Origin of the sequence: Citrobacter braakii (genome assembly GCF_002075345.1) — a bacterium.
Lineage (GTDB): Bacteria > Pseudomonadota > Gammaproteobacteria > Enterobacterales > Enterobacteriaceae > Citrobacter > Citrobacter braakii.
In genome coordinates, this window is the sequence record NZ_NAEW01000002.1 from 401247 (window position 1) to 458917 (window position 57671).

50 protein-coding genes and 1 tRNA gene (2 of these 51 cut by a window edge) are annotated in these 57671 nt (G+C 53.4%); 21 read left to right on the top strand and 30 right to left on the bottom strand.

Annotated features, from left to right (window positions below; translation table 11 throughout):
* Positions 1-432 carry the 3' portion of a microcin C ABC transporter ATP-binding protein YejF gene (gene yejF, locus BZK42_RS06375; RefSeq protein WP_049268560.1) on the top strand. Its footprint begins 1158 nt before the window's first position, so 432 of the gene's 1590 nt are visible here — the last part of the coding sequence; the start codon falls outside the window, past its left edge; it ends in the stop codon at positions 430-432.
* Positions 433-435: 3 nt separating this feature from the next.
* On the opposite strand, the gene BZK42_RS06380 is transcribed toward yejF, so the two are convergent.
* The 3 genes from BZK42_RS06380 to rsuA form a co-directional block, all read right to left on the bottom strand.
* Entirely contained in the window at positions 436-780 is a 345-nt protein-coding gene (locus tag BZK42_RS06380) for a YejG family protein (RefSeq protein WP_029139605.1), read from the bottom strand.
* Between the two features lie 333 nt (positions 781-1113).
* Positions 1114-2304, bottom strand: a complete 1191-nt coding sequence (locus tag BZK42_RS06390) for a Bcr/CflA family multidrug efflux MFS transporter (protein WP_016153755.1) — start codon at positions 2302-2304, stop codon at positions 1114-1116.
* A 15-nt stretch (positions 2305-2319) separates the two neighbouring features.
* Complete coding sequence (gene rsuA, locus BZK42_RS06395; protein WP_016153756.1) at positions 2320-3027, bottom strand: 16S rRNA pseudouridine(516) synthase RsuA; 708 nt, start codon at positions 3025-3027, stop codon at positions 2320-2322.
* Positions 3028-3177: 150 nt separating this feature from the next.
* On the opposite strand from rsuA, the gene radD reads away from it, so the two are divergent.
* Positions 3178-4938 carry a DNA repair helicase RadD gene (gene radD / locus BZK42_RS06400; protein WP_080858944.1) on the top strand — a complete coding sequence of 587 codons (1761 nt, stop codon included), beginning with the start codon at positions 3178-3180 and terminating at the stop codon, positions 4936-4938.
* Between the two features lie 124 nt (positions 4939-5062).
* Positions 5063-5347, top strand: a complete 285-nt coding sequence (gene rplY, locus BZK42_RS06405; RefSeq protein ID WP_016153758.1) for a 50S ribosomal protein L25 — start codon at positions 5063-5065, stop codon at positions 5345-5347.
* Between the two features lie 121 nt (positions 5348-5468).
* Here rplY and yejK read toward each other — a convergent pair whose 3' ends face one another.
* On the bottom strand, positions 5469-6476 hold the full coding sequence (gene yejK, locus BZK42_RS06410) for a nucleoid-associated protein YejK (protein WP_016157002.1): 1008 nt from the start codon (positions 6474-6476) through the stop codon (positions 5469-5471).
* A 134-nt stretch (positions 6477-6610) separates the two neighbouring features.
* Here yejK and BZK42_RS06415 point away from each other — a divergent pair, with 134 nt between their 5' ends.
* From BZK42_RS06415 to narP, 4 genes are all read left to right on the top strand, one after another.
* Positions 6611-6838, top strand: coding sequence for a YejL family protein (locus BZK42_RS06415; protein ID WP_003027506.1), 228 nt, complete (start codon positions 6611-6613; stop codon positions 6836-6838).
* A gap of 31 nt (positions 6839-6869) precedes the next feature.
* A complete protein-coding gene (gene yejM, locus BZK42_RS06420) occupies positions 6870-8630 on the top strand; it encodes an LPS biosynthesis-modulating metalloenzyme YejM (protein ID WP_016153760.1) in 1761 nt (586 codons plus the stop codon).
* Positions 8631-8704: 74 nt separating this feature from the next.
* Positions 8705-8781, top strand: a tRNA-Pro gene (locus BZK42_RS06425).
* A 207-nt stretch (positions 8782-8988) separates the two neighbouring features.
* Positions 8989-9636 (top strand): nitrate/nitrite response regulator protein NarP, encoded by a 648-nt coding sequence (gene narP, locus BZK42_RS06430; protein WP_016153764.1) that lies wholly within the window; start codon positions 8989-8991, stop codon positions 9634-9636.
* A 59-nt stretch (positions 9637-9695) separates the two neighbouring features.
* On the opposite strand, the gene BZK42_RS06435 is transcribed toward narP, so the two are convergent.
* From BZK42_RS06435 to napF, 15 genes are all read right to left on the bottom strand, one after another.
* Positions 9696-10745, bottom strand: a complete 1050-nt coding sequence (locus tag BZK42_RS06435; protein WP_016153765.1) for a cytochrome c-type biogenesis protein CcmH — start codon at positions 10743-10745, stop codon at positions 9696-9698.
* On the bottom strand, positions 10742-11299 hold the full coding sequence (gene dsbE / locus BZK42_RS06440; protein ID WP_003834613.1) for a thiol:disulfide interchange protein DsbE: 558 nt from the start codon (positions 11297-11299) through the stop codon (positions 10742-10744). The genes BZK42_RS06435 and dsbE overlap by 4 nt, the downstream gene beginning before the upstream one ends.
* The gene (locus tag BZK42_RS06445) at positions 11296-13251 is read right to left on the bottom strand and encodes a heme lyase CcmF/NrfE family subunit (protein ID WP_016153766.1); all 1956 of its coding nucleotides are present in this window, start codon (positions 13249-13251) and stop codon (positions 11296-11298) included. The genes dsbE and BZK42_RS06445 overlap by 4 nt, the downstream gene beginning before the upstream one ends.
* The gene (gene ccmE / locus BZK42_RS06450; RefSeq protein ID WP_016153767.1) at positions 13248-13727 is read right to left on the bottom strand and encodes a cytochrome c maturation protein CcmE; all 480 of its coding nucleotides are present in this window, start codon (positions 13725-13727) and stop codon (positions 13248-13250) included. The genes BZK42_RS06445 and ccmE overlap by 4 nt, the downstream gene beginning before the upstream one ends.
* Positions 13724-13936, bottom strand: a complete 213-nt coding sequence (gene ccmD / locus BZK42_RS06455) for a heme exporter protein CcmD (RefSeq protein WP_016153768.1) — start codon at positions 13934-13936, stop codon at positions 13724-13726. The genes ccmE and ccmD overlap by 4 nt, the downstream gene beginning before the upstream one ends.
* Positions 13933-14670, bottom strand: a complete 738-nt coding sequence (locus tag BZK42_RS06460) for a heme ABC transporter permease (RefSeq protein ID WP_016153769.1) — start codon at positions 14668-14670, stop codon at positions 13933-13935. The genes ccmD and BZK42_RS06460 overlap by 4 nt, the downstream gene beginning before the upstream one ends.
* Before the next feature lie 76 nt (positions 14671-14746).
* Positions 14747-15406, bottom strand: a complete 660-nt coding sequence (gene ccmB, locus BZK42_RS06465) for a heme exporter protein CcmB (RefSeq protein WP_003027542.1) — start codon at positions 15404-15406, stop codon at positions 14747-14749.
* Positions 15403-16023, bottom strand: coding sequence for a cytochrome c biogenesis heme-transporting ATPase CcmA (gene ccmA, locus BZK42_RS06470; protein WP_080858919.1), 621 nt, complete (start codon positions 16021-16023; stop codon positions 15403-15405). The genes ccmB and ccmA overlap by 4 nt, the downstream gene beginning before the upstream one ends.
* 20 nt (positions 16024-16043) lie before the next feature.
* A complete protein-coding gene (napC, locus tag BZK42_RS06475; protein ID WP_003027548.1) occupies positions 16044-16646 on the bottom strand; it encodes a cytochrome c-type protein NapC in 603 nt (200 codons plus the stop codon).
* Between the two features lie 9 nt (positions 16647-16655).
* Positions 16656-17105, bottom strand: a complete 450-nt coding sequence (napB, locus tag BZK42_RS06480; RefSeq protein WP_016153772.1) for a nitrate reductase cytochrome c-type subunit — start codon at positions 17103-17105, stop codon at positions 16656-16658.
* Complete coding sequence (gene napH, locus BZK42_RS06485) at positions 17102-17965, bottom strand: quinol dehydrogenase ferredoxin subunit NapH (RefSeq protein WP_080858920.1); 864 nt, start codon at positions 17963-17965, stop codon at positions 17102-17104. The genes napB and napH overlap by 4 nt, the downstream gene beginning before the upstream one ends.
* Positions 17952-18647 (bottom strand): ferredoxin-type protein NapG, encoded by a 696-nt coding sequence (napG, locus tag BZK42_RS06490; RefSeq protein WP_016153774.1) that lies wholly within the window; start codon positions 18645-18647, stop codon positions 17952-17954. Before napG ends, napH begins: the two co-directional genes overlap by 14 nt.
* Before the next feature lie 6 nt (positions 18648-18653).
* On the bottom strand, positions 18654-21140 hold the full coding sequence (napA, locus tag BZK42_RS06495) for a nitrate reductase catalytic subunit NapA (RefSeq protein WP_016153775.1): 2487 nt from the start codon (positions 21138-21140) through the stop codon (positions 18654-18656).
* Positions 21137-21400, bottom strand: a complete 264-nt coding sequence (napD, locus tag BZK42_RS06500; RefSeq protein WP_016153776.1) for a chaperone NapD — start codon at positions 21398-21400, stop codon at positions 21137-21139. Before napD ends, napA begins: the two co-directional genes overlap by 4 nt.
* Entirely contained in the window at positions 21390-21881 is a 492-nt protein-coding gene (gene napF / locus BZK42_RS06505; RefSeq protein ID WP_080858921.1) for a ferredoxin-type protein NapF, read from the bottom strand. Before napF ends, napD begins: the two co-directional genes overlap by 11 nt.
* Positions 21882-22294: 413 nt before the next feature.
* Between napF and eco the strand changes: the two genes are divergently transcribed.
* Positions 22295-22792 carry a serine protease inhibitor ecotin gene (gene eco, locus BZK42_RS06510; protein WP_080858945.1) on the top strand — a complete coding sequence of 166 codons (498 nt, stop codon included), beginning with the start codon at positions 22295-22297 and terminating at the stop codon, positions 22790-22792.
* A gap of 47 nt (positions 22793-22839) precedes the next feature.
* On the opposite strand, the gene mqo is transcribed toward eco, so the two are convergent.
* On the bottom strand, positions 22840-24501 hold the full coding sequence (gene mqo, locus BZK42_RS06515; protein WP_016153779.1) for a malate dehydrogenase (quinone): 1662 nt from the start codon (positions 24499-24501) through the stop codon (positions 22840-22842).
* A 278-nt stretch (positions 24502-24779) separates the two neighbouring features.
* On the opposite strand from mqo, the gene BZK42_RS06520 reads away from it, so the two are divergent.
* Positions 24780-26027, top strand: coding sequence for a SulP family inorganic anion transporter (locus tag BZK42_RS06520; RefSeq protein WP_047359199.1), 1248 nt, complete (start codon positions 24780-24782; stop codon positions 26025-26027).
* Here the strand turns inward: BZK42_RS06520 and mgtE are convergent.
* From mgtE to BZK42_RS06555, 6 genes are all read right to left on the bottom strand, one after another.
* A complete protein-coding gene (gene mgtE / locus BZK42_RS06525) occupies positions 25990-27426 on the bottom strand; it encodes a magnesium transporter (protein WP_016153782.1) in 1437 nt (478 codons plus the stop codon). The two genes, BZK42_RS06520 and mgtE, sit on opposite strands and share 38 nt — an antisense overlap.
* A 105-nt stretch (positions 27427-27531) precedes the next feature.
* The gene (locus BZK42_RS06530) at positions 27532-29175 is read right to left on the bottom strand and encodes a multidrug ABC transporter permease/ATP-binding protein (protein ID WP_080858922.1); all 1644 of its coding nucleotides are present in this window, start codon (positions 29173-29175) and stop codon (positions 27532-27534) included.
* 84 nt (positions 29176-29259) lie between these two features.
* On the bottom strand, positions 29260-29901 hold the full coding sequence (gene alkB, locus BZK42_RS06535) for a DNA oxidative demethylase AlkB (RefSeq protein WP_080858923.1): 642 nt from the start codon (positions 29899-29901) through the stop codon (positions 29260-29262).
* Positions 29901-30965: a bifunctional DNA-binding transcriptional regulator/O6-methylguanine-DNA methyltransferase Ada gene (gene ada, locus BZK42_RS06540; protein ID WP_080858924.1), complete on the bottom strand. Its 1065-nt coding sequence runs from the start codon at positions 30963-30965 to the stop codon at positions 29901-29903. The genes alkB and ada overlap by 1 nt, the downstream gene beginning before the upstream one ends.
* A gap of 79 nt (positions 30966-31044) precedes the next feature.
* Positions 31045-32097 carry an FAD:protein FMN transferase ApbE gene (gene apbE, locus BZK42_RS06545; RefSeq protein ID WP_016153786.1) on the bottom strand — a complete coding sequence of 351 codons (1053 nt, stop codon included), beginning with the start codon at positions 32095-32097 and terminating at the stop codon, positions 31045-31047.
* Between the two features lie 115 nt (positions 32098-32212).
* The gene (locus tag BZK42_RS06555) at positions 32213-33313 is read right to left on the bottom strand and encodes a porin OmpC (protein WP_016153787.1); all 1101 of its coding nucleotides are present in this window, start codon (positions 33311-33313) and stop codon (positions 32213-32215) included.
* Positions 33314-34053: 740 nt separating this feature from the next.
* Here BZK42_RS06555 and rcsD point away from each other — a divergent pair.
* Both rcsD and rcsB read left to right on the top strand, forming a co-directional pair.
* Complete coding sequence (rcsD, locus tag BZK42_RS06560; RefSeq protein ID WP_080858925.1) at positions 34054-36723, top strand: phosphotransferase RcsD; 2670 nt, start codon at positions 34054-34056, stop codon at positions 36721-36723.
* A 16-nt stretch (positions 36724-36739) separates the two neighbouring features.
* Positions 36740-37390 (top strand): response regulator transcription factor RcsB, encoded by a 651-nt coding sequence (gene rcsB, locus BZK42_RS06565; protein ID WP_003027592.1) that lies wholly within the window; start codon positions 36740-36742, stop codon positions 37388-37390.
* A 111-nt stretch (positions 37391-37501) separates the two neighbouring features.
* Here rcsB and rcsC read toward each other — a convergent pair whose 3' ends face one another.
* Complete coding sequence (gene rcsC / locus BZK42_RS06570) at positions 37502-40348, bottom strand: two-component system sensor histidine kinase RcsC (RefSeq protein ID WP_053389233.1); 2847 nt, start codon at positions 40346-40348, stop codon at positions 37502-37504.
* 168 nt (positions 40349-40516) lie between these two features.
* Here rcsC and atoS point away from each other — a divergent pair, with 168 nt between their 5' ends.
* From atoS to BZK42_RS06600, 6 genes are all read left to right on the top strand, one after another.
* A complete protein-coding gene (gene atoS, locus BZK42_RS06575) occupies positions 40517-42355 on the top strand; it encodes a two-component system sensor histidine kinase AtoS (RefSeq protein ID WP_032947136.1) in 1839 nt (612 codons plus the stop codon).
* A complete protein-coding gene (atoC, locus tag BZK42_RS06580) occupies positions 42352-43737 on the top strand; it encodes an acetoacetate metabolism transcriptional regulator AtoC (protein ID WP_080858926.1) in 1386 nt (461 codons plus the stop codon). Before atoS ends, atoC begins: the two co-directional genes overlap by 4 nt.
* 199 nt (positions 43738-43936) lie before the next feature.
* Positions 43937-44596, top strand: coding sequence for an acetate CoA-transferase subunit alpha (gene atoD, locus BZK42_RS06585; protein ID WP_016157020.1), 660 nt, complete (start codon positions 43937-43939; stop codon positions 44594-44596).
* Between the two features lie 2 nt (positions 44597-44598).
* Entirely contained in the window at positions 44599-45249 is a 651-nt protein-coding gene (locus BZK42_RS06590; protein WP_016153793.1) for a 3-oxoacid CoA-transferase subunit B, read from the top strand.
* Complete coding sequence (locus tag BZK42_RS06595; protein WP_016153794.1) at positions 45246-46568, top strand: TIGR00366 family protein; 1323 nt, start codon at positions 45246-45248, stop codon at positions 46566-46568. Before BZK42_RS06590 ends, BZK42_RS06595 begins: the two co-directional genes overlap by 4 nt.
* A 30-nt stretch (positions 46569-46598) precedes the next feature.
* A complete protein-coding gene (locus BZK42_RS06600) occupies positions 46599-47783 on the top strand; it encodes an acetyl-CoA C-acetyltransferase (protein ID WP_046275480.1) in 1185 nt (394 codons plus the stop codon).
* A 43-nt stretch (positions 47784-47826) separates the two neighbouring features.
* Here the strand turns inward: BZK42_RS06600 and gyrA are convergent, their stop codons facing one another.
* Positions 47827-50463: a DNA topoisomerase (ATP-hydrolyzing) subunit A gene (gene gyrA / locus BZK42_RS06605; RefSeq protein WP_016153796.1), complete on the bottom strand. Its 2637-nt coding sequence runs from the start codon at positions 50461-50463 to the stop codon at positions 47827-47829.
* 158 nt (positions 50464-50621) lie between these two features.
* On the opposite strand from gyrA, the gene ubiG reads away from it, so the two are divergent.
* The 4 genes from ubiG (at position 50622) to yfaE (ending at position 55576) form a co-directional block, all read left to right on the top strand.
* A complete protein-coding gene (gene ubiG, locus BZK42_RS06610) occupies positions 50622-51350 on the top strand; it encodes a bifunctional 2-polyprenyl-6-hydroxyphenol methylase/3-demethylubiquinol 3-O-methyltransferase UbiG (protein WP_047359205.1) in 729 nt (242 codons plus the stop codon).
* Between the two features lie 443 nt (positions 51351-51793).
* The gene (gene nrdA / locus BZK42_RS06615; RefSeq protein ID WP_016153798.1) at positions 51794-54079 is read left to right on the top strand and encodes a class 1a ribonucleoside-diphosphate reductase subunit alpha; all 2286 of its coding nucleotides are present in this window, start codon (positions 51794-51796) and stop codon (positions 54077-54079) included.
* A 112-nt stretch (positions 54080-54191) separates the two neighbouring features.
* The gene (gene nrdB, locus BZK42_RS06620) at positions 54192-55322 is read left to right on the top strand and encodes a class Ia ribonucleoside-diphosphate reductase subunit beta (RefSeq protein WP_016153799.1); all 1131 of its coding nucleotides are present in this window, start codon (positions 54192-54194) and stop codon (positions 55320-55322) included.
* A complete protein-coding gene (gene yfaE, locus BZK42_RS06625) occupies positions 55322-55576 on the top strand; it encodes a ferredoxin-like diferric-tyrosyl radical cofactor maintenance protein YfaE (RefSeq protein WP_016153800.1) in 255 nt (84 codons plus the stop codon). The genes nrdB and yfaE overlap by 1 nt, the downstream gene beginning before the upstream one ends.
* A gap of 173 nt (positions 55577-55749) precedes the next feature.
* Here the strand turns inward: yfaE and glpQ are convergent, their stop codons facing one another.
* Together glpQ and glpT are read right to left on the bottom strand one after the other, a co-directional pair.
* Complete coding sequence (gene glpQ / locus BZK42_RS06630; protein WP_016157024.1) at positions 55750-56817, bottom strand: glycerophosphodiester phosphodiesterase; 1068 nt, start codon at positions 56815-56817, stop codon at positions 55750-55752.
* Between the two features lie 3 nt (positions 56818-56820).
* Positions 56821-57671, bottom strand: the 3' portion of a protein-coding gene (gene glpT, locus BZK42_RS06635; RefSeq protein ID WP_016153802.1) for a glycerol-3-phosphate transporter. 508 nt of this gene lie beyond the right edge of the window; 851 of the gene's 1359 nt are visible here — the last part of the coding sequence; the start codon falls outside the window, past its right edge; it ends in the stop codon at positions 56821-56823.

The window sequence follows — 57671 nt, forward strand, 5'->3', positions numbered from 1 at the left end:
GAGGGACTGCGCGTTCATCAGCCAACCCTGTCAGCCGAGCAGCGCGAAGCGCAGGTGAAAGCGGTAATGGCGGAAGTGGGACTGGATAGCGAAACGCGGCATCGTTACCCGGCGGAGTTTTCAGGCGGTCAACGTCAACGCATAGCCATTGCCAGAGCCTTGATTCTCAAGCCTTCCCTGATCATTCTGGATGAACCAACATCGTCGCTCGACAGAACCGTACAGGCGCAAATCCTGACGTTATTAAAGTCTTTACAGGAAAAGCATCGCCTGGCTTATATCTTTATCAGCCATGATTTGCACGTAGTACGCGCGTTATGCCATCAGGTTATTGTGCTAAGGCAGGGAGAGGTCGTGGAGCAAGGACAATGCGAGCACGTATTTAATGCGCCACAGCAGGCATATACGCGTCAGCTGCTCGCGCTAAGCTGACGCTCAAAACGGATTGTTATTTGAAAACGGCTCTGCGATGGCCACGCCGAAATTTTTCAGTCTGCAGGTCGCGGCAAATTCATCCTGACGATTCACAAACAGGCACGGCTCCCCTTCGCATTCCAACACGGAACAAGGTACCTCAATGTCGCTGAGGGCCTGGCTGAGTTTATGCATGACTGACCACGCGCTGTCACCATCAGGGCTAAGCAATTTGAGCGCCACCAGGCTGTTCTCATTGCTCTGACCGTTTTGCGGAATCGGTTCAACCTTTGAACCTGCGAAACCCACCGACCAACGATAGCACTGTGGCAGACGATGAACGATTGAGAGTTGTAATGTCATCACTTTCTTTCCCTGGAAGTACAATCACTTCACAATTATTTTACATCAATATTAACACATCATTGACAATACGTCTTTAAACAGTTCGTAAACGTTTACACCCTGACTTTATGCCACTTTCCGAACCAAATATTTAAATTTATTCAACGGTTCTGGCATATTTCCGCGCTATATGTACTCGTTTCTGCGATCTAACTCAACCTTTTTAACTACAATGATGTGACTTTTTACATAAATTGATTTTACATAAAATAAACATAAGCGGGGAAGTTGATAGATTTTCGGTTGATGTACATCAACTCTGGAGGCCCTATCGCCCCCAGGTTGTGTAATAGATCACCGTTTTTTGGCGCGGCTGGCGTAGAGATAGAAGAGAATTGAGCAGGTAGCGCAAAACGCTATCGACCAGATCATCGGCCAGGCCGAGTTAAAAGTCGCCAGTGACAGCAGCGCCCCAACGATGGCACCAATGCCAAAACGGAACGTCCCTGCCAGCGATGACGCCGTTCCCGCCATATGCGGAAATTCATCCAGAATGACCGCCATGGCGTTGGATGACACCATCGACACGCAGCCAACAAACGCCGCAACGCCCACCACCAGCGCCCAGAAACCAACCCCGAACAGCGCGCTAAAGACCATCCAGCCCGCCATCACGAATTGGATCCACAGGCCAGTACGGAACATATTCAACGCCCCAACCCGACGAACAAAGCGGCTGTTGATGATGGTCATCACGAACAGGAAAACAATGTTCAGAGCGAAGTAATAGCCGAAATGCTGCGGTGAAACGTGGTTAATCTCAATGTAAACAAAAGGTCCGGCGCTCAGGAACGAGAACATCCCGGCAAAACTAAACCCACTGGCCAGCATATAGCTCAGTACACGCTTGTGGCGAAACAGCGAGGCAAAGTTGCCGAGAGTAGTACGCAAGCGAAACGGCTGGCGGCGCTCAACTGGCAAGGTCTCTTTGATAAGCGTAAAGATCATCACCGACGCCAGAATAGCCGCCACGGCGAGGATCCAAAAGATGTAGTGCCAGCTCAGCCATACCAATACCCAGCCGCCCACGATGGGTGCCAGTAAGGGTGCAATTGTCGTGACCAGCATGACAAATGACATCATGCGCGAAAACTCTTCCTTCGGATAGATATCGCGCATCAGGGCGTTGATAACCACGCTCGCCGCAGCCGCAGCCAGACCATGGAAGAAACGCATCACGATCAGTTGATCGATAGTTTGTGCCAGCGCACAGGCAACTGCCGCCGCCGCAAACACCAGCGTCCCGCCCAGAATCACCGGCTTGCGCCCAATGCTGTCAGCCATTGGACCATAGAGTAACTGCCCCACCGCGAACCCAAGAATATAGGTACTGAGGGTCATCTGCGCGCTACCTGCAGGCACACCAAACTGTTCAGAGATAACAGGTAGTGCCGGAAGATACATATCAATCGACAACGGCATCAGCATGGCTAACAAGCCAAGGATAAAGACAATGGCAATTGACGAGTTCTGCCGGGTGGTCACATTTAGCTCCTGAAATTAACGCGGGGTTAAGTTAACGCTGGCGATTTCTTCTTCGGTCAATGGACGGTATTCACCCGGCTCCAGATCCTCATCAAGCTTGATGTCACCAATCCGTTCACGGTGCAGTTCAACAACGTGGTTACCGACGGCGGCAAACATACGTTTAACCTGATGATAGCGCCCTTCGCTGATGGTCAATCGCACCTGAGTTGGCGTAATAACCTCCAGCACGGCCGGTTTGGTCAGGTCTTTCTCATTATGCAGTTGTACGCCATGGGCAAACTGTTCGGCGGTGTCATCTGCCACCGGCGACTCCAGCGTCACCAGATAGGTTTTCTCACAATGGTGACGTGGCGAAGTGATGCGATGCGACCACTGTCCGTCATCGGTCATCAGCACCAGTCCGGTGGTGTCGATATCCAGGCGCCCTGCCGCATGCAGTTTGTAGGCAACCGGCTCATCAAGGAAATAGAGCACTGTCGGGTGATCCGGGTCATCCGTTGAGCAAACATAACCCTGAGGTTTATTCAGCATAAAATAGCGCGGGCCATTTTGTTGAATCAGGGAATTGCCGTCATATTCTACGTCGTGTTCTGGCAGCAGCTTAAAGGCACTGTTTTTGACGATTTCACCGTCGACGGTAACGCGGTTAGCACGGATCTCACGCCCGGCAATAGCGCGGCTGACGCCGAGTTGCTGAGCGATAAATTTATCAAGTCGCATGAGTGTGATTTTTGCCTGTAAAAAACAAGAAGCGGGATTGCGCCCGAAAAGTGGGACGATTATCCGCCCAGTATAGCGGCGTTACACCATCCCTCAAGGGAAATGATTCATGGCATACTATACATTGTTGCTGCTTACCTTAATGAGCCCATGATTTTTACTCTTCGCCCGTACCAAAAAGAAGCCGTGGATGCCACGCTCAACCATTTCCGCCACCATCGCACGCCAGCGGTTATCGTCCTGCCAACCGGTGCGGGAAAAAGCCTGGTGATTGCTGAACTGGCCCGCGTGGCGCGTGGTCGCGTGCTGATACTGGCGCACGTTAAAGAACTGGTCGCGCAAAACCATGGCAAATATCGCGCGTTGGGGCTGGAAGCCGATATTTTTGCCGCAGGACTGAAGCGTAAAGAGAGCCACGGGAAAGTGGTATTTGGCAGCGTACAGTCGGTGGCGCGTAATCTTGACGCCTTTCAGGGAGAATTCTCGCTGCTTATCGTCGATGAATGTCACCGTATTGGTGATGACGACGAGAGTCAATATCAGCAAATCCTCACTCACCTGACCAAAGTAAATCCCCACTTACGCCTGCTCGGGCTTACTGCCACTCCTTTTCGTTTGGGCAAAGGCTGGATTTATCACTTTCATTATCACGGTATGGTGCGCGGCGATGAAAAAGCGCTGTTTCGTGACTGCATTTATGAATTACCGTTGCGTTACATGATTAAACACGGCTACCTGACGCCGCCAGAACGCCTCGACATGCCGGTAGTGCAGTATGACTTCAGCCGCCTGCAGGCGCAGAGTAACGGCCTGTTTAGCGAAACGGATCTGAATCAGGAACTGAAAAAGCAGCAGCGAATAACGCCGCATATCATCAGCCAGATTGTCGAGTTTGCCCAGACGCGCAAAGGGGTGATGATTTTCGCCGCCACAGTGGAGCACGCCAAAGAAATTCTGGGCCTGCTGCCTGCTGACGATGCCGCGCTAATCACCGGAGACACGCCTGGTGCAGAGCGTGATGTGCTGATTGAAGAGTTCAAAGCCCAGCGCTTTCGCTATCTGGTGAATGTGTCGGTCCTGACCACTGGCTTCGATGCCCCGCACGTCGACCTTATCGCCATTCTGCGCCCGACGGAGTCAGTTAGCCTTTACCAACAAATTGTCGGTCGCGGCCTGCGCCTGGCACCGGGTAAAACCGACTGTCTGATCCTCGATTATGCCGGTAACCCGCACGATCTTTACGCGCCGGAAGTGGGGGCGCCGAAAGGGAAAAGCGATAACGTTCCGGTGCAGGTGTTCTGTCCCACCTGCGGGTTTGCAAACACCTTCTGGGGCAAAACAACGGCAGACGGCACGCTGATTGAACACTTTGGCCGCCGCTGTCAGGGGTGGTTTGAAGATGATGACGGCCATCGCGAACAGTGCGATTTTCGTTTTCGTTTTAAAAACTGCCCACAATGCAACGCGGAAAATGATATCGCCGCCCGCCGTTGTCGGGAGTGCGACACGGTGCTGGTTGATCCAGATGACATGCTGAAAGCCGCGCTCAGGCTCAAAGATGCGCTGGTCCTGCGCTGTAGCGGCATGGTGTTACAAAACGGCCAGGATGAAAAAGGCGAATGGCTAAAAATCACCTATTACGATGAAGATGGTGCCGACGTTAGCGAACGCTTTCGCCTGCATACTCCCGCGCAACGTACGGCTTTCGAGCAACTGTTTATTCGCCCGCACACCCGAACGCCCGGCATTCCCTTACGCTGGATAACCGCCGCCGATATCCTCGCCCAGCAGGCGCTGTTACGTCATCCTGATTTCGTGGTGGCGCGTATGAAAGGTCAGTACTGGCAGGTCCGTGAAAAGGTCTTCGATTATGAAGGACGCTATCGTCGGGCACATGAATTACGCGGTTAATCGTACTTTTGATTGATGTACCAGCCGTTTAAGTATAGAATCTCGCCCGCTTTTGCATACGCAAAGCAGATCACTTACCTGTTGCTGGGTCGCCTGTAGCAGGAATTATTAAAGAGAGATTTAAATGTTTACTATCAACGCTGAAGTACGTAAAGAGCAGGGTAAGGGTGCGAGCCGCCGCCTGCGTGCCGCTAACAAGTTCCCGGCAATCATCTATGGTGGCGCAGAAGCCCCGGTTGCTATCGAACTGGATCACGATGCAGTTATGAACATGCAAGCTAAAGCTGAATTCTACAGCGAAGTTCTGACCATCGTTGTTGACGGTAAAGAAGTGAAAGTTAAAGCTCAGGCAGTACAGCGTCACCCGTTCAAGCCGAAGCTGGCACACATCGACTTCGTTCGCGCGTAATCGCTTACAAGTTGAAAGAAAAACCCCGCCTCGGCGGGGTTTTTTTATGGGATTTTGTTGGCGGTAAAGATGAATCACGCAAGCCGGATAAGGCGTTAATGCACCCATCCGGCAAACGGCTTTATTTCCCGCCCGAGGTACGACGCTGTAGCTGATCGCGCAGGTTCGGCGGCGTACCTTTGATGGTCAAAGTATCTGTGGCTGGATCCCAGAAAATACGCTCACCCAGTAACATGGCGTCGAAGTTGATGGTTAACCCGCCGCCGCTTCCGGCAAATTTGGTTAACTGGCGCAGCGTGCTGCGATCTGCCGGGAAGCTCTCTTCCAATTCGTAGCCTTTATCAGCGGTAAATTCGCTGAAGCTGACTTCACTGACGCCGGAAAGCTCTTTGGACAGCGACTCCAACTCGATCTCTTCACCGGCCTGCAGTTGCTCGTTACAGTAGCTGTACACCTGCTGACGCACGTTCTGGCGTTCAGCTTTATCGAGTTGCGCCTCGGCAGTAAAGTCATCGACCGCCTGCAACAGGCCGCGGTTTTGCGCTTTGGCGTTAAGCCCCTCGCTGGCGCCCAGGAAGTCCATAAAGAAATCGGCGACTTTGCGCCCTACCCGCCCTTTCAGGAACGTCAGATAGCGCGTGGACTCCGGGTTGGTTTCCCACTCGGTTAAATCAATACGCGCCACGATATCCGCATGATTGATATCCAGATAGTGCGTCGGGTTGATATCCAGATTTTCATTGACGCGCATACTGCTTAAATTGTTCAGCACGGCGACCAGCAGATACTCTACCGCCAGATAGCGGTAATGGCAGAACAGGACAATGCCGCCATCAGCAAAAGGATATTTCGCCAGTTCGTCTCGCAAGCGCCCAGTCGCTGCACGACTAAAGGCCAGAAAATCCTCTTCGCCCTGACGCTGTAAACGCAGCGTTTGCGCCAGTTCACTCTCTGCGCTAAACAGGCCATAAGCTTTATTCTTGGCGCTGTACACCCGATGCAACTCAGCCATCATATCGACAACGGTCGCTGTCGGTTCCAGTAATGAATCGCGCAAGACCAGCTCAAGGTTCTGCTCGTCACGTTTGATAAGCTGGTGCAGGGCAATCTGGTTGATATCCAGACTCATGATAAACTCTCCTTTTAGACCGGGCGGTATTCAACCACCTGCCGGGCAGTGACGCAATAGAAGATAAAAAAGCAGAAAAAAAACTGTCTGTACGGTAATATGTTGCCCTTTCATGAACAGACTGATTTCGATTTATGCCACAAATTTCCCGCTATAGTGACGAACACGTTGAACAACTGCTGAATGAGATGCTCAACGTACTGGAAAAACATAAGGCGCCGACCGACCTTTCCCTGATGGTACTGGGAAATATGGTGACTAACCTTATCAATACAAGCATCGCACCGGCCCAGCGCCAGGCGATTGCCAACTCTTTTGCCCGCGCATTGCAGTCTTCGGTAAACGACGACCAAGCGCATTAAGAGCCTGCTCCGGGGAAACGAACAACAGTTTATGGTAACTCATCGTCAACGCTACCGTGAGAAAGTCTCCCAGATGGTTAGCTGGGGGCACTGGTTTGCCTTGTTCAACATTCTGTTGGCCATGGTGCTCGGTAGCCGTTACCTGTTTGTCGCCGACTGGCCGACAACCCTTGCAGGTCGTGTTTATTCCTACCTGAGCGTTGTCGGGCATTTTAGCTTTCTGGTGTTCGCCACCTATCTGCTGATCCTGTTTCCCCTGACGTTTATCGTCATGTCCCAGAGGCTGATGCGATTCTTATCAGCTATTCTGGCGACGGCTGGCATGACGCTGTTGCTAATCGACAGCGAAGTTTTTACCCGCTTCCACCTGCATCTCAATCCGATCGTCTGGGAACTGGTCATCAACCCAGACCAGAATGAAGCGGCGCGTGACTGGCAACTGATGTTTATCAGCGTACCGGTTATTCTGTTAATTGAAATGCTGTTTGCGACCTGGAGCTGGCAAAAGCTGCGCAGCCTGACGCGTCGTCGCCATTTTGCCAAACCGTTAGCAGCATTCTTCTTCGTTTCCTTTATCGCCTCGCACGTGGTGTATATCTGGGCGGATGCCAATTTCTATCGCCCGATTACCATGCAGCGTGCGAATCTGCCGCTCTCCTACCCGATGACGGCACGTAAATTCCTGGAAAAACATGGTCTGCTGGATGCGCAAGAGTATCAGCGACGCCTGATCGAACAGGGCAATCCGGAAGCGGTTTCCGTGCAGTACCCGCTCAGCGAACTGCGCTATCGCGATATGGGCACCGGTCAGAACGTGCTGCTGATTACCGTCGACGGTCTGAACTACTCACGCTTTGAAAAACAGATGCCTGCGCTGGCTGAATTCGCCGGGCAGAATATCTCGTTTACGCGTCACATGAGCTCAGGCAACACCACGGATAACGGCATCTTTGGCCTGTTCTATGGTGTTTCGCCAAGCTACATGGACGGCATTTTGTCGACCCGTACGCCTGCGGCGCTGATTACTGCACTGAACCAGCAAGGTTACCAGTTAGGGCTATTCTCCTCGGATGGCTTTACCAGCCCGCTGTATCGCCAGGCGCTGCTGTCAGACTTCTCCATGCCAAGCGTACAAACGCAATCTGACGAACAAACCGCAAGCCAGTGGATTAACTGGCTGGGACGCTACGCGCAGGAAGATAACCGCTGGTTCTCGTGGGTCTCCTTTAACGGGACGAACCTTGATAACAGCAACCAGAAGAACTTTGCCAAACGCTATGCCAGCGCCGCTCAGGATGTGGATGCCAATATTAACCGTATTCTTAGTGCCCTGCGCGACTCCGGTAAACTGAACAACACGGTGGTGATTATTACCGCAGGTCGGGGCGTGCCGCTGACTCAGGAAGAGAACAATTTTGCCTGGTCGCGCGGTCATCTGCAGGTTCCGCTGGTTATTCACTGGCCGGGAACGCCTGCCCAACGCATCAATAGCCTGACCGATCATACAGACCTGATGACAACGCTCATGCAGCGCCTGCTGCACGTCAGCACGCCTGCTAACGAATACTCGCAGGGGCAGGATCTGTTCAATGCAAACCGCCGCCATTACTGGGTTACCGCCGCCGACGGCAGCACGATGGCCGTTACCACGCCAGAGATGACGCTGGTGCTGAACAACAACGGTAATTATCAGACCTATGATTTACGCGGCGAAAAAATAAAAGATCAGAAACCGCAGCTAAGCCTGCTGCTACAGGTTCTGACGGATGAGAAACGATTTATTGCTAACTGATTAATTATAAATCACTTAGCGATGCTTCCCCTTGCATTCGCAGCGGAAAGCAGTAGTATTAGCAGCCATAGCGTCGGCACGTAGCGCAGCCTGGTAGCGCACCGTCATGGGGTGTCGGGGGTCGGAGGTTCAAATCCTCTCGTGCCGACCAAAAATCCCAGAAAAACCAACCTTCATGGTTGGTTTTTTTATGCCCGCGATTCCACGTTCCTTATTATTACCCCGGCCTTTAGCACAGGTTTTACTACTTACCCATGCACAAATTGGGGTAAAATTTACCCTCTCATCAGCGCGATGAAACTAGACGAGTGATGCGCTGAAAACAATAATGATACTAATAAAAACTCAGGAGAATAGTATGCCTGAAGCAACGCCTTTTCGGGTGCTGATTGTCGACGACCACCCACTAATGCGGCGAGGAATTAGTCAATTATTGCAACTGGACCCCGCATTTAACGTAGTCGCAGAAGCTGGTGACGGCGCCAGCGCTATCGATCTGGCTAACCGTCTGGACCTGGATGTGATCCTGCTGGATCTCAATATGAAAGGCATGAGCGGACTGGACACCCTGAATGCGCTGCGCCGGGATGGCGTCACCGCGCAAATTATTATTCTTACCGTCTCGGATGCAGCCAGCGATGTGTACGCCTTAATTGATGCCGGCGCGGATGGTTATTTACTCAAAGACAGCGATCCTGAAGTCTTGCTGGAGGCCATTCGCAGCGGCGCCAAAGGCGGTAAAGCTTTTAGCACACGCGTCAGCGAATATCTGCGCGAACGCGACCTGTTCGGCGCACAAGAAGATCCCTTCAGCATTCTCACCGAACGTGAACTGGATGTATTGCATGAACTGGCTCAGGGGCTGTCGAACAAACAGATTGCGTCAGTGCTGAATATTTCCGAACAGACCGTGAAAGTGCATATTCGCAACCTGCTGCGCAAACTCAATGTGCGCTCTCGCGTTGCTGCCACTATCCTGTTTTTACAAACGCGTGGAATGCAGTAATCCATGAAGAGGCCGGATAGCCCCGATATGCGAAGCGCTATCGGGGCTATTCTGGATACTTATTTCTCCTGCGGCGTTAGCTGCTCCATTGCCTGCTTAATGCTTCGTTCTATTACCGCCCGACGGGTATCGTTGGCAGGTAATAGTTTCAGCATCATCTCCCACGCCGCAACCGCCTCGCCGAAGCGCTGCTGTTCAAAGGCGTTGAAAGCGTACATGCTGAGAACCCGCACATTGGCATGTTCGCCACGCACCAGTTGGCGTAGCAGCTCCCCTCCCCGACGGTTATCATCAGGATCGGAAGAACGGGTCAGCGCCTCCGCATAGCCCAGCGCCGCATCGCTGTTTTTAGGATCCAGTCGATAGGCATTGGCATAGGCTTCAGTGGCCGTACTGGCGTTACCGAGAACCATGCCAATGCGTCCAAGCATGATCCAGCCTTCAACATTTGCGGGATCGGCTTGTAAACGCGTACGCAGCCCCAGCGCCAGACGCGCCATATCTTCTTCATTGAGCGGTTCCGCTTTCGGATCCAACGCTCGCTCCAGCAACGCCGGAGCCTGAGCGGTGGCCTGCTGCCAGACCTGAACCTGCTTATAGCTGCCGGTTTGGTAATAGCTTACTGCGCCAACCACCAGCGCCACCACGATACCAGGCACAAACAACCCGAATCCACCGCGCTTGCCATTCGGAATAACATCGTCAGGAAACGCTTCCTGTTTCACACGGACGCGTCGGCGAGTACGGGCGAAAATAATCCAGCCCCCCAGACCAATCGCTACCACCGGCATCACCCACAGCAGCACGGTAAGCGGCGTTAACGGCGGATCGTACGTGACGAAGTTGCCGTAGCGCGCCACCATGTAATCGACAATTTCTTTCTGGCTTTTTCCTTCCTGCATCAGTTCGTACACTTTCTGACGCAGGTCGGTGGCAATCATCGAGTTAGAATCGGCAATGCTGTTGTTCTGGCATTTAGGACAACGCAGTTGTTCAGTAAGCTGGCGGAACTGCTGCTCCTGCGCTTCGTCCTTAAACTGCATCACGTCGATAGTCGCAAGCGCGGATCCCGAGATAACCAGCATTAGCAGGCCCAGTAAAAATCTCATTGCGCAGCCTCCTTACTGTACTTGTCCCATAACGGTTTGATCTCGCTCTCCCACACCCGGGCGTTCAGATCGCCGGCATGGCGATAGCGAATAATGCCTTTGCCGTCGATCAGGAACGTCTCAGGAGCACCGTACACGCCAAGATCCAGACCGAGCATACCGTCGCCGTCAAACAGACTTAATGAGTAAGGATTACCCAGCTCTTTCAGCCAGACAATGGCTTTCTGACGATCATCTTTATAGTTCAGACCCACTACCCGCACGCCTTGCGCAGACAGCTGATTCAGATACTGATGCTCGGCGCGACAGGTCGGGCACCAGGTCGCCCAGACGTTCAGCAATACCGGTTTGCCCTGCGTCAGCACATCGGCCTGATAGTGCTGCCCCGGATTTTCCAGTGACTCCAGGCGGAATGTCGGAACAGGTTTGCCGATCAGCGCCGATTCCAGATTAGTGGGATCGTCCCCCTGAGCGTTACGCGCGAGCTGCCACAGCAGCGCTGCCGCAATGATGAGAAAAATAATAAACGGAATTAACAGTGCGTTGCGCTTCATACAGCCTCCGACGCATTTTTTTGCACCGCGGCGCGAGGACGCGTCCGCTGGCGATAGCGTGGATCAAACAGGCAGAACAACCCGCCCAGCGCCATCAGCAATCCTCCGGCCCAAATCCAGCGAATAAACGGTTTGTAGTACAGGCGTACAGCCCATGCGCCATTATCCAGTTCTTCACCCAGCGCAGCGTACAGATCGCGCGTGAATCCGCCGTCAATTGCCGCTTCGGTCATCATCGAACTGGTGCTGTTATAGAAGCGTTTTTCCGCATGCAGCGTGGCTTCCGGCTTACCGTCTCGGGTAACGCCAATAATGGCAACGCCGCCCCGGTAGTTTGGCCCGGTAATATCTTTCACTTCGCGGAAAGTGAACTGATAGTTATGGATACTAACGCTATCACCCGCTTTCATGCGCACATCGCGTTCAACGCTGTAGTTCTGGCTAAAGGCAATACCAACAATGGTAATCGCCAGCCCAACGTGACCCGATACCATGCCCCAGTAGCTTGGCGTCAGCTTTGTCCCACGGGAAATACGCAGGAACGCTTCGGACATCGCCAGTACGAATATCCAGCACGCCATCGCCAGCCCCACCACTGTCATGGCGGCAATGCGATCCTCTAGCAGCCACGGCAGCAGCAGCGACAGAACAAGGGTGGTGACAAACGCGATAAGCAATAACGTTTTCAGTTTACGCGGTCGGTCACGGCCCCAGCGCACTAATGGCCCAATCCCCAACAACAGTGCGAACGGCGCCATCAGCCAGGTGAACATGGTGTTGAAAAACGGCTCGCCAATCGAAATGCTGCCCAGTCCCAGCTGTTTGTGCACCAGCGGCAGCAGCGTGCCCAGTAGCACCACCAGCATGGCGGCAATCAGCAGGACGTTATTCCCCAGCAGCAGCGATTCACGCGACCACAGCGCGTTGTTTACCCGTGAGCGAACCTTGTGACCGCGCACCGCAAACAGCAGCAGGGAGCCGCCAATTACCAGCACCATAAAGGCCAGAATAAACATCCCGCGCGACGGATCGGAGGCGAAAGCATGCACCGACACCAGTACGCCGGAGCGCACCAGGAAAGTACCTAACAGACAAAGTGAGAATGCGCAGATTGACAGCAACAGCGTCCAGGCTTTAAAGCTGGCGCGCTGTTCGGTTACCGACAACGAGTGCATCAGCGCCGTTCCCACCAGCCATGGCATAAACGAGGCGTTTTCAACCGGATCCCAGAACCACCAGCCGCCCCAGCCCAGCTCGTAATAGGCCCAGGCCGAACCGAGCACAATGCCCAGCGTCAGAAACACCCACGCGGCCAGCGTCCACGGACGCGAAAAACGGGCGAATGTGCTGTCCAGTCGTCCACTCATCAGCGCAGCAATCGCAAACGCAAAAGCGACCGAGAAGCCGACATACCCCATGTACAGCAGCGGCGGATGGAAAATCAGCCCCGGATCCTGCAACAGCGGGTTCAGGTCACGTCCTTCAATCGGGAAGTTCGGCAACGTGCGGGCAAACGGGTTGGAGGTAAACAGAATAAATAGCAGGAAACCGACGCTGACCATTCCCATGACCGCCAGCACGCGGGCGACGATATCCAGCGGCATGCGCTGGCTGAACGCCGCAACGGCGAACGTCCAGCCGCTCATCAGCAGCACCCACAGCAGCAACGAGCCTTCATGCGCCCCCCACGTCGCCGCCACCCGATACCAGACCGGAAGCTGGGTATTGGAGTTGCTGGCGACGTAGGTCACGGTAAAGTCATTAACCACGAAGGCGTTGACCAGAATCAGGAACGCCCCCATCACACAGATAAACAGTACCCAGGCAAAGGGACGCGCGGAGGCCATCATCCGCACGTCGCCGCGCGCTACGCCCCACAGCGGATAGACCGACAGCAGTAATGCAACGCCAAGCGCAAGGCACAACAGCGCATTGCCAATTTCAGGCATCATGACGTTTTATCCTTATAAACACTTTCCGGGCGACGGTGGTTTTCCTGCATCGCTTTTTCGACTTCCGGCGGGGTGTAATTTTCATCATGTTTAGCAAGCACTTCTTTGGCCTGCACATGATTTCCCCCGTCCAGTTCGCCCTGAACGACGACGCCCTGCCCTTCGCGGAACAGATCCGGCAGAATGCCTTCATAGGTGACATCCACCACACCTTCGGCATCATAGATGCTGAAATTCACCTTCAGCGACTGCGGATCGCGCTTTACGCTGCCAGGCATAACCATACCGCCCACGCGCAGGCGCTGGCCGACTTCAGGCATTTGCTGCGTTTCGCGCTTACCGTAGAGTATCTCTCCCGGCGTATAGAACAGATCGATATTGGAACGCAGCGCGTAGAGCACCAGCGAAATGGTCAAAGCCAGACCTGCCAGGACCGCGCAGGCTATCCATAACCGATTTTTACGTCGAATATTCACGCCGCCTCCCGTTGCACTTGCGCCGCACGCATGCGCGCTTCTCTCGCCCGCTGCTGCGCGACACCGCGTAAGATTGCACGATGCTGTAACGCAGAATGCAGCACCAGCGCCACCAGCGGGACAATGCTCATCGCCACAGCCAGCCAGACATACAAGGCGTAACCGCCCATCGCGAAAAAATCACTCCATGATGCAAATGCAGGGGTCATTGGCGGCCTCTTTTTAAGATCAGTTCGCTCACCCACGGGCGGCGTTTTTCCATCATCAAAATCAGGTTACGCATGCGCATCAGCGCCAGCGTGACAAACAGTAACAGGTAGCCGACGATCGCCAGACGCAGCGGCGCGCGCATTGCCGGATCGATACTCTGCTGCATACGGGTCGACCCCTGATGCAGCGTATTCCACCACTCGACCGAGTAGTGAATAATCGGTAAGTTGACCACGCCAATCAGCACCAGAATGCCGGCAGCGCGACCAGCCAGACGGCGGTCGTCAAAGGCATGCCACAGCGCAATGGCGCCAACGTAGAGAAACAGCAGCACCAGTTCAGAGGTGAGTCGGGCATCCCAGACCCACCAGGTACCCCACATCGGTTTGCCCCATGCAGAGCCCGTCACCAGCGCAATAAAGGTAAACACGGCACCAATGGGCGCCATCGCGGCCAGCGCCAGATTGGCCATTTTCATCTGCCAGACCAGGCCAATAAACGCGGCAACGGCCATCGATGCATAAATACCCATCGACCAGATTGCCGCCGGAACGTGCAGATAAATAATGCGATAGCTCTGCCCCTGCTGATAATCCGCAGGCGCGAAGCCAAAGCCCCAGATCAACCCGGTTATCAGTACCACCGCGCTGGCAATCGCCAGCCACGGGATAAACCAGCCGCAGATCTGATAGAGCCGAGGAGGCATCGCCAATTGATGAAGTGTTTTCCACATAGTTCAGTCACCAGACTCCGTAAATTAATATCCATTGTGCCGGAGCACCTTGCCCGGCCTGCATATCTCAACTGCGCTACTGCACGCTGATCCGTAACGCCGCAGCTGTGGCAAACGGGCTTAGCGTGGCGCTGCCGACCAGCAACGCGCCCAGAATCGCCATGTACCCTTCAACCGGTAAGTGCATGGAAGCCGCATCCATCGCCGCGGTCGCAAAAATCAGTAAGGGTATGGTGAGCGGAAGTACCAGCACGCTTAACAGCACGCCGCCGCGCTTTAAGCCCACCGTCAACCCCACGCCCGGCGCGCCGAGGAAGCCCAGCGTCGGCGTCCCGAGTAACAAGGTCAGCGCCATAATTTTCCAGCCGTACATATCCATGCCCAGCAGCAACGCCACCAGCGGCGAGAGGATTAGCAGCGGCAGGCCGGTCACGACCCAGTGCGCCATCACTTTCGCCAGCACCACTGCCGGCAGCGGCAGCGGCAGCAGCATCAGTTGCTCAAGGCTGCCGTCCTGCAGATCATCACGAAACAGGCGTTCCAGCGCCAGCAACGACGCCAGCAGCGCCGCAACCCAGATGATGCCCGGCGCAATACGCGCCAGCAGTTGCGGCTCCGGCCCAATGCTCAGCGGGAACAGCGTAATAACAATCAGGAAGAACCATAAAGGATTGGCGATTTCCGCACTATGACGAAACGCAACTCGTAGTTCTAAACGGAAGATTCGCCACATCATTGCGTTGCCCTCTCGCTGGTCAGCGCAATACGTCGCACTTTATCGGTCTCGACATTGAGCGGTTGGTGGGTGGTGAGAATAACAATACCGCCCTGCTCCGTATGCTGCGCCATACACTGAGTCAGTCGCTCAACGCCGTTCACATCAATGGCGGTAAAGGGTTCGTCGAGGATCCACAGTCGGGCGCGGGTCAGCCACAAACGGGCCAGCGCCACGCGCCGCTGTTGTCCGGCGGAGAGTTGATTCACCGGGATATCTTCATATCCGGCAAGCCCCGCCTGCGCCAGCGCAGCCAGACACTGTGCGACGTCGCCGTCATGGTGGAAGAAACGCAGGTTTTCCAACGCCGAAAGCCGGGTTTTTATCCCCGGCTGATGTCCGATCCACAGCAGTTGTTGATGGTAGCTGTCCCGCACGTGATGCAGCGGTTGCTCTTGCCAGCAAACCTCCCCTGCGTCGGGACGCGCCAGCCCGGTAAGTAACCGCAGCAAAGTGGTTTTCCCTGCGCCGTTGCTGCCGGTAATTTGTACCCATTCCCCTGCGTTGACGCGAAATGACAAATCGCTGAACAGTATTCTGTCATCCCGCTCGCAAAGTAATTCTCTGGCTTCAAGCATACCTGGTTATCTACATCCTGTTAAAATCCCGGTTTGACTTCGCGCATATCAGGCAGTTTGTGCGCTATCCCTTTATGACAGTCAATACAGGTTTGCCCGTCTTTCACGGCCTGGTCGTGCATTTTGGCCGCAACGCCTTTCTGGGCGGTTAAATCCATAAACTCGAAGTTGTGACAGTTTCGACACTCTTGCGAATTGTTATCTTTCATACGCCGCCACTCATTTTGCGCCATCGTTAAACGATGGTCTTCAAATTTCTGCGGTGTATCTATTAACCCCAGTGCTTTCGCGTACAGCTCTTTACTGGCCTTGATCTTACGAATCATTTTCGGACCCCACTCATGTGGGACGTGGCAATCAGGGCAAGTCGCTCGCACACCACTACGGTTGTTGTAGTGTACGGTTTCCATGTATTCCTGGTACACCGTATTGCGCATTTCGTGACAGCTAATGCAGAACTCTTCTGTATTGGCCTTTTCCATACCGGTATTAAAGCCGCCCCAGAAAATAATGCCGCCCACAAAGCCGATTAACAACAGCGTGCCGAGCGCCAGACGGCTGGGGCGACGCCACCATTGCCAGACGCGCTTAATCCAGCCTGGTTTACGGTTAGAATTTTCCATAATGACCTCTTATTTCCCGTAACCTTTCGAGGGGGTGAAGGTATTTTCAACAATCGGCGCGGCATCAGCCTGCGGTACGTGACATTGCAGGCAGAAATAACGACGCGGCGCGACTTCAGCCAATACCTTACCGTCGCTGTCCATAAAGTGCGTCGGACTGATACGTGGCGCACCGGTGGTGCGATAGCTTTCCACACCGTGACATTGCAGGCAGCGGTTAGTGTTAGTCGTCACCTGATACCCTTCAACGCTGTGCGGAACCATCGGCGGCTGATTCACATAGTTCAGCGGCATACGCACTTGCTCTTTCGGCATGCGAATCGCCCCTTCTTGTGTCCCTGAGACTTCCGGTGACTGACTCAGATCCACTCCGTTTGCAGCCCAAACGGCCCCACTGACTACCAGGGCCAGCGCAGCCGTCCATTGACTCAGCGCTTTAATCAGGTCATGGCTTTTCATGATTTCGCTCCCGAACTCCATCGTGTTGTTATTGTAAAAACATCCTCAGAACAGACATCCACGCAGCGACCGCAGGCCATGCAATCGCGGCTGGTTACCTGCACCGGACTTTGCTCATCCAGCACCGGCGCACGTAGCACATGCGGTTCCGGGCAAACATGAAAACAATCCATACAGCGGTTACATCTGTTACGTTCTTTTGCCGAAACGGTTAATGCACCTTTACTCCCCACCACGCTATACAGCGCACCCAGTGGGCAAAGATGCCCGCACCAGCCATGCTCAACGACCAGTAGATCAAATAAAAACAGCGCGAGGATCAGCAGCGCCCCGCTGCCAAATCCCATGACCAGGCTCCGTCCGAGCAAAGAGACTGGGTTTATCCACTCCCACAGCAGCGTACCGGTCAGCGCGGAACCGACCAGGATAACCACCAGCAGGACGTACCGTATATGGCGCGGCAGGGTTGCAGACTGATTCAGGTCAAACCTTCTGCGCAACCAACTGGCTAAATCGGTGACAGGGTTCATGGGACAAACCCAACTGCAAAACAGTCGCTTACCCGCCAGGGCATACAGCACCGTGATGATGACCGCCCCCATTAACGCAACCGTCGCCGGCAGGTGTCCGCTGGCCAGGCTTTGCAGGGTAATCAGCGGATCGGTGAACGGGATGGAGTCCAGCAACAGGCTGCTACTGTAATTGCCATGCAGGATCCAGACGCCAAGCCACGGGCCGCTAAGGAACATCGCCAGTATCAGAAACTGGCTCAGACGACGCAGCACCAGCCAGCGATGACTCTTCCACCATCCTTTTTTTGCCTGCGCTTCACGCCCGGCGTCACGTTTACGATTTGCCATTGTTCCCCTCCAGCCAACCGAAGCGGTAATGGTGTCCTAACTCCCCTTTCGCCAGCGACAGGGGCAGCACTTTTATTGCTGGCTGCTCCAGGACGCAGACTTTTTCGCATTTCCCGCAGCCGGTACAGGCGTCGCTGTGTACGGTCGGAATAAACCGCGCATGCTTGCCGGTACGCATGTTGCGGTCCAGCTCCAGGGTGATAGCCTCATCGATTTTCGGGCATTCGCGATAGCAAACGTCGCAGCGTAATCCCTGATAGTTGAGGCAGTTTTCGTGATCCAGCAGTACCGCCAGCCCCATGCGTGAATCGTCAATAGATTCAATGTCCCTGTCCAACGCACCGCTGGGGCAAACTTTGGCGCACGGAATGTCTTCACACATTTCGCAGGGAATATCACGCGCGACAAAATACGGCGTACCAGCAGCCAGCCCTGAGGCCAGCGTCGCCAGCTTCAGCGTGTCATACGGGCAGGCCTGAACGCACTGACCACAGCGCACGCAGGCACTGGCGAATGCCTCCTCGCTCAGTGCGCCTGGCGGGCGCAGCCGCACGCCGGTTGCACGTGCGGTTTGCTGTTGCAACCCCAGCGCCACGCCAACGACGGCCAGTCCGCCCGCTGCGCGAACCATATCGCGCAGAAAGCGGCGGCGGCCATTTTGGGGTTTTGCTGACCGGGACATAACGCGTTACACCTTCGCCAGTTTCACAGCGCACTTCTTGAAATCCGTCTCTTTGGAGAGCGGATCCGTCGCATCCAGAGTCAGGTTGTTCACCAGCTGTGCGGCGTCGAAGAACGGCATGTAGACCAGCCCCTGCGGTGGACGGTTACGCCCGCGCGTTTCAACTATCGAGATAACTTCACCACGACGGGAAACCACTTTGACTTTGTCGCCACGGCGCAGATCGCGTGCTTTTGCATCCAGCGGATGGATAAACAGCACAGCTTCCGGGAAAGCACGGTGCAGCTCAGGTACGCGACGCGTCATGCTGCCGGTATGCCAGTGCTCCAGCACACGTCCGGTAGACAGCCACAGGTCGTACTCTTTATCCGGCGCTTCTGCGGCAGGTTCAAATGGCAGCGCGAAGATGACCGCTTTGCCGTCCGGCTTACCGTAGAACTTGTAGCTTTCACCCGCTTTCACGTAAGGGTCGTTGCCTTCGCTGTAGCGCCACTGGGTCTCTTTGCCCTCTACGACCGGCCAGCGTAAACCGCGCGCTTTGTGGTAATCGTCAAATGGCGCAAGGTCATGCCCGTGACCGCGACCAAACCAGGCGTACTCTTCGAACAGTCCTTTTTGCAGATAGAAGCCCAGCTCGCGGGATTCATCGTTCAGCTGATCTTCAGCCAGTTCAGCCACCGGGAATTTCGTCACTGCAGGCGTGGCAAACAGGACGTCATACAGCGTTTTGCCGCGCAGTTCCGGTTTCTGCGCCAACAGCGCTTCCGGCCACACTTCTTCTGTTTTGAAGCGACGAGAGAACTGCACCAGTTGCCACAGATCCGATTTCGATTCACCCGGCGCTTTAATCTGCTGACGCCAGAACTGTGTACGGCGTTCCGCGTTACCGTAAGCACCTTCTTTCTCTACCCACATCGCGGTCGGCAGGATCAGGTCGGCCGACAGAGCGCTAACCGTCGGGTACGGATCGGAGACGATGATGAAGTTGCGCGGATCGCGCCAGCCCGGCATACGCTCTTCGTTGATGTTCGGACCGGCCTGCATGTTGTTGGTACACATCGCCCAGTAGACATTGAGCTTGCCATCTTTCAGCGCACGGTCTTGCGCCACGGCATGCAGACCGATTTTTGCCGGAATGGTCCCCGCCGGAATATTCCAGTGCTTCTCGCAGATATCGCGGTGTTTTTCGTTCGTAACCACCATGTCCGCAGGCAGACGGTGGGAGAACGTACCGACTTCACGCGCGGTACCGCAGGCGGAAGGCTGACCGGTCAAAGAGAACGGACCGCAGCCTGGCTGGGAGATTTTACCGGTCAACAGGTGCAGGTTATAGACCAGGTTGTTGGCCCACACGCCGCGGGTATGCTGGTTGAAGCCCATCGTCCAGTAGGAGATGACTTTTTTCTTCGGATCGGCATACAGCTGCGCCAGCTGTTCCAGCTGATCTTTCGGTACGCCGGTCATTTCGGCGGTTTTATCCAGCGTGTACTCGGCAACAAAGGCTTTGTAGTCCTCAAAGCTCATCGGCTCAGAGGCATCGGATCCCGGGTTTTTCGCCGCTTTTTCCAGCGGATGGGTTGGACGCAGACCGTAGCCGATGTCCGTCACGCCTTTACGCAGATTAACGTGCTTGCTAAAGAAATCCTGGTTGATCGCATTGTTTTGAATGATGTAGTTAGCGATGTAGTTGAGGATCACCAGATCGGTTTGCGGCGTGAAGACCATGCCGTTATCCGCCAGCTCAAAGCTGCGGTGCTGGAAGGTGGAGAGCACCGCGACATTAACATTGGGATCAGACAGACGACGGTTGGTGATGCGCGACCACAGGATCGGGTGCATCTCCGCCATATTCGCGCCCCACAGGACGAAAGCATCTGCATGCTCGATATCGTCATAGCAGCCCATCGGTTCATCCATACCGAAGGTACGCATAAAGCCGACTACCGCTGACGCCATGCAGTGACGCGCGTTCGGGTCGATGTTATTCGAACGAAAACCCGCTTTAAACAATTTGGCAGCGGCATAACCTTCCCAAATCGTCCACTGACCCGAGCCGAACATACCGATAGACTCCGGGCCTTTCTCTTTCAGGGACGTTTTGAATTTCTCTTCCATCACGTCAAAGGCCTGATCCCAGCTAATCGGGGTGAACTCGCCTTCTTTGTGATACTTACCGTCCTTCATGCGCAGCATCGGCTGCGTTAAACGGTCTTTTCCGTACATGATTTTCGGCAGGAAGTAACCTTTGATGCAGTTAAGCCCACGGTTAACCGGCGCATCCGGATCGCCCTGGCATGCCACAACACGCCCTTGCTGCGTCCCGACCAATACGCCACAGCCCGTCCCGCAAAAACGGCACGGGGCTTTGTCCCATTTGATGGCTTCTTGCTGACCGACTACCGCACGGGCTACGCCCGGCACGCTTAACCCGGCAGCCGCCGCAGCGGCCGCAACGGCGTTAGCTTTCATAAAGCTACGACGACTGAGTTTCATGGTGTTTCCTCACCTTGCTCATCCTGCTGGTGATAAACCAGCGACACCGCCAGCACGCCCGCAACGTTGCGCACTGACTCAATAGTTTTCATTAACGTTTCGCTGTGCTCAGCTTCCACCACCACGATCAGTTGACCGCTTTCCACATCGCTGAGTGCAACTTCGCAACCTGGGAACGAACGCAACTGCGTGGCGATATCATTGATATGCTGACTTTTGGCCTGAACGACCAGGCTGCAGACCTGCCAGTTATTGTCCATGGTTGTACTCCGCGTTAATGGCTGATACCGGGCAGATAGCGACACATGCGCCACATCCGTTACAGTCCTGATTGTCGAGCTGCGGCTGATAAATGCCGGACAGCGTGGGACGAAAGGTTATAGCCATGGGTTCACAGCTATCCTGACAGCGATGACATTCAACGGACTGATGTGCGAGACAGTTTTCCCCAATCGTAAAATTCAGATCCCATGCCCTGGTGTGGCGCGGAAGAAAAAGGGATTCAGAACAGGCCTCTGCGCAGGCATAGCAAAAGCTACACTCGCCGTGTTTGAAATTTACGCTCGGGTAACCGCCCTGGCCTCGCTGCAGGATGTCGGTTTCACACGCCTGGATGCAGGCGTCACAACGAAGGCAATGGGCCAGAAAGTGAGAGTCTTCATTGCTCCAGGGCGGACGGATCCCTGAGTTGGCGTTTCGCCAACTGCCTGTCAACATGCCTCGACGGGATAAATCAACCATGACATTGTCCTTCCATAATGACGCCCTTCCCTGGCGGGTTGAACGACATAAAAAACTGCACTATTTATGAGTAGTTATTTTTAGTCGTAAGATATTTCAGGATGTGTTAGAGGTGCATACCCCAATCGGGGTAAATGCTGTTGCCGGATCAAAGGAGTGTTGAGTTGGCGGGAAAAAATGCGCTTTTGCTCACATTTCAATGAGTTATATAAAACCGTATATAACGAAAAACTCAAAAAGAGAATGATCTTATAATTAAGATTATTCTTAGAATATATCGCTACCCTGAAAGCAGACCTCTACCAAATACACTTAAAATATAAGTAAATCCAGATTAATCGATTATGTAAATATGTTAACCTGCCCCAGACTCGTTCATAAGACAGAAGAAAGGAAACACTGTGAACAATAAGATGAAAACAATTGTCCCTGCCGTACTTTTCGCCGCCTTTGCCAGCGCCTCTGCATGGGCTGCCAGTAACGATGCCGGCACTCAGCCGCTGGAAAAAATCGCCCCTTATCCTAAGGCGGAAAAGGGTATGAAGCGCCAGGTTATCCAGCTTACTCCTGAGAAAGATGAATCTACTCTGAAAGTAGAACTGCTAATCGGACAAACGCTGGAAGTTGACTGCAACCAACACCGCCTGGGCGGAGAACTGGACAGCAAAACGCTGGAAGGTTGGGGATATGACTACTATGTCTTCGACAAAGTGACGTCTCCGGTTTCAACCATGATGGCCTGCCCGGACGGTAAGAAAGAGAAGAAATTTATTACCGCGTATCTGGGTGATGACGGCATGCTGCGCTACAACAGCAAGTTACCGATTGTGGTCTATACGCCGGAGAACGTGGAAGTGAAATACCGTATCTGGAAAGCGGAAGAGAAGATTCAGGACGCAGTCGCACGATAAGTGAGAATGTGCCGGAGGGCGGCGTACCGCCTTATCCGGCATTTTATTTACAGTGCGATATCCGCTACAGCTTTCTGCTCAGGCTGCGGTTGTGCCTGAGGTTTCAGCTGAGGTTTCGGCGCTTCATCAGCAGCCTGCGGCTTGTCATATTTCAGCCCCAGAACGTCACTGGTGTATTGCAGCTCTTGTTCCGTAGCTTCAACGTTACCGTTCAGCTTGGTACCATAAGACGGAATAATGGTTTTCAGTTTCGCCTGCCACTCAGGGCTGGCCACTTTATCTTTAAACACTTTTTCCATCAGATGCAGCATAATCGGCGCCGCGGTTGATGCACCCGGAGAAGCGCCCAGCAGCGCGGCAATGGTGCCCTCTTTATCGCTGACGACTTCGGTACCCAGACGCAGCACACCGCCCTTCTCCGCATCACTTTTAATGATCTGCACACGCTGGCCCGCCTGCCATAAACGCCAGTCTTCTTTTTTCGCCTGCGGATAGTACTCTTGCAGCGCGGCAAAACGGTCGTCATCGCTGAGCATCACCTGGCTTACCAGATATTTCACCAGATCGAAGTTATCCAGACCCACGTTGACCATCGGCATAAAGTTCGAGGTGGTGGTCGAGCTGAGCAGATCCCACAATGAACCGTTTTTCAGGAACTTGGTGGAGAATGTCGCGAATGGCCCAAACAGCACGACGCGTTTGCCATCAAGGATACGGGTATCGATGTGCGGCACGGACATCGGCGGCGCGCCAACGGAGGCCTGGCCGTACACTTTCGCCAGGTGGCGATTCACCACGTCCGGATTATCCGCAACCAGGAACTGCCCGCCAACCGGGAATCCGGCATAACCTTTCGCTTCCGGAATGTCGGTTTCCTGCAACAGCTTCAGCGCAGCGCCACCGGCACCGATAAAGACAAACTTCGCCTTGATATCGTGTTCCGCTTCGTTATTTTTCAGATCGGCGACCGTGACGGTCCAGCTATTGTCGGCATTGCGTTTAAAGCCACGCACTTCGGTACTCAGCTGCAGCGCAAAGTTGGGCTTTTTCTGCAACGAGGCAATCAGCTGGCGCGTGATTTCGCCGTAGTTTACGTCAGTACCAATCTCGGTACGCGTTGCCGCGACTTTCTGCTTCGGATCGCGGCCTTCCATGACCAGCGGCGCCCACTCTTTAATCTGCGCATGATCTTCGGAATAACGCATGCCACGGAATAACGTGCTCTGCTGCAGTGCGGTGTAACGGGCACGCAGGAAGTTCACGTTCTCGTCACCCCAGACAAAACTCATGTGCGGAACGGTGGTGATAAATGAGCGTGGTTCATGCATTACGCCATTATTGACCTGATAGGCCCAAAACTGGCGGGAGATCTGGAAGGCTTCGTTGATTTCGACTGCCTTTTCAATGCTGATGCTACCGTCGGCCTTTTTAGGCGTGTAGTTCAGCTCCATCAGTGCGGAGTGGCCTGTTCCGGCGTTATTCCAGCCGTTTGAGCTTTCCTGCGCTACACCATCCAGTCGCTCAACCATGGTCATTGACCATTGCGGTTCCAGCTCCTGTAAATAGGTTCCCAGCGTGGCGCTCATGATGCCGCCGCCAATCAACAGTACATCCGTTTCCTGCTCTTCCGCCGCTTTCGCTTTTGCCGCCATCGAGACAACATTCAGCCCAACGGCCATGGTGAAGAGCATGGCAGTCACTTTTTTCATAATGTTAATGCCTTACTTTTAGTATCGCTTTTTTGCTTTTAATGCAGGTGAAAATCGAGCGGCATCAACGGTAACACTTAAGTAAAAATATTTAAATATTGTTTATAAATTATATTTAATTTTTAAAAATGTTATTAATACGTTGATAGTTTATACGGTTATTGACAATCATTTCTGGAAACCGGTCCGTCAGACAGGTACTATGCTGCGCTTTGCTATTCACCGCACGGATGCCTGTCGGTCTGCTGTATCGGGCCATTTTTGACCTAAGAGTAACGATGTCTGCCACTCAACCCTCCTCTGTCGCAGTAGCGGAGCACGCGACGCGCGCAGTGCTGCGCCAACCCCGTTTACTGGTTCGCGAAACGCTGGCCGGTGTGGTAACCGCCCTGGCGCTGATCCCGGAAGTGATCTCTTTTTCCGTTATCGCCGGCGTCGATCCTAAAGTCAGCCTGATAGCCTCAGTCGTACTGTGCCTGGCAATGTCATTTTTAGGTGGCCGTCCGGCAATGGTTACCGCAGCGGCAGGATCGGTCGCGCTGGTGATTGGCCCGATGGTGCATCAACACGGCGTCCAGTACATCCTGCCTGCGGTGGTGCTGGCCGGGATTATTCAGATCCTGTTTGGCGTATTGGGGATGGCGCGTCTAATGCGATTCATTCCTACAGCCGTCATGACCGGTTTTGTGAACGCGCTGGGTATTTTGATTTTCTTTGCCCAAGTCCCGCATTTCTGGGGTAAAAGCCCGCTAATCTGGGGGCTGTTTGTCCTGACCCTGCTGATTGTGCTGTGGGTTCCGCGGTTTATTAAAGCGATCCCCGCGCCGCTTATCGCCATCGTGCTGCTGACGGTGTTCACTGTCACCAGCGGACAACTATTACCGACCGTCGGTGACGAAGGTTCAATGCGCGGCGGCCTGCCGGGATTCACGCAGTTATTGGTACCGCTCAACCTGCAAACGCTGGCGATTATCTGGCCCTGCGCGCTGAGCATCGCTTTTGTCGGATTAATGGAGTCGCTGTTAACCGCCCGTCTGGTGGATGACCTGACGGTTACGCCGTCGAATAAGAATCGCGAGAGCGCCGGGCTGGGGATAGCCAATATTCTGGCCGGTTTTTATGGCGGCATCGCCGGGTGTGCGATGATTGGTCAAACCATCGTTAACGTCGAGATGGGCAAAGGACGCAGCCGCGTCTCGACGGTCGCCGCCGGGCTGGTGCTGTTGTTGCTGGTCACTGCGTTAAGCGAAGTAATGGCGAAAATCCCCATGTCGGTGCTGGCGGGAATTATGGTGATTGTGGCGGTGAAAACCTTCAGTTGGCACAGCATCCAGCCCGCTACGCTGCGGCAACTCCCCGTTACTGAAACGCTGGTGATGCTGATGACCGTCGCGGCAACGGTGTCAACCGGCAACCTGGCGCTTGGCGTGGTTGCCGGGGTGATGACGATGCTCATTCTGCCGCGTATCGTCAGAGGCAAACGTGCGGCTACATCAGAAACAGCGTTGCCAGACCGAGAAAAATAAAGAAACCACCGGTATCGGTGATTGCCGTAATCATGACGCTCGAGCCGACCGCCGGGTCGCGCCCGAGCTTCACCATCGTCATCGGAATAATAACGCCCATCAACGCCGCCATCAGCAAATTGAGCATCATCGCCAGGGTCATCACGCCGCCGAGCGCCATGTCATCGTACAGCCACCAGGTAATGCCGCCCATAATTCCGCCCCACACGAGGCCATTAATCAACGCCACGCCCATTTCGCGCAGGATCAAAAACGTCAGGTTTCCCGGCTGAATATTTTGTAGCGCCAGCGCGCGAACAATCATGGTGATGGTTTGATTCCCGGTGTTGCCGCCGATCCCCGCCACAATCGGCATCAGCGAGGCCAGCGCGACCAGTTGCGAAATTGTATGTTCAAAGCCGTCGATCACTCGCGAAGCGATAAAGGCGGTACAAAGGTTAACGGCCAACCACGCCCAGCGGGTTTTTACCGCTTTCGTGACGGGGGCAAACACATCCTCTCCGGCGCTTAAGCCGCCCATTCGACGCAGATCGGTATCGGTTTCTTCATAGACCACATCGACGATCTCATCGATGGTTAAACGGCCCATCAGTTTACCTGAAGAGTCAACGACCGCGGCACTGACCAGGTCGTCACGTTCAAAGGTTCGCGCGGCGTGTTCGGCGATATCTTCCGGAGAAAAGGTGAGCGGATCATCTTCCATCACCTCGCTGACTTTTCGCTGCACGTCATTGAGCAGAATACAGGTGAGCGTCAGTTCCCCGACCAGCACTTTATTGCGGTCGGTCACGAAGAGTTTATCGGTGTTCTCCGGCATTTTTCCCAGCCGCCGCAGGTAGCGTTGCACCACTTCCAGCGTCACGTCCGGACGCACGGTGATAACTTCGAACTCCATAATCGCACCGACGCGATTCTTCTCGTAGTGCAGCACCTGGCGGACGCGCGCCCGCTCCTCGGCCGGTAACGTCGCCAGCAGTCGACCCGTGAGGTTACGAGGGAGATGCTGAACCAGATAAATCTGTTCGTCGATATCAAGGTATTGCAACGCATCCAGCAGCTCACGGTCGCTCATCTCATCGATCAGGTCGTCCCAGACGTTTTCAGACGCCTCAAGCAGGACGTTACCGCGCTTTTCACTTTCGACCAGTCGCCACAGGGCGTGACGCTCTTCAGAAGGTAATGCTTCAAGGGTATCCGCCAAATCGGGCGGCGGCAGGTGGGCGACCAGCGCCCCTACCTCAGCAATATCGTCGGCTAACGTGCCGACGTCATATTGCTCAGCCAGGGTAAGCTTGCCCAATAGCGTTGAAACAACGGCTTTATCAGTGGTCAGCAGCCAGATAAGACGCGCACGCTCTTCATCACGCAGTCTGGCGCTGTTTTTGTTTGTTACAGGCATTAATCATAAATCCATGATATGAAATATCATTAATCATGATGCCGATTTATGTAAATAACAATAAACAGTGCCGCCGGGTGGATAAAAAACCGGCGGCATGTGGGATCATGCGGTGCGAGCCACCGCGTCACGCGAGGCGGCATCACGCTCATCGCCCAGCAGTTCACTCAACTGTCCGTTACGCATTTCCAGCAGACGATCGGCGTGAATAAAATAGTGATCGTCATGGCTAATGGCGAAGATAGTTTTACCCATTTCTTGCATCAGCGGTAACAGGACCTGATAGAACTCACGACGGAAATGGGGATCCTGATCGGCAGCCCATTCATCCAGCAGAATGATGTCGCGCTCCTCCGCCAGAGCCAGCAGCAGCGCCACGCGTTTCTTCTGCCCTTTCGACAGCTTCAGATTGAGGATGCGACCATCATTCATCTCCAGCTTGTGACCCATCTTCAGATGTTCCAGCCACTTCGCTACCAGCTGCGGATTGGCTTCTTTACCTTCCGGCCCCAGCAGTTGGTCGAACAGCCAGACGTCGGTAAACACGGCGGAGAACAGCTTGCGATAATCTTCCGGCTTTTCAACAGCCACGGCCTTACCATCAAGCAAAATTTCACCTGACTGCGGCTGGTATAGCCCAGTCAGTAACATCGCCAGCGTAGATTTCCCGCTGCCGTTGCCGCCAATCAGGAAGATCAGTTCACCGCGATGAATCGTCAGATTGACCGGCCCTACGGAAAAGGCATTATCCTGATAGTGGAAAACCACGTTACGCAGTTCCAGCGTTTGCCAGTTTGGAAAAGCGGTTGGGCGCGGGAATTCGGCCTTAAAAGGTGCCAGTGCGAATTTATTCAGCTTGTTGAAAGCCACCTGCGCAGTGAGCAGGGTTGGTAGCGCGCCAACGGCAGAGAGCAGCGGTGTACGCAGGAATAACAGCGTCAGTGAGTAAGTCGCCGCCACGGCGGTATCCGCCCAGCCCAGACTATTTGCCATCCAGAACACCAGACCAATGGCGCCCAGCATCATAATGTTTGACCAGTTGACCGCGCTCAGGTGGAAGGTATCGGCGCGAATAATATGGTGACGGTACTCTTTGGCATCCGGGACGTACATCTGATTAAAGATATGCTCGGCGCGCTCGCGGTTGAGCGTCAGCTCTTTGCGCCCTTCCAGCACCGTCTGATAATCGTTGTACAACTTGTCTTCTGTTTCGCGCAGGGTAGCCATGTGCTTATACACCCGCGCCACCAGCACAAATCCCCCCCAGATGGTGATTGCCATCCAGATAGCCGTCACCAGCAGCATTTTGGTCGACAGCATCGCCAGATACGCCGCCGATCCGATGGTCAGGATAATCCCCTGCACCAGCTCAGGCAGACGAACAAAGGCGATGGTGATGTTACGAATATCGCTGGTTAAACCGGCCAGCAACGAGGCGCTGCCAAGCTGTTCAATACGCTCGACGTGGGTATCCAGAATACGTTTGATAAATTCGCTACGCAGACGGTAGACAAAGTGGTGGCCGAGCGTGGTCAACGCCAGCTGAGAGCCGAGAGTGACAACCATCAATAGCAGCAACAGGCCAAGAAACTCCGGCAGCACCATCAGCGTGGTGTCGACCGTTTCAATCAGACGCTGGTTGATAAACGCAATCAGCCCAATCCCCAACGCGGCGCTGGCGAGGCTGAGCGCCATGACGCTGATAAATGGCCAGCGATACTGCCGCCAGACAAGAAGTAAAAGTTCCATGCGAACAACCCGGACAAGTAATAACAGCCCGCAGTTTAAACATCTCTTCGCTGACAGCAATAATAATTCTTATTTTTATTCTTTTTAACCCGCCTGACGAAACGTCAGATTGTAGCGACAGTCTCCGGTCAACGGATGATACCCCGTCTTAAGCGGCTGGATCCCATGATAAAACAGCCGCGAAGTACCGCCCCACACCACCACATCGCCATGTTCCAGCAGCAAACGCTTTAAGGGGTCATTACGGCGCAAGCCGCCAAATTGAAAGATGGCCGGCAATCCTAGCGACACCGAGACAATTGGCGCCCGCAGGTCGGGTTCGTCTTTATCCTGATGTAAGGACAGTTTTGCCCCTGGCGTGTAGCGGTTAATCAGACAAGCATCGGGTTGAAAATCAGCATAGTCCGCCGCCGTCGCTGCCTGTTGGCACAGGTCAGCGAATGCATCCGGCAGCGGCGGCCAGTGCGCGCCGGTTAGCGGATCAAAAGGAGAATAAAGGTAACCATGTTGATCGGTCGTCCAGCCCAGACGACCGCAGTTGGTCATTGCCACCGACATCGTGTAGCCGCCGGGCGTCACCATCTGGCGAAACGGCGACTGTCTGGCGATAGCCGCTATCGCCTGCAGCAGAGACGGTGCGCAGTCAAAAGCGAAGCGTCGCAGAATAACCGCGCCTGACGCCAGCGGCTCCTGCCAGGGTTTCGCATCCGCAAAGAGATCGAGCATTATGTTTCCTCGCCAGTCGTTTCACGTTGCAGTAACTGTGCTTTGCGCGCAATGCCCCACCGGTAGCCAGAAAGCGCGCCATCGCCGCGGATCACCCGGTGACACGGGATGACGATTGCCAGTTTATTCGCCCCACAGGCGCTGGCCACCGCACGCACCGCCTTCGGTTTGCCAATGGCGCTGGCCAGTTGCTGGTAGCTCATCGTTTCGCCGCACGGAATTGCGCGCAACGCCTGCCACACCTGCTGCTGAAATGCGGTTCCCCGGATATCCAGCGGCAGCGATAACGGCGCGTCACGCGCATTGATTGCGGCGATCACTTCGCGCACGCGCTGCTGAAAATCGGTATCTGCTGGCACATCCTGAGCGGCCGGAAACAGCTCATGCAGATCCGCAACCAACGTAGCGTCATCATCACCTAGTAAGATCGCGCAGATACCACGTTCGCTTTCCGCCACCAGACAGCGACCCAGAGTGCAATCTGCCAGGGTATAGCGTACAGAAACGTTGTCACCACCTTTACGAAATTGCTTTGCGGTCATGCCTAACGTCTGATCCGCTTTTCGGTAGTAGCTGCTGCTGTCGGGAAATCCGGCGTTGAGAATTGCCTGCGTTACCGGAACGCCTTTCGCCAGCGCATCGCGCAGACGGCGGGCGCGCCAGGACTGCTGCCACGCTTTGGGGGTCATGCCCGTTGTGGCTTTGAACAGGCGATGTAAGTGATACGGGCTCATCGCCACCTGCTGCGCCAGCTCGTCCAGCGTGAGGGGAGATTCCTGCTCCAGTAACTGGTAGGCGTGGGCTATTTTCTCCAGCCGATGCTGGTGGGCGCTGTCTTTATCCGGCTGACAACGTTTACAGGGACGAAAACCGGCGGCCAGCGCCTGCCGGGCATCGGCAAAGAAACTGACATTTTTGCGCAGCGCATGTTTCGCCCGACAGGACGGACGGCAGAAAATGCCGGTAGTCTGGACGGCGAAAACAAACTGACCGTCAGCGTCGGCGTCACGATCCACAACGGACTGCCAGCGGTCATCATCAGTTATGCGTATACGATTTTTCATTATGGACTCCTTTGTTAAGCATAGCGCTTAGCCTCAGTGTGTCCCCATAGCCGGATACAAAAACCCGCAATCTTGCTTTTTAATTTTTTTCGCTGAGCAGGAAGCTTTTAAACTGCGGCGACATCCAGGTTTTAAACCCCTCGCCCTCTTTTATAATCATATAGACCGCGAGTCCTTCACGACGCACCACCTCTTTGGCCTTTTCCGGGCCGAGAACCATCAATCCGGTATCCCAACCGTCAGCCTCCAGCGCCGTTGGTGCGATTACCGTTACAGACACCAGGTTGTGTTCAATCGGACGACCGGTTTGCGGATCAATAACATGGGAAAGGCGCTTACCATCCAGCTCATAATAGTTACGGTAGCTGCCGGAGGTGCTAATGCCATGCCCGTTAATGTCGACAATCGCCTGCACCGCGTTTTCGCGATCGGTCGGTTTCTGAATCGCGACTCGCCACGAAAGCCCGTCTGCATTCATACCGCGGCTGTTCAATGCTCCACCAACGGATACCAGATAACGGGCGATCCCTTCCTGCTCCATTAATCGTGCCAGATGATCGGCGGCATAACCTTCGCCAACGGTCGAGAGATCCACGTACAGCTCGGGCAAATCTTTTTGCAGGTAGTTCCGATGCGCCTCATTAACAACCTTCAGATGTGAAAGCCCGGTTTGCGCTTTTGCGGCGTCAATTTGCGCCTGCGTAGGAATATGCACCGGTTGCTGATCCGGGCCAAAGCCCCACAGATTGACCAACGGACCCACGGTAATATCCATGGCCCCACCGGTTTTTGCGCCAATGCGTAACGCCGAAGTCACGATATCGGCCATAGCATCATTAACCGGCCATGGCGACAGGCTTTTCGACAGGTTAAAGCGCATTAACGCAGAATCATTTTTATAGGTAGAGAGAAGCTGATCGTCGGCATCCAGCTGAGCCTGGATCTTCGCCTGCAGTTCCCCGGCGCGTTTGGCATCTACGCCCACCGCACTGACCCGCCAGAAAGTGCCCATGGTTTTACCTTCCAGAACGGTGGCAGGTTGTGTGGTCTGGGCAGGTTTCGGGGCTTCATCGCACCCGACAAAAAAGATCGTCACAGCCAGTAGTGCTGCGCGATAGAAATTCACTTCCATACGTAATTATCCTCATGCGAACGGGCGCAAGAGTACACCAAAAATCGTTGTTTGTACGACGAAAAAACGGCATTAAAAAAGGCCCCGCAGGGCCTTTTAACGACATGAGCGCAGATTAGAACTGGTAAACCAGACCCAGCGCTACGATATCATCGGTAGAGATGCGAGCATCACGGGTGAACTGGTTGTCATCCAGCAGGTTGATTTTGTAATCAACATAGGTAGACATGTTTTTGTTGAAGTAGTAGGTCGCGCCAACATCAACATATTTCAGGATATCCTGGTCGCCGTAACCATTGTTCAGGTCTTTACCTTTGGACTGCAGGTAAGCCACGGACGGACGCAGACCGAAGTCGAACTGGTACTGCGCAACAGCTTCAAAGTTCTGTGCTTTGTTAGCCCAGCCCAGGTTGCCCGCACGCGTTGCGTTGTAGGTCTGGGTGTACTGTGCTGCCAGGTAAACGTTATTCGCGTCGTATTTCAGACCGCCAGTGTAGGTTTCAGCACGGTCACCGGTACCGAAGTTCAGACGGTTCTGCTCGTCAGTACGTTTGGAGCTGGTGACTGCAGTACCCAGCGCGAAGCCTTCACCGATATCATAAGTGATAGATCCGCCAACGCCGTCGCCGTTCTGACTCAGCGCATCACGACCGTTGCCGGTCACACCAGTCATACCTTCGCCTTCCGGGCTACCGTTTTTACCCTGGTACTGCAGGGCAAAGTTCAGGCCATCAACCAGACCGAAGAAGTCGGTGTTACGATAGGTCGCGAAGCCGTTACCACGCTGCTGCATGAAGTTGTCAGAACCGTAGGTGTCGCCGCCGAATTCCGGCAGAACGTCGGTCCAGGACGTTACGTCGTAAACTACGCCATAGTTACGACCGTAGTCGAAAGATCCTACGTCAGCGAATTTCAGACCAGCAAACGCCACACGGGTCCAGGAGTTGTTTTCGTTTTCAGAGGAGTTACCCTGAATCTGGTATTCCCACTGGCCGTAACCGGTCAGTTGGTCATTAACCTGGGTTTCGCCTTTGAAGCCGATACGCATATAGGTCTGATCGCCATCTTTAGTGGAGTCATCAGAGAAATAGTGCAGACCGTCTACTTTACCGTACAGGTCTAATTTGTTGCCGTCTTTGTTATAAATTTCAGCCGCATTTGCTGCGCCTGCTACCAGCAGTGCTGGTACCAGGAGGGACAGTACTTTAACTTTCATGTTATTAACCCTCTGTTATATGCCTTTATTGCTTTTTTATGCCACTGCATACTGATTAAGGTCATTAACCAGTCGGCAACTTCATTCTCCGCAAAAACACAGAATAATCCAACACGAATATGATACTAAAACTTTTAAGGTGTTTCATTTATCGGCATAGATGTTTCAAAATATTAATACGAGGGAACTTTTTTAAAATCAAAAAACAGGCAAAATAAGCACAAATAATCAAGAACTATTTTAATTAAATTTAAAATCAATAGGTTACATCGAAAATAGTTATAGCACTGAATGACAAAACAAAATCTTCACTCGCAACTAAAATAGACCCGCTATCATCATTAACTTTATTTATTACCGTCATTCATTCATGAATGTCTGTTTACCCCTATTTCAACCGAATGCTTCGCGTTCGGTTTTTTTTTACCCTTCTTTACACAAAACTTACCGTTCTGTGCTACCGATGCAAAACTATAACAACTATTAACTATCTCATTGCGTCGTATTCAGATATAAATCTGATTAATAATTTCTTGTTATTTAATGCTAAATGTATACATTCCGTACAAATATTTGTACCCGCCTTTATCCACTGTACACCTTTGCATTGTGATGGCTGCAACAGAATGGAGCGTAAAAAATGCGGGCCATCCGGCGTGGTGTAAGTGTGGCAATTCATATATTACCCTTTATACTGCCCCATCATCTTTCGCGTCGTTTTAACAGGTCATAAAACACGAATGAGTCAGTCTGACACAACGGCTTCTACCCGATTCTCCCTGCTACCGGGAAGTATTACCCGTTTCTTCTTATTACTGATCGTTGTGCTGTTGGTGATGATGGGCGTTATGGTCCAGAGCGCCGTCAACACCTGGTTAAAGGATAAGAGCTATCAGATTGTCGATATCACCCATGCCATTCATAAAAGGGTCGATACCTGGCGATACGTGACCTGGCAAATCTATGACAATATTGCCGCTACGGCCAGTTCACCTGGTGCAGAAGGACTGCAGGAAACGCGTCTGAAACAAGACGTCTATTATCTTGAGAAACCGCGCAGAAAGACCGAGGCGCTGATTTTCGGTTCCCATGACAGTTCTACGCTGGAGATGACCCAACGCATCTCAACCTATCTTGATACGCTGTGGGGCGCGGAAAATGTTCCGTGGTCTATGTATTACCTGAATGGTCAGGACAATAGCCTGATCCTTATCTCAACGTTGCCGCTAAAAGATCTGACTTCCGGTTTTAAAGAGTCGACGATTGGTAATATTGTCGATTCACGGCGCGCGGAAATGTTACAACAGGCCAATGCGCTGGATGAACGTGAAAGCTTCTCTTCACTGCGCCGTCTGGCGTGGCAGAACGGGCATTACTTCACGCTACGCACGACCTTTAATCAGCCTGGACATCTGGCAACGGTTGTCGCCTTTGACCTGCCGATTAATGACTTGATCCCACCCGGCATGCCGCTGGACAGCTTCCATCTGGTTCCAGATGCCACGTCAACAACCGAGCATCTGAATGAAAAAGAGTCGCCTGACAGCGTCAGCATTAATTTCAACAACAGTAAAATTGAGATCTCTTCGGAGCTAAACTCAACGGATATGCGGCTGGTGTGGCAGGTTCCGTTTGGCTCATTGCTGCTCGACACCTTGCAAAGCATTCTGCTGCCGCTGTTACTCAACATTGCTTTGTTGGCCCTGGCGCTGTTTGGCTATACCACCTTTCGCCACCTCCCTGCCCGTTCCACCGAAGTGGCACCAAACCTTGCGGCAAATAATGAACTGCGTGTTCTGCGCGCCATCAATGAAGAGATTGTGTCTCTGCTGCCTCTGGGCTTGCTGGTGCACGATCAAGAAGCAAACCGCACGGTTATCAGCAATAAAATTGCCGACCACCTGTTACCGCATTTAAATTTGCAAAACATTACCAGTATGGCGGAGCAGCATCAGGGGGTGATTCAGGCCACCATCAATAATGAGCTGTATGAGATCCGGCTGTTCCGCAGCCAGATCTCATCGAGAACGCAGATCTTTATTATTCGTGACCAGGACCGCGAAGTGCTGGTTAATAAGAAGCTGAAGCAAGCGCAGCGACTGTATGAGAAAAACCAGCAGGCCCGAGCGGCCTTTATGCAGAATATCGGCAGCGCACTGAAAGACCCGGCGAAAACACTTGCCGCTAATGCTGCCGCACTGAATAGCCCGGACAGCCAGAAACTGGCCAATCAGGCAGACGTTCTGGTGCGTATGGTAGATGAAATCCAGTTGGCCAACCTGCTGGAAAGCGACGCCTGGAAAAGTGAATCGACGCTGTTTTCCGTGCAGTCGTTAATTGATGACGTGGTTCCGGAGGTTCTGCCAGCCATTAAACGTAAAGGGCTGCAGCTACTGATTAAAAATCACCTTAGCGCCCATGATGAACGCCGCGGCGACCGCGATGCCCTGCGCCGTATTTTGCTGTTGCTGATCCAATATGCGGTAACCACCACGCAAATTGGCAAAATCACGCTGGAAGTCGACCAGGATGAATCGGAGACTGAACGCCTGACCTTCCGCATTCTGGATACCGGGCAAGGTGTCACGTTGAATGAAGTTGATAACCTGCACTTCCCGTTCATCAATGACACCCAGGGCGATCGGTATAGCAAGGCCAACCCGCTGACGTTCTGGTTATGCGATCAGCTCGCCCGCAAGCTAGGTGGACACCTGAACATTAAAGCGCGGGAAGAACTTGGAACACGTTATATAGTCCATGTTAAAATGCCGCTGCACGATCAACATGCTGAAAGTGAAGAGCGTTTGTTAGATGACGTCTGCATAATGGTTGATGTCACCTCTAATGACGTACGCAGCATCGTATTACGCCAACTGGAGAACTGGGGAGCAACCTGCATCACGCCTGATGAGCGGTTGAATAGTCAAGAATATGATCTCTTTTTAACAGATAATCCGTCTAATCTTACTGCCTCAGGCCTTCTTTTAAGCGATGATGAGTCTGGCGTGCGGAAAATTGGCCCTGGTCAGCTGCGCGTCAACTTTAATATGAGCAATGCTATGCAGGAAGCTGTCCTCGAGCTGATAGAAGAGCAGCTGGCACAAGAAGAGATCCAGGAACTCCCCCTCGGCGGAGATGAAAACGCCGAACTTCATGCCAGTGGTTACTATGCACTCTTTGTAGACACAGTACCGGATGATGTTAAGAGGTTGTATACTGAGGCAGCAACCAGCGATTTCGCTGCGTTAGCCCAAACGGCCCATCGCCTGAAAGGCGTGTTTGCCATGCTTAATCTGGTACCCGGCAAGCAGTTATGTGAAGCGCTGGAACATCTTATTCAAGAGAAAGATGCTCCAGGTATAGAAAAATACATCAGCGACATTGACGATTACGTCAAGAGCTTGCTGTAGCAAGGTAGCCCAATACATGAACACTATGAACGTAATTATTGCCGATGACCACCCGATTGTACTGTTCGGTATTCGTAAATCACTTGAGCAAATCGAGTGGGTAAACGTTGTCGGCGAATTTGAAGACTCCACTGCACTGATCAACAATTTGCCTAAGTTAGATGCTCATGTGTTGATTACCGACCTCTCCATGCCGGGAGATAAATACGGTGACGGGATCACGTTAATTAAGTATATCAAGCGCCATTTCCCGAGCCTGTCGATTATTGTTCTCACCATGAACAACAACCCGGCAATCCTGAGCGCGGTACTGGATCTCGATATTGAAGGAATTGTCCTGAAGCAAGGCGCGCCAACAGATCTGCCGAAAGCGCTTGCCGCGCTGCAGAAGGGTAAGAAATTCACCCCGGAAAGCGTTTCTCGTCTGCTGGAAAAAATCAGCGCCAGCGGTTACGGCGACAAACGTCTGTCACCGAAAGAGAGCGAAGTTCTGCGCCTGTTTGCCGAAGGTTTCCTGGTTACTGAAATCGCGAAAAAACTCAACCGCAGTATAAAAACCATCAGCAGCCAGAAAAAGTCGGCAATGATGAAACTCGGTGTGGAAAACGATATCGCCCTGTTGAATTACCTTTCTTCCGTCACGCTGAGTCCGTCAGACAAAGAGTAATTCTTTTAACATCGACGTGCCTGATGGCACGGCGTTTATCAGGCCTACGAATGACACGATGTTGTGCGTGTTACGTAGGCCGGATAAGGCAAACGCCCCATCCGGCCTCTTTTATTCCCGCGCCTTTCTCACTCTTTCCGCATAGACCGTCAGCGTTTGCTTCAATACATCTAACGTCACCGGCTTAGACAGACAGCTATCCATACCTGACTCCAGACAACGCTGCTTCTCTTCAGCCAGCGCGTTGGCCGTCACGCCGACAACCGGCAGGGTTAATCCTAACTGGCGAATACGCTGGGTCAGACGATAACCATCCATATTCGGCATGTTAACGTCGCTCAGCACGATGTCGATATGGTTTTTACTCAGTACATTGAGTGCGTCCACGCCGTCATTCGCGGTTTTACACTGATATCCCAACGATCCCAACTGATCGGCCAGTAAACGCCTGTTGATAGGATGATCGTCAACCACTAGAATCATCATGTCATCGTTAGTTGCAGCAACTTTATCCGGGGCTGGCAACGCCGTTGAAAGCTCTTCACTGCTCAGCTCAAGGCTGTAGATATGCGCCAACAGCGCGGGCAGTTCGTGAGGCGATGCCACGCTGTGCACCCACTCCCCAGGCCCCCTTTCCAGCGGAATACCGATATGACGACGGCAGAAAATCACCGCGGCGCGTCCCTGCCACGCCTGGTCCAGCACATCGTCGGCAATCAGCAGGTCATCCGCATCCGGTTGCTGTCCCTCATAGCACTGCACCGTCATCCCGTTACGCGCCAGACTGGATTCAATAAACTGGTACAGCGACGCGTTACGCACCGCCAGCCAGCAACGTTTGCCGACAAGCCCTTCGATACCTTTTTTCAGCGGGTACTGCGCGCCATAAAGCGGAATACGCAGCATAAACTGGCTACCCATTCCCGGTTCAGAATCGACGGAAATATCCCCATCCATCATGCTGATCAGTTTTTCACAGATAGCCAAACCAAGCCCGGTTCCCTGGAAATTACGCTGTACGCCGGTTCCCACCTGGAAGAAAGGATCGAACAAGCGGACGACCTCTTTGGCAGGGATCCCAACCCCGGTATCACGCACGCGAATACTGAGATAGTCTTCGTTACACTGCACGTGCAGCACAATGCAGCCGGTATCGGTAAACTTGATAGCATTACTCAGTAGATTGGAAATCACCTGCTGCAAACGCATCGGATCACCATTGAGCGCCACCGGTACATTCGGGTCGATAAAGCAGTACAACCCCAGCTGTTTGCGAACCACCAGCGGCAGATAGTTAGCCGTAATATGATTCATTACTTCACGCGGTGAAAACTCGCGCGGTTCAATCTTCAGCTGTTCAGATTCAATTTTCGAGAAATCGAGAATATCGCTGATAATTTTCAACAGCAGGCTGGAAGAGTTGTTCATCGCCGTCACCAGGCGATCCACTCCGTTGGGTAACTCTTTGGTTTGCAACAAATCAAGGTTACCGATAATGCCATACAGCGGCGTACGCAGCTCGTGGCTTACCGTCGCAAGGAACATCGATTTGGACTGGCTCGCCTGCTCCGCCGCCTGCGCCATCTCCTGCAACGACTCTTCCATTTTAACGCGCGCGCTGATGTCAACCAGCACACAAATTGCCACGTTTTCATTACGATAGCGCGAGTGCACAAAGCTGATTTGCAGATTGGTATTGTTGCTGGTCAGCACATCAACAAAATTGACCTGCTGGCCGCAGATAATTTGCGTTAACCGTTGCCGGTCTTCATGCGTCAGCATATTGAGATAGGTGTGCGCCAGCTCATTACTCAGGATGTTAATGCCATCTATCGTACGCAGAATACAAATCCCAACCGGCGCGGAAGCCACGATTTTACGGTTAAACTGCTCGTGCTCTTCCAGACGCTGGGCATCGCTTTCCGCAGGAATAAAAATGCGCCGCTCATACATGCGCGTGAGCATAAATAACGCCGCGCCAACCAGCACATTCAGCAGAATAGCGTTCAGGATCATCATGCGGATCCGCTCCAGCACCAGGTCGACCGGTACTGAATAAACAATGCTTAGCGATGACGGGGGCAGGTTTTTCTTCAGCACCAGTTCGTGAAAACCCGACGTATAGCCAAACCAGGAGCGCTCCTGCATCCAGCGAGGTTCAGCCTTAATATTCCCCTCGGGGCCGGTGAGCGAAATCAGCGCATGACCATTTTCATCAAGGATGGTCACTCCCATCGGCAAACTGCCCGGCGTGAAAAAGTTCTCCATGCGGATAGGCTGTTCCACACCCAACAGCGCCTGCAGGCGATTAGCGAGATAAACCGGCGTCAGCGCATAGAAATAGCCTATCCCCGGCCGCGGCCCCTGGCTAATCCAGAACAGGTTATTACCGTTTTCGTCCTGCGGTGCATTGCGATACTTAATAATGCGCTCATGCAGCGCCTTCAACGCCCCGTCACGTTCGACAGGCATATCACGCAGACCGAAATTGGCCATGCAAAGGTTGTCGCTGCCGATCAGGAACACACGATTCAAATCATAGGCCGCGGAAAAGTTATCCCGCCAGTAGCGCATAAACCACGCCAGCGATTCCAGCGAACCTCGCCAGGCGTTGCCCATCACCGAGCAGTCGGAGTCGGCAAACAGCGGCTCGAAGTTTGGCACGGCGGTTTTATCATCCCGCGCGCGCAACGACATCACGCCGTTTTCCGCCGTTAAGCGATTCTCCGCGATATATTTCAGCTCTTTAATCACATCAGAGGTGCGCTGAATGTAACGTTGGGCCTGATCGGAACTGAGGTTAAGCTCCTGGTGAATCTCGGACTCTCTCTGGTGCAGCGCATTCACGATGTAGAAAACGGAGGCAAATGCGATTAGCCCCCAGATCAGGAGCGCCAACGCCCTGAACAGATAGCGTGAGACTTTTAGCGTTGAATGAACGGAAGCAAGGTATTTCAAAGGGGCGAAGCTCCGCCTCAGGGCATTAATAGAGTGTGGTTAAGGTAGCGGTAAATGTCCGGCGTCGCAATGCCCTCTCTTTACGGGAATATGATACACCGCTCTGAAACCATTGTCTTAACCCGTGATAATCGTCGTTTGCCTGAAAAACACTGCACGGATGTCAGAATGCGCGACCTGAGATGGCTGGCTCGTCGGTTATACCCACGACGATTACGCAACCAAATGATCATGATGGCCATCCTGATGGTCATCATTCCGACGATATCTATAGGTTATATCGTAGAAACTGAAGGCCGTTCAGCAGTCTTATCTGAAAAAGAGAAAAAACTGTCATCGGTGATAACCCTGCTAAACGATGCGCTGGGCGACCGCTTTAGTCACTACCCAAATTTGCCGCGTGAAGCACGCATTCGCGCGCTTAATCAAGAGTTGGCCCCCATCACCGAGCGCATTACGCAAGCGTTTCCCGGCATTGGCGCCGGGTATTATCACAAAGCGCTGGATGCCATTATCACCTACGCCCCCTCCGCGCTTTACCAAGGCAACGTAGGTATCACCATCACCGAGGATCATCCCGGACGCGAAGTGATGAGTAGCAACGCGCCTGTGGTCTATTCCGGGCGACAGGTTCGCGGCGACATACTCAACTCGATGATCCCAATAGCGCGCCAGGGAGAGGTTATTGGGTATATCTGGGCCAATGAGCTCACCGAAGATATCCGCCAGCAGGCCTGGAGAATGGACGTCAGGATTATTGCCGTACTGGTTGCCGGGCTCATCTGTAGCCTGCTGCTCATCGTGCACTTCTCACGCCGACTCAGTGCGAATATCGACATCATCACCGATGGGCTTTCCACGCTGGCACAAAAAACCCCTACCCGATTGCCTGAACTCCCCGGCGAGTTAGGACAAATCAGCCGTAGCGTCAATGCGCTGGCACAAACGCTACGGGAAACCAAAACCCTTAACGATCTGATCATTGAAAATGCCGCAGATGGCGTGATCGCCATCGACAGGCAAGGCGACGTTACCACCATGAACCCGGCGGCAGAACAGATAACGGGCTACACGCTGCATGAGCTGGTCGGACAGCCCTATGCGACGCTCTTTGCCAATACGCAGTTTTATAGCCCGGTACTGGACACCCTTGAGCACGGTACTGAACATGTGGCCCAGGAGATTAGCTTTCCAGGACGAGAACGCACCATTGAGATCAGTGTAACCACCAGTCGGATCCATAACGCACACGGCGAGCTGATTGGCGCGCTGGTTATTTTCTCCGATTTAACCGCCCGTAAAGAGACCCAGCGTCGACTGGCTCAAACCGAAAGGCTTGCCACCCTGGGTGAGCTGATGGCCGGCGTCGCGCATGAAGTGCGAAACCCGCTGACTGCAATTCGTGGCTACGTCCAGATCATCCGCCAGCAAACCTCGCTGCCGGAACATCAGGAATATTTATCTGTTGTGCTGAATGAAATTGATTCCATCAATAAAGTTATTCAACAACTGTTAGATTTCTCTCGCCCACGACAAAGCCAGTGGCAACAGATTCGGCTCAATGCGCTCATTGAAGAGACGCTAATCCTGGTGCAAACCGCTGGCCTACAGGCACGGATCGCCTTTACAACGGAATTAGATCCCAGCCTGCCGCCGATCGTCGCCGATCGCGAGCTTCTCAAACAGGTGATCCTCAATATTTTAATCAATGCGGTGCAGGCGATCGCTGCGCGAGGCGAAATTCGCATCCGTACCTGGCAATACTCGGCCTCGCAACAGGCCGTGATGATTGAAGATAATGGCAACGGTATCGATCTCGCCATACAGAAGAAAATATTCGATCCCTTTTTTACGACAAAAGCATCAGGCACCGGTCTTGGACTGGCGCTGAGCCAGCGCATCATCAACGCGCATCAGGGGGATATCCACGTAACCAGCCAGCCTGGCTGCGGGGCGATATTCACTCTGATTTTACCTCTTAACCCGCAGGGAAATCCGTCAGAATGAAAACGACCTATCGTATTCTCATCGTTGATGATGAAGAAAATGTTCGCCGTATGCTTGCCACCGCATTTTCCCTGCAAGGGCATGAGACACATTGCGCCAGCGACGGGAAAGCCGCGCTGAGCCTGTTTAGCGAAACGCAGCCAGACGTGGTGCTGATGGACATTCGCATGCCGGAGATGGACGGTATCGACGCGCTGAAAGTTATGCGCACGCAGCAACCACGGATCCCCGTCATTCTGATGACCGCTTACGCTGAAGTAGAAACCGCAGTAGAAGCTTTACGTAGCGGCGCATTCGACTACGTGATTAAGCCCTTTGATCTCGACGAGCTAAGCATGGTGATTCAACGCGCATTGCAACTGCAGGAGATGAAACAGGAAATCCGCAATCTGCATAAAGCGTTGACCACCAGCTGGCAGTGGGGACACATTCTGACCACCAGCCCGCGTATGATGGATATCTGTAAAGACACGGCGAAAATCGCCCTCTCCCAGGCAAACGTGTTGATTAGCGGTGAAAGCGGCACAGGAAAAGAGCTGATCGCCCGCGCCATTCACTACAACAGCAAACGCGCCAATGGCCCCTTTATCAAAATTAACTGCGCGGCTCTGCCGGAGTCGTTGTTAGAAAGCGAGCTATTTGGTCACGAAAAAGGCGCGTTTACCGGGGCACAGACATTACGCCAGGGATTGTTCGAACGCGCTCATCAGGGAACTTTATTGCTTGATGAAATTGGCGAGATGCCGCTGGTGCTGCAGGCCAAACTACTGCGCATTTTGCAGGAGAGGGAGTTTGAACGCATCGGCGGGCACCAGACCATTCGCGTTGACATTCGAATCGTCGCCGCCACCAACCGCTGTCTGCAAACGATGGTGAAGGAAGGAACGTTTCGCGAAGACCTGTTTTACCGGCTCAACGTTATCCATCTGACTTTGCCGCCATTACGCGAGCGTCGTGAAGATATTGCCTTATTAGCAAACCACTTTTTACAAAAATTCAGCTCTGAAAATCAGCGGGATATTATCGAAATCGACCCGACGGCGATGTCGATCCTCACCGCCTGGCCCTGGCCCGGTAACATTCGCGAACTGTCAAACGTCATCGAACGTGCAGTCGTTATGAATACCGGTGCGGTGATCTTTGCCGACGATCTCCCCGACCCGTTGCGCAACCCGGTGAGCGCCACAACAGAAACAAAACCGACTTACTCCGGGGAACGCAATCTGAAAGAAGAGATTAAACGTGAGGAAAAACGAATTATCCTCGAAGTCCTCGACAATCAGGACGGCAATCGCACCCGCACGGCGCTGATTCTGGGAATTAGCCGTCGCGCTTTAATGTATAAATTACAAGAGTACGGCATCGACCCATCGGGTTCCTGATACGCAAGTTTGCTATGCAGAATTTTGCACACTGCGCAAAATTCTGCATAACCCCTCGTGGTCTCCTTTCACCAAGACCATAAAAATAAACCAATAAATTCAATCAACTAAACATTAATACGTTTCTTTAGTCATTCTGGCACCTTGCTTGCAATTCCCTGAGCGTACCCAAAATGGAGTATGCAAAAAGGGAAACATAATGAAAACAAAACTGATTACCTTACAAGACGCTGCGGGCTTCTTTCGTGACGGCATGACCATCATGGTCGGTGGTTTTATGGGCGTTGGCACACCACCTCGTCTGGTTGAAGCCCTGCTGGAATCCGGCGTCAGAGATCTGACACTGATTGCTAACGATACCGCCTTTGTCGATACCGGTATCGGCCCCCTGATCGTCAATGGGCGGGTGAGCAAAGTGATTGCCTCGCACATTGGTACAAACCCGGAAACCGGTCGTCGCATGATTGCCGGCGAGATGGATGTACAGCTGGTTCCGCAAGGTACCCTGATCGAGCAGATTCGCTGCGGCGGCGCGGGTCTTGGCGGCTTTCTGACCCCCACTGGCGTTGGCACCATCGTGGAAGAAGGCAAGCAAACCATGACGCTTGAGGGTAAAACCTGGCTGCTTGAACGCCCATTACGCGCCGATTTAGCGCTTATTCGCGCCCACCGCTCTGACATGCTTGGCAACCTCACCTACCAGCTCAGCGCCCGTAACTTTAACCCTCTGATTGCCCTCGCCGCTGATATCACGCTGGTCGAACCGGACGAAATGGTTGAAACAGGGGAGCTGCAGCCTGACCAGATTGTGACCCCCGGCGCCGTTATCGACCATATCGTCATTCCACAGGAGAGCTAATCATGGATGCTAAACAACGTATTGCGCGCCGGGTGGCGCAAGAACTTCGCGATGGCGATATCGTCAACTTAGGTATCGGCCTGCCAACGATGGTAGCTAACTACTTACCTGCTGATATTCACATTACGCTGCAATCTGAGAACGGTTTTCTGGGACTGGGCCCAGTCACCACCGCCCATCCTGACCTGGTGAACGCGGGCGGCCAACCGTGCGGTATTTTGCCGGGCGCGGCGATGTTTGATAGCGCCATGTCGTTCGCGTTGATTCGCGGTGGTCATGTTGATGCCTGTGTGCTTGGCGGGTTGCAGGTCGATGAGCAGGCAAACCTCGCCAACTGGGTGGTTCCCGGCAAGATGGTGCCCGGCATGGGTGGCGCAATGGATCTGGTGACCGGTGCGCGTAAAGTCATTATCGCCATGGAGCATTGCGCAAAAGACGGCTCCGCAAAAATCCTGCGTCAATGCACCATGCCGCTCACTGCACAGCATGCTGTGCATATGCTGGTCACCGAGCTGGCTGTATTCCGCTTTATAGATGGCAAGATGTGGCTGACTGAAATCATCGAAGGATGCGACATCGCCACGCTATGTGAAAAAACCGAAGCACAGTTTGAAATTGCCGACGATCTGCGCATCCTGCGAGGTGACGCATGATTGGCCGCATCGCTCGCTTTATGACACGGGTAGTCAGCCGCTGGCTGCCCGACCCACTGATTTTCGCCATGTTATTAACGTTGCTGACCTTTGGCATCGCGCTGTGGTTAACGCCGCAGACCCCCATCAGCATGGTGAAATTCTGGGGTGACGGTTTCTGGAACCTGCTGGCGTTTGGTATGCAGATGGCGCTGATCATCGTAACCGGCCATGCGTTAGCCAGTTCCGGGCCGGTGAAAAGCCTGCTGCGTACGGCGGCATCCGCCGCCAAAACCCCCGCTCAGGGCGTCATGCTGGTGACTTTTTTTGGTTCAGTTGCCTGCGTTATTAACTGGGGATTTGGTCTGGTGGTCGGGGCGATGTTCGCCCGCGAAGTTGCTCGTCGGGTACCGGGTTCCGATTATCCGTTACTGATTGCCTGCGCCTACATCGGGTTCCTGACCTGGGGCGGCGGCTTCTCCGGCTCAATGCCTTTGCTGGCGGCAACGCCTGGCAACCCGGTCGAGCACGTAGCGGGCCTCATTCCTGTCGCGGATACCCTGTTCACCGGCTTCAATATTTTCATCACGCTCGGCCTGATTGTGGTGATGCCGTTTATCACCCGGATGATGACGCCAAAACCTTCAGATGTGGTGAGCATCGATCCAAAACTTTTATTGGAAGAAGCTGATTTTCAAAAGAAACTGCCGCCGGATGCGCCGCCATCTGAAAAACTGGAAGAGAGCCGCATTCTGGCGCTGATCATCGGTGCATTAGGGATTGCCTATCTGGGTATCTACTTTGCCGAGAAAGGTTTCAACATCACCATCAACACCGTCAACCTGATGTTTATGATTGCCGGTCTGCTGCTGCACAAAACGCCGATGGCCTATATGCGTGCCGTTAGTGCTGCCGCACGGAGTACCGCCGGGATTCTGGTGCAATTCCCCTTCTATGCCGGCATTCAGTTGATGATGGAGCACTCCGGCCTCGGTGGGCTCATTACTGAATTTTTCATCAACGTTGCCAACAAAGATACCTTCCCACTGATGACTTTCTTCAGTTCAGCCCTGATTAACTTTGCCGTGCCATCCGGCGGTGGCCATTGGGTTATTCAGGGACCGTTCGTCATGCCTGCCGCTCAGGCGCTGGGTGCCGATCTTGGCAAATCAGTCATGGCCATCGCCTACGGTGAGCAGTGGATGAACATGGCACAACCGTTCTGGGCGCTACCCGCGCTGGCCATCGCCGGTCTCGGAGTACGCGACATTATGGGGTACTGCATCACCGCCCTGCTCTTCTCCGGCGTCATTTTTGTTATTGGATTGACCTTGTTCTGACGGCAACAACTTAATAAAAGGAACTGAAAAATGAAAAACTGTGTCATCGTCAGCGCGGCACGTACCGCAATCGGCAGTTTTAACGGCGCACTGGCAACTACGGGTGCCGTCGAGCTTGGCTCAACCGTCATTAGAGCCGCTCTTGAACGCGCGCACCTTGACCCACAGCGCGTGGACGAGGTGATTATGGGCAACGTGCTGCAGTCAGGACTCGGGCAAAACCCAGCGCGTCAGGCATTATTAAAAAGTGGCCTGTCCGACACCGTTTGCGGCTTTACCGTCAACAAAGTGTGCGGCTCTGGCCTGAAAAGCGTGGCGCTTGCCGCCCTCGCTATCAAGGCCGGACAAGCCCAGGCGATCGTCGCGGGTGGGATGGAAAACATGAGCCTGGCCCCCTACCTGTTAGACGCAAAAGCCCGCTGGGGCTATCGCCTCGGTGACGGGCAATTGTCCGACGTGATTCTGCGCGATGGCCTGATCTGCGCCGAGCATGGTTACCACATGGGGATCACTGCAGAAAATGTTGCCAAAGAGTATGGCATCAGCCGCGAAATGCAGGATGAACTGGCTCTGCAGTCACAGCGTAAAGCCGTTGCCGCAATCGAGTCTGGCGCATTTGAGGCTGAAATCGTGCCCGTCAGCGTGTCATCACGGAAGAAAACCATCATCTTTGAGCGTGACGAATTCCCCAAAGCTGACTCGACGGCAGAAGGCCTCGCCGCATTGCGTCCAGCCTTCGATAAAGCAGGAACCGTCACCGCAGGTAACGCCTCGGGGATCAACGACGGTGCAGCGGCATTAGTGGTAATGGAAGAGTCCGCAGCACTGGAGGCTGGGCTGAAGCCATTGGCGCGGATCAAAGCCTGGGCCAGTGGCGGCGTAGCACCGGCTATGATGGGGATGGGGCCGGTTCCCGCCACGCTGAAGGCACTGCAACTGAGCGGCTTACAGCTTTCTGATATCGATCTGATCGAAGCCAACGAGGCATTTGCTGCTCAGTTTCTTGCCGTCGGTAAAACGCTGGGATTTGATCCGCAAAAGGTTAACGTCAACGGTGGGGCAATTGCGCTGGGACACCCTATTGGCGCCAGCGGCGCGCGAATACTGGTGACGCTGCTGCATGCGCTACAGGCACGGGATCAAACGCTTGGACTGGCCACGCTGTGCATCGGCGGCGGTCAGGGCATTGCGATGATAGTGGAGCGAATGAATTAAAAAAAAGGGCCGGATATTTCCGGCCCTTTTTATCACGTCTTAATTACTCTTCAGCGTCGTCCGCTGCATCGTCATCGCTTTCCGCTTCAGGCGCGATATCCTCGTCCCCTTCAGCAGCGCTACCGTCGATGGAGTCGAGCTCTTCATCATCAACCGGTTCAGCAACGCGTTGCAGACCCACAACGTTTTCATCTTCCGCAGTACGGATGAGGATAACGCCCTGGGTGTTACGCCCTACCACGCTGATTTCCGACACGCGAGTACGTACCAGCGTACCTGCATCGGTGATCATCATGATCTGGTCGGTATCTTCAACCTGCACTGCGCCGACAACGGAACCGTTGCGCTCGGTGACTTTGATGGAGATAACGCCCTGGGTCGCACGAGACTTGGTCGGATACTCTTCCGCCGCCGTACGCTTACCGTAGCCGTTCTGGGTAACGGTCAGGATAGCACCTTCACCACGCGGAACGATCAGCGATACCACGCTGTCGCTTTCCGCCAGTTTGATACCGCGTACGCCGGTCGCGGTACGTCCCATCGGACGAACAGCCCCTTCTTTGAAGCGCACCACTTTACCGGCAGCAGAGAACAGCATAACTTCGTCACTACCAGACGTCAGGTCAACGCCAATCAGCTCATCGCCTTCGTTCAGGTTAACCGCAATGATACCGGCTGAACGCGGACGGCTGAACTCGGTCAGCGCTGTTTTCTTCACGGTACCGCTGGCGGTTGCCATGAAGACGTTGACGCCTTCTTCGTACTCACGTACTGGCAGAATTGCGGTGATACGTTCGTTAGCTTCCAGTGGCAGCAGGTTGACGATAGGACGTCCACGCGCACCACGGCTTGCTTCCGGCAACTGATAAACCTTCATCCAGTACAAACGACCGCGGCTGGAGAAGCAGAGGATCGTGTCATGGGTGTTAGCCACCAGCAGGCGGTCGATAAAGTCTTCTTCTTTAATTCGTGCTGCAGATTTGCCTTTACCGCCACGACGCTGCGCTTCGTAATCGGTTAACGGCTGATATTTCACGTAGCCCTGATGAGACAAGGTCACGACAACATCTTCCTGGCTAATCAGATCTTCGATGTTGATGTCAGCGCTGTTCGCGGTGATTTCGGTCCGACGTGCGTCGCCGAACTGTTCACGAATCAGCTCCATCTCTTCACGGATGACTTCCATCAGACGATCGGCGCTGCCCAAAATGTGCAGCAGTTCAGCGATCTGCTCCAGCAGCTCTTTATATTCGTCGAGCAGTTTTTCGTGCTCAAGGCCGGTCAGTTTCTGCAAACGCAGATCCAGAATGGCCTGGGCCTGCTGTTCAGTCAGGTAGTACTGACCGTCACGCACGCCAAATTCCGGTTCCAGCCATTCAGGACGTGCGGCATCATCGCCGGCACGTTCCAGCATGGCAGAAACGTTACCCAGCTCCCACGAACGCGCGACCAGCGCTGCTTTCGCTTCTGCCGGGGTCGGCGCACGGCGGATCAGTTCGATGATCGGATCGATGTTCGCCAGCGCAATCGCCAGTGCTTCAAGGATGTGCGCACGGTCGCGGGCTTTACGCAGTTCAAAGATAGTACGGCGGGTTACGACTTCACGGCGGTGACGTACAAACGCAGCAATAATATCTTTCAGGTTCATGATTTTCGGCTGTCCATGGTGCAACGCAACCATGTTGATACCGAAAGAAACCTGCAGTTGGGTCTGGGAGTAGAGGTTGTTCAGAACCACTTCCCCGACTGCGTCGCGTTTCACTTCAATCACGATGCGCATACCGTCTTTGTCAGACTCGTCACGCAGCGCGCTGATACCTTCAACGCGTTTGTCTTTTACCAGCTCGGCGATTTTCTCGATCAGGCGCGCTTTGTTCACCTGATACGGAATTTCATGGACGATGATGGTTTCACGGCCAGTTTTGGCATCCGCTTCGACTTCCGCGCGTGCGCGGATGTACACTTTGCCACGGCCGGTACGGTAGGCTTCTTCAATACCACGACGACCGTTGATGATCGCGGCGGTCGGGAAGTCCGGACCCGGAATATGTTCCATCAGCCCTTCAATGCTGATGTCTTCATCGTCAATGTATGCCAGGCAGCCGTTGATCACTTCCGTCAGGTTGTGCGGCGGAATGTTGGTTGCCATACCTACCGCGATACCGGACGAGCCGTTCACCAGCAGGTTAGGAATTTTGGTTGGCATGACGTCAGGAATTTGTTCGGTGCCGTCGTAGTTATCGACGAAATCCACCGTTTCTTTTTCCAGGTCAGCCATCAGCTCATGGGCGATTTTCGACATACGGATTTCCGTATAACGCATCGCCGCTGCGGAGTCGCCATCGACAGAACCAAAGTTACCCTGACCATCTACCAGCATGTAACGCAAGGAGAATGGCTGCGCCATACGAACAATGGTGTCGTAAACGGCGGTATCACCATGAGGGTGGTATTTACCGATTACGTCACCAACGACACGGGCAGATTTTTTATAGGCTTTATTCCAGTCGTTGCCCAATACGTTCATGGCGTAAAGTACGCGACGGTGAACCGGCTTCAGGCCATCTCGGACGTCCGGCAGCGCACGGCCAACAATGACCGACATCGCATAATCCAGATAGGAGCTCTTCAGCTCTTCCTCAATGTTGACCGGTGTAATTTCTCTCGCAAGGTCGCTCATCTAACCGCTATCCCTCTACTGTATCCCGGATTCAAAGGTCGCAAATTATAACACATCCGTGCAGATTCAGGTAAATGGATTCCCCCTGACAGAGGCTTTATTCATCCCGTCAGGCTGATATACTCATTTGCATCGCAAATTTAGGAGTAGAAGCCCCAATGAATGCCGAAAAACCTCCGGTAACTCACAACGTTGATCAGGAAGAAATTGCCAAGTTTGAAGCAGTCGCGTCACGCTGGTGGGATCTTGAGGGTGAATTTAAGCCACTGCACCGTATTAACCCATTGCGCCTGGGCTATATCACGGAGCGCTCAGGCGGCCTGTTTGGTAAAAAGGTACTCGACGTCGGCTGCGGCGGCGGCATTCTGGCGGAAAGCATGGCGCGCGAGGGCGCAACCGTCACCGGGCTGGACATGGGCTTTGAACCGTTACAGGTAGCAAAACTGCATGCGCTGGAGAGTGGCATCCAGGTGGAATACGTTCAAGAAACGGTTGAAGAACATGCGGAAAAACATGCGCATCAGTATGACGTTGTGACCTGCATGGAAATGCTGGAGCACGTACCGGACCCGCAATCGGTGGTCAGGGCCTGCGCCAAACTGGTCAAACCGGGCGGCGAAGTGTTTTTCTCCACGCTTAATCGCAACGGCAAATCCTGGCTAATGGCGGTGGTCGGCGCGGAATATATTTTGCGTATGGTGCCGAAAGGCACGCATGATGTGAAAAAATTCATTAAGCCGGCTGAACTGTTAGAGTGGGTTGACCAGACCGTGCTGAAAGAGCGTCATATGACCGGCCTGCACTACAACCCGATCACCAACAGTTTTAAACTCGGCCCCGGCGTTGATGTGAACTATATGGTACACACTACCGCGCAAGCAGATTAACCTCCTCCACCCGGCCGGATAAGGCGTACAACGCCGCAATCCGGCACCGTGCCCGATAGTGCGCAGCTTTCGGGCCTGCGCATCGCCTACCAATCCTGAGTAGGATCGTCAGGGCAATTTTTGCGCCAGGTCATAAGAACTTACCTTGCCTTAGATGAAGAAATCAGCACTCGATCAAATTTTCTATTTTTTTTCTCAATTATTGACATCCTCGCCAGGCCTTATAAGACGCGCACTTAGCGATTATTACCCTTTTGCAACCTCAATTTAACCTCAAAATCAACTCTTGTACTGAAAAGAATCCCTACTAGAATACTCACCATATAGCGTCTACTTTATCAAACAACCCCTACATATAGTATTTATCCACAGACTTAGTCACAACATGACTTTGTGGATAATATGGGGGATATTTTTTCTTTCACGGACAGGTAAAAAACCACATGAATCAGAGTCTGCTGGTGACAAAGCGTGATGGTAGTACAGAGCGCATCAATCTCGACAAAATCCACCGAGTTCTGGATTGGGCGGCAGAAGGACTGAATAACGTATCGATTTCTCAGGTCGAGTTGCGCTCCCACATTCAGTTTTATGACGGTATCAAGACATCCGATATCCATGAAACAATCATCAAAGCTGCCGCCGACCTGATCTCCCGCGAGGCACCGGATTATCAGTACCTGGCTGCTCGCCTGGCGATTTTCCATCTGCGCAAAAAAGCCTACGGCGAGTTTGAACCGCCGAAACTGTTCGACCATGTCGTGAAAATGGTTGAAATGGGCAAATACGACAATCATCTGCTGGAAGACTACACGGAAGAAGAGTTCAAGCAGATGGACTCGTTCATCGTACACGACCGCGATATGACCTTCTCCTACGCTGCGGTGAAGCAGTTAGAAGGTAAATACCTGGTACAAAACCGTGTTACCGGTGAGATTTATGAAAGCGCGCAGTTCCTCTACATTCTGGTAGCGGCCTGCCTGTTCTCTAACTATCCGCGTGAAACGCGTCTGCAATACGTAAAACGTTTCTACGACGCCGTTTCTACGTTTAAAATTTCGCTGCCGACGCCGATTATGTCCGGCGTGCGCACCCCTACCCGTCAGTTCAGCTCCTGCGTACTGATCGAGTGCGGCGACAGCCTGGACTCCATCAACGCCACCTCCAGCGCGATTGTGAAATACGTTTCCCAGCGCGCCGGCATCGGTATCAACGCCGGTCGCATCCGTGCGCTGGGTAGCCCGATCCGCGGCGGAGAAGCGTTCCACACCGGTTGTATTCCGTTCTACAAGCACTTCCAGACTGCGGTAAAATCCTGCTCCCAGGGCGGCGTACGCGGCGGTGCTGCAACGCTGTTCTACCCAATGTGGCACCTGGAAGTTGAAAGCCTGCTGGTCCTTAAAAACAACCGTGGCGTCGAAGGCAACCGCGTGCGTCACATGGACTACGGCGTACAGATCAACAAACTGATGTACACCCGTCTGCTGAAGGGCGGCGACATCACGCTGTTCAGCCCGTCCGACGTTCCAGGCCTGTATGATGCGTTCTTCGCTGACCAGGACGAATTCGAACGTCTGTACACCAAATATGAAAACGACGACAGTATCCGCAAGCAACGCGTGAAAGCCGTTGAGCTGTTCTCACTGATGATGCAGGAACGTGCCTCTACCGGGCGTATCTATATTCAGAACGTTGACCACTGCAACACCCATAGCCCGTTTGATCCAATTGTCGCTCCGGTGCGCCAGTCTAACCTGTGCCTGGAAATCGCCCTGCCGACCAAACCTCTGACCGACGTTAACGACGAAAACGGCGAAATTGCGCTGTGTACGCTGTCCGCATTTAACCTCGGTGCTATCAACAGCCTGGACGAGCTGGAAGAGCTGGCTGAATTGGCGGTGCGCGCGCTGGATGCGCTGCTCGATTATCAGGATTATCCGATTCCTGCCGCCAAACGCGGCGCGATGGGTCGCCGTACGCTGGGTATTGGCGTGATCAACTACGCCTACTGGCTGGCGAAAAACGGTAAGCGTTATTCTGACGGCAGCGCGAACAACCTGACTCACAAAACCTTTGAAGCCATTCAGTATTACCTGATGAAAGCCTCTAACGAGCTGGCGAAAGAGCAAGGCGCGTGCCCGTGGTTTAACGAAACGACCTACTCCAAAGGTATTCTGCCGATCGATACCTATAAAAAAGATCTCGATGCTATTGTCAACGAGCCGCTGCATCTGGACTGGGAACAACTGCGCGAATCCATCAAAACGCACGGTCTGCGTAACTCCACGCTGTCAGCCCTGATGCCATCGGAGACCTCTTCGCAGATCTCTAACGCCACCAACGGTATTGAACCACCGCGCGGCTATGTGAGCATCAAAGCGTCGAAAGACGGTATTCTGCGCCAGGTCGTGCCGGACTACGAACACCTGCACGACGCGTACGAACTGCTGTGGGAAATGCCGAACAACGATGGCTATCTGCAACTGGTAGGTATCATGCAGAAATTTATCGATCAGTCGATTTCCGCCAACACCAACTATGATCCGTCGCGCTTCCCATCCGGAAAAGTACCGATGCAGCAGTTACTGAAAGACCTGCTCACCGCCTACAAATTTGGTGTCAAAACGCTGTATTATCAAAACACCCGTGACGGTGCGGAAGATTCTCAGGACGATCTGGTGCCGTCCATTCAGGACGATGGCTGCGAAAGCGGCGCATGTAAGATCTGATGAACGATGCCGGGTGGCACCAGGCTCACCCGGCCTACAGTAGCTTGGTTTGTAGGCCGGAAAGGGTGCTTGTAACGCCATCCGGCACTCATCCCACAAAGGATTCACATCAATGGCATACACCACTTTTTCACAGACGAAAAATAACCAACTTCTGGAACCGATGTTCTTCGGCCAGCCGGTGAACGTCGCCCGCTACGATCAGCAAAAATATGACATCTTCGAAAAACTGATCGAAAAGCAGCTCTCTTTCTTCTGGCGTCCGGAAGAAGTTGATGTTTCTCGCGATCGCATCGACTTCCAGGCGCTGCCGGAACATGAAAAGCATATCTTCATCAGCAACCTGAAATATCAGACGCTGCTGGACTCCATTCAGGGACGTAGCCCGAACGTGGCGCTGCTGCCGTTAATCTCGATCCCTGAGCTGGAAACCTGGGTGGAAACATGGGCGTTTTCAGAAACGATCCACTCCCGTTCCTACACCCACATCATTCGTAACATCGTGAACGATCCGGCGGTGGTGTTTGATGACATCGTCACCAACGAGCAGATCCAGAAACGCGCGGAAGGCATTTCCAGCTATTACGACGAATTGATTGAGATGACCAGCTACTGGCATTTGCTGGGCGAAGGCACGCATACCGTTAACGGTAAAACGGTTGTCGTAAGCCTGCGTGAACTGAAGAAGAAGCTGTATCTGTGCCTGATGAGCGTGAACGCGCTGGAAGCGATCCGCTTCTACGTCAGCTTCGCCTGCTCCTTCGCCTTCGCCGAACGCGAACTGATGGAAGGCAACGCGAAAATTATTCGCCTGATCGCCCGCGATGAAGCCCTGCATTTGACCGGGACCCAGCATATGCTGAATCTGCTGCGCAGCGGCGTGGACGATCCGGAAATGGCGGAAATCGCCGAAGAGTGTAAACAAGAATGCTACGACCTGTTCGTACAGGCCGCGCTGCAGGAAAAAGAGTGGGCGGATTATCTGTTCCGTGACGGCTCAATGATTGGCCTGAACAAAGACATTCTGTGCCAGTACGTTGAGTACATCACCAACATCCGTATGCAGGCTGTCGGACTCGACTTGCCGTTCCAGACCCGCTCTAACCCAATCCCATGGATCAACACCTGGCTGGTGTCTGATAACGTGCAGGTTGCGCCGCAGGAAGTGGAAGTCAGCTCTTACCTGGTCGGCCAGATCGATTCGGAAGTCGATACCGACGACCTGAGTAACTTCCAGCTCTGATGGGCCGCGTTACTCTGCGCATCTCTGGCACACAACTGCTGTGCCAGGATGAACATCCTTCCCTGCTTGCCGCGCTCGAATCGCACAATGTTGAAGTTGAATACCAGTGCCGCGCAGGTTATTGCGGCTCCTGCCGTACCCGTCTGGTAGCGGGACAGGTCGACTGGATTGCCGAACCTCTGGCCTTCATTCAGCCAGGTGAAATTTTGCCCTGCTGCTGTCGGGCAAAAGGCGATATTGAAATAGAGCTGTAACGCGTGGCGGGATAAAAATTACGACTAAAAAAAGAGCCGCCGATGGACGGCAGCTCTTTATTTCTCCTGGAGGCAGGTATGGCCACGTTGACGGCAGACGGCCTTATCTAGCCGTTAATAACGTTTGATCCAACCGGGCCTGTGACCGGAGGTGCATCACAGACCTTGTGCCATTACTCTTTATTCAGGAATGTCACTGCTTTGTCGGGGAAGTCGGTGAACAGCCCGTCAACGCCCGCCTTGTTATACAGAATGTCATACAGCTGGTTTACATCAGTGGTGTAATCCGGCAGTTGATCGGCACGAACGGTATAAGGATGCACCACCATCTTATTCTGATGCGCGTCCTGTACCATGCCCGTTAACGAGATATTGCCTTTCTTCGACTTCTCATCAATCAGCATGTGATAGTCCGGCCCAATGCCGTCCGCATACTGCGCAACCTGCTTCATGGCACCCGGTTTAAACATCCAGTCGTAGTTGTAATTAACCCAACTACCGTCCGGCTTTTTCTCCTGAGTTTCATTCCAGTCAGTGTACGCAATCAACTGTACCAGATTGAGATCCATCCCCATCTTCGGTTCCAGTTCATTCTTAATGCGCTTTAACTCTGCGACATCAAAACACTGTAGATAAACCTTGTCGTTCTTGTCGGTGTACCCGTACTTTTTCAGCACTTCCAGCGTTTTAGCCGCAATGTCCTTCCCTTCCTGATGATGGAACCACGGCGCTTTCATTTCCGGGTAAATGCCAATGTTTTTACCGGTTGAATGATTTAATCCCTGAACAAACTCAATCTCTTCTTCGAAAGTGTGCACACGGAAATCAGATTTACCCATCGGGAAACGCCCCGGGTAGGTCTGGACCTTTTTGCCATTTTCGATATCAAAGCCTTCGGTAAATTTCAGCGATTTAATCTCATCCAGCGTAAAGTCGATAGCGTAGTAGCGCCCATCTTTACGCGCACGATCCGGGAAACGCTCGGCAACATCGGTGACGCGGTCAAGGTAGTGGTCATGCAGGACAACCAGATGGTCGTCCTTGGTCATCACCAAATCCTGTTCCAGGTAATCAGCCCCCTGAGCATAAGCCATCGCTTTTGCTGGCAGCGTATGCTCCGGTAGATAACCGCTGGCGCCACGGTGCGCAATCACGATTTTTTCTGCGGCAACCGCCGCGCTGCTCACCACAATACCTGTCAGCATTAGCGCCACGCTGAGACTTTTCAATGTGGTTTTCATCTATTAGCCCCCGTTACGCTTCAGTGCGATCTCTTCGTGATGGCGTTTTTCGCCAATCATGACGACCACCAGCAGAATAACCGCCAGCACGCTACCGCCAATCATCACCATAAAGCCGCCGTCCCAACCGAAGAAGTCAACGGTATAGCCAACAATGGCGCTCGCCGCTACGGAACCGCCGAGATAACCGAACAGACCGGTAAAGCCAGCCGCCGTACCCGCCGCTTTTTTCGGTGCCAGTTCCAGCGCATGCAGACCAATCAACATTACCGGACCGTAGATCAGGAAGCCGATGATAATCATACAAGCCATATCCACGTTCGGGTTGCCTGCCGGGTTCATCCAGTAGACGATAGTCGCGATAGTCACCAGCGTCATAAAGAACACGCCGGTCGCACCACGGTTGCCACGGAAGACTTTATCCGACATCCAGCCGCACAGCAGCGTGCCCGGAATACCCGCATACTCATACAGGAAGTAGGCCCAGGATGATTTATCCAGCGCGAAATGTTTCACTTCTTTCAGATAGGTCGGGGACCAGTCCAGGATGCCGTAACGCAGCAGATAAACAAACACGTTGGCGATAGCGATGTACCACAACAGTTTGTTCGGCAGTACGTATTGCATGAAGATCTGCTTCGCAGTCAGCTCTTCTTCCGCTTTCTCGTTGTAATCGTCCGGATAGTCGTTCTTGTACTCTTCGATAGGCGGCAGGCCACAAGACTGCGGCGTATCACGCATCAGAGCAAAAGCAAACAGCGCGACGACGATCGCACCGAAAGCAGGCATGTACAGCGCCGCTTTCCAGTCATTGAACCAGGCCATACCCAGCAGGAACAACAGAGGAGGCAGAC

Coding starts and splice junctions, on each gene's coding strand:
- rsuA (WP_016153756.1), bottom strand. CDS start 3,027: ATGCGACTTGATAAATTTATCGCTCAGCAACTCGGCGTCAGCCGCGCT.
- rcsD (WP_080858925.1), top strand. CDS start 34,054: ATGAGTCAGTCTGACACAACGGCTTCTACCCGATTCTCCCTGCTACCG.
- ccmD (WP_016153768.1), bottom strand. CDS start 13,936: ATGACCCCTGCATTTGCATCATGGAGTGATTTTTTCGCGATGGGCGGT.
- ubiG (WP_047359205.1), top strand. CDS start 50,622: ATGAATGCCGAAAAACCTCCGGTAACTCACAACGTTGATCAGGAAGAA.
- BZK42_RS06590 (WP_016153793.1), top strand. CDS start 44,599: ATGGATGCTAAACAACGTATTGCGCGCCGGGTGGCGCAAGAACTTCGC.
- dsbE (WP_003834613.1), bottom strand. CDS start 11,299: ATGAAGCGCAACGCACTGTTAATTCCGTTTATTATTTTTCTCATCATT.
- atoS (WP_032947136.1), top strand. CDS start 40,517: ATGCGCGACCTGAGATGGCTGGCTCGTCGGTTATACCCACGACGATTA.
- napF (WP_080858921.1), bottom strand. CDS start 21,881: ATGGTTGATTTATCCCGTCGAGGCATGTTGACAGGCAGTTGGCGAAAC.
- napH (WP_080858920.1), bottom strand. CDS start 17,965: ATGGCAAATCGTAAACGTGACGCCGGGCGTGAAGCGCAGGCAAAAAAA.
- eco (WP_080858945.1), top strand. CDS start 22,295: ATGAAAACAATTGTCCCTGCCGTACTTTTCGCCGCCTTTGCCAGCGCC.
- BZK42_RS06530 (WP_080858922.1), bottom strand. CDS start 29,175: ATGGAACTTTTACTTCTTGTCTGGCGGCAGTATCGCTGGCCATTTATC.
- napG (WP_016153774.1), bottom strand. CDS start 18,647: ATGTCCCGGTCAGCAAAACCCCAAAATGGCCGCCGCCGCTTTCTGCGC.
- BZK42_RS06520 (WP_047359199.1), top strand. CDS start 24,780: ATGTCTGCCACTCAACCCTCCTCTGTCGCAGTAGCGGAGCACGCGACG.
- nrdB (WP_016153799.1), top strand. CDS start 54,192: ATGGCATACACCACTTTTTCACAGACGAAAAATAACCAACTTCTGGAA.
- BZK42_RS06595 (WP_016153794.1), top strand. CDS start 45,246: ATGATTGGCCGCATCGCTCGCTTTATGACACGGGTAGTCAGCCGCTGG.
- gyrA (WP_016153796.1), bottom strand. CDS start 50,463: ATGAGCGACCTTGCGAGAGAAATTACACCGGTCAACATTGAGGAAGAG.
- rcsB (WP_003027592.1), top strand. CDS start 36,740: ATGAACACTATGAACGTAATTATTGCCGATGACCACCCGATTGTACTG.
- rplY (WP_016153758.1), top strand. CDS start 5,063: ATGTTTACTATCAACGCTGAAGTACGTAAAGAGCAGGGTAAGGGTGCG.
- radD (WP_080858944.1), top strand. CDS start 3,178: ATGATTTTTACTCTTCGCCCGTACCAAAAAGAAGCCGTGGATGCCACG.
- BZK42_RS06415 (WP_003027506.1), top strand. CDS start 6,611: ATGCCACAAATTTCCCGCTATAGTGACGAACACGTTGAACAACTGCTG.
- glpQ (WP_016157024.1), bottom strand. CDS start 56,817: ATGAAAACCACATTGAAAAGTCTCAGCGTGGCGCTAATGCTGACAGGT.
- yfaE (WP_016153800.1), top strand. CDS start 55,322: ATGGGCCGCGTTACTCTGCGCATCTCTGGCACACAACTGCTGTGCCAG.
- ada (WP_080858924.1), bottom strand. CDS start 30,965: ATGAAAAATCGTATACGCATAACTGATGATGACCGCTGGCAGTCCGTT.
- mqo (WP_016153779.1), bottom strand. CDS start 24,501: ATGAAAAAAGTGACTGCCATGCTCTTCACCATGGCCGTTGGGCTGAAT.
- ccmA (WP_080858919.1), bottom strand. CDS start 16,023: ATGCTTGAAGCCAGAGAATTACTTTGCGAGCGGGATGACAGAATACTG.
- napD (WP_016153776.1), bottom strand. CDS start 21,400: ATGGACAATAACTGGCAGGTCTGCAGCCTGGTCGTTCAGGCCAAAAGT.
- BZK42_RS06445 (WP_016153766.1), bottom strand. CDS start 13,251: ATGATGCCTGAAATTGGCAATGCGCTGTTGTGCCTTGCGCTTGGCGTT.
- ccmB (WP_003027542.1), bottom strand. CDS start 15,406: ATGATGTGGCGAATCTTCCGTTTAGAACTACGAGTTGCGTTTCGTCAT.
- atoC (WP_080858926.1), top strand. CDS start 42,352: ATGAAAACGACCTATCGTATTCTCATCGTTGATGATGAAGAAAATGTT.
- napB (WP_016153772.1), bottom strand. CDS start 17,105: ATGAAAAGCCATGACCTGATTAAAGCGCTGAGTCAATGGACGGCTGCG.
- atoD (WP_016157020.1), top strand. CDS start 43,937: ATGAAAACAAAACTGATTACCTTACAAGACGCTGCGGGCTTCTTTCGT.
- yejK (WP_016157002.1), bottom strand. CDS start 6,476: ATGAGTCTGGATATCAACCAGATTGCCCTGCACCAGCTTATCAAACGT.
- BZK42_RS06600 (WP_046275480.1), top strand. CDS start 46,599: ATGAAAAACTGTGTCATCGTCAGCGCGGCACGTACCGCAATCGGCAGT.
- napC (WP_003027548.1), bottom strand. CDS start 16,646: ATGGAAAATTCTAACCGTAAACCAGGCTGGATTAAGCGCGTCTGGCAA.
- alkB (WP_080858923.1), bottom strand. CDS start 29,901: ATGCTCGATCTCTTTGCGGATGCGAAACCCTGGCAGGAGCCGCTGGCG.
- nrdA (WP_016153798.1), top strand. CDS start 51,794: ATGAATCAGAGTCTGCTGGTGACAAAGCGTGATGGTAGTACAGAGCGC.
- narP (WP_016153764.1), top strand. CDS start 8,989: ATGCCTGAAGCAACGCCTTTTCGGGTGCTGATTGTCGACGACCACCCA.
- napA (WP_016153775.1), bottom strand. CDS start 21,140: ATGAAACTCAGTCGTCGTAGCTTTATGAAAGCTAACGCCGTTGCGGCC.
- BZK42_RS06460 (WP_016153769.1), bottom strand. CDS start 14,670: ATGTGGAAAACACTTCATCAATTGGCGATGCCTCCTCGGCTCTATCAG.
- yejM (WP_016153760.1), top strand. CDS start 6,870: ATGGTAACTCATCGTCAACGCTACCGTGAGAAAGTCTCCCAGATGGTT.
- BZK42_RS06435 (WP_016153765.1), bottom strand. CDS start 10,745: ATGAGATTTTTACTGGGCCTGCTAATGCTGGTTATCTCGGGATCCGCG.
- apbE (WP_016153786.1), bottom strand. CDS start 32,097: ATGGAAGTGAATTTCTATCGCGCAGCACTACTGGCTGTGACGATCTTT.
- BZK42_RS06555 (WP_016153787.1), bottom strand. CDS start 33,313: ATGAAAGTTAAAGTACTGTCCCTCCTGGTACCAGCACTGCTGGTAGCA.
- mgtE (WP_016153782.1), bottom strand. CDS start 27,426: ATGCCTGTAACAAACAAAAACAGCGCCAGACTGCGTGATGAAGAGCGT.